Here is a 49901-nt window from a genome sequence, read left to right as displayed (position 1 = left end):
ATGCCTGTCGGGGCTGATCAAGGCGCTTCCGCTTTTTATTCAATCCAGCTCCAGCACCTAGCCCCTCGGGGTCATAAGCCAATCCGTCAAGAAGGTAAAGGGCAACCTTCCTGCCGGCTCGTCTTATGCCTGTCGGGGCTGATCAAGGCGCTTCCGCTTTTTATTCAATCCAGCTCCAGCACCTAGCCCCTCGGGGTCATAAGCCAATCCGTCAAGAAGGTAAAGAGCAACCTTCCTGCCGGCTCGTCTTATGCCTGTCGGGGCTGATCAAGGCGCTTCCGCTTTTTATTTGATAAACATCTGTGTCCAGTATGTTCCCATTCCGCCGTCTTCTGCTATTCCTACACCGATATGGGTCACTGATTTGTTCATGATGTTTTTACGGTGTCCCGGACTGTCCATCCAGGCTTGTACGACTTCTTGAGGAGTTTCTTGCCCAGCTGCGATATTTTCGGCAGCAGTGCTGTATTCGATCCCGAAGTTTTCCATCATTTCGAATGGCGATCCATAAGTAGGGGAGGTATGAGAGAAATAATTTTTATTCACCATATCCTCCGACTTGATGCGTGCCACATTTGAAAGCTCTGCATGAGGCTTTAATGCGGGCAGGCCATTCTTCTTGCGTTCTTTGTTTGTCAGGTCGATCACCTGCTGGACACGCTCACCAAGGTTGCCAGCTTCGGCATTTTGATTTTGTCCGTTACCTTCCCCGCGCTGTTGTGGGGTTTCAGGTTCTTGGGCAGTTTGACCCTGGTCCTGCTCGTTTCCTTGTCCTGCGTATTCCCTGAAATTCTGTCCGCCATTCCTCGGGTTGATCGGCACCACGAAGCGTTGAGTGAAGAGGTTTCTTCCTTGGCGCTGGACGGCCGGATCTTGAGGATTGCGATCTGTTAAGGCATTACCGTTTCCGTTATCATTCTGGTTAGGGTTTTCACCGTTGAAACTCACTGGATCGTAGTTTACGTCCTGTGGGTCAGCAAGGTCTTTATTTCCATCATTATTACACCCCGCCAAAATGATTACGGGTGCAAGTGAACAGATCAGAAAAGATTTTATTTTGGACTTCATTGTTATTACCTCCTTTAATAGGTCGAATGACCATAATTAATATGTTCATTCAGACTTATTTTTAAAGAGGTAATAACTGTATGCACGTGGATGTGAAGAACGGTTCATGAGGTAAAGCTCCTTGACAAAAGCACTTGGCTGCAATTGTTCGCACATGATAAAAACACTGTAAGCGCCCATTAATAATGTTTATATTTTGGAAATATCATAAAATTTAGTCAATTATTGTCATTTTTAGTTATAATGATAAAAGAAGGACTACATATATTAGGAGGAGTTTTATCATGAATAGTACTGCCTACAGGGATATTTTTGATAAATGCAAAACCAATGAAGGCTATTTCGGTGACTTCAGGACTTCAGGTGATGATTACTTTATATCTCCAGTTATTGATTCCATACCAGGCCCCACGATTCAATATGCCGGGAAAGAAAAGGTGATGTGGGCAACCAACGACTATTTAGGCCTTGCCAGTCATCCTGATATCCGGGATGTGTCCGTTGATACTGCTTCTGAATGGGGAGTGAGCGGTCCCATGGGCTGCCGCATGGTGAGCGGCAATACGAGGGAACATGAAAGGTTGGAAAATGAACTTGCTGATTATGCGGATAAAGAGGCGTCCATTCTCTTTAACTTCGGTTATTTGGGTATTATCGGCACAATCAGTTCCCTAGTTGGCAGGGATGAAGTAATCATAATGGACAAATTATGTCATGCTTCCATTGTAGATGCTGCAAAGCTTGCAGTATCGAATCCCAGGAACATCAGAGTATTCCGGCATAATGATATGAATAGTTTGGAAAAACTATTGAAAACAGTCAATAAGACACGTAAAGGCGGCATTTTGATTTTAACAGAAGGTGTTTTCAGTATGACGGGGGACCTTGCAAAACTCGATCAAATCTGTGAACTCAAAGAACAATACGGCGCAAGATTGTTTGTTGATGATGCACACGGCTTTGGTGTTATGGGGAAAACGGGAAAAGGGGCTGCTGAACATTTTGGAGTCCAGGATAAAGTCGATATATATTTGGCTACTTTTGCAAAAGCTTTTGCAGCAATAGGCGGGTTTGCAGCAGCCAGTCAAGAAGTTATCGATTGGATTCGATATAACGCGAGGACGCAGATTTTTGCTAAAAGTCTTCCGATGGTGTATGTGAAAAGCCTCCAAAAAACATTAGAAATCGTCAAAGCAGGGGATGAGAACCGTAATAGGTTGTTTGAAGTATCGACAAAATTAACAGAAGGACTTAAGAACCTTGGATATTTTGTTGCGGATACAGATTCGCCGATTCTATCTGTTTATGTTCCAGGGGGCGACCTTTCTATCGGTCTTCCTTGGATCAAATTCTTAAGAGAAAATGGAGTGTTTCTGCAGGCTGTCATGTACCCTGTAATTCCTAAAGGGATGTTGATGTTCCGAATAATCCCGACCGCTGCTCATACTGATGAACAAATTGACTTCACGGTAGATGTATTTCGCCAACTCCGCGACCATCAAAAGATGCAGCTGGATATCAATTTAAAAGATGTGGACCGTATTTATTCCAATGTGTGATAGTTGATTCGCTTCTCTTTCAGAAGATTCTGGACGGCAGGTGAGAAGCCCTTCCATCAAATGATTGATAAAAAAGCCTGCAGACGGATTGGATGTCTGCAGGCTTTGATTATAAGGAGTTGCGTTCCTTTGCTTATTGGGATTTCAGCGTGACTTCAACGATTTCAGGCCGGTTAAACAGCCTTTGCGGGATAATGCTGTTGCCCAGGCCCCGGTTGACAATAAGAGTGGATCCTCCTGCTCGAAACACACCTGCATCATACCTGGGGAGGAATCCCTGGTCCGGGGCGGCAATCCCTCCAACAAAGGGTAGCCGGACTTGTCCTCCATGGGCATGGCCGGAAAATATCAGATCAATTTGATATTCCTGGTATTCAGGAAACCGTTCAGGGCGGTGAGCCAGAAGTACTTTGAATTTCCCGGTAGTTCCTTTACTAGCTGAGTCCATCATCTCCTCAAGTGAAAGTCCGGAAGCTGGGTCATCTATACCCAAGAGTACAAGGGCCTCATTTCCTCTTTTCACCTGCATGTTCTCATTTTGAAGAACAGTGACTCCCAGCTCAATCAGCTTTTCCTCCAAGTCTTGATGATGCCCTGACCACCACTCGTGATTACCCGTCACAAAAACGACCGGTGCCGTCTCTAAAAGCTTTTCCATGAGTTTAATACTCGGTTTTTCATCGTAATTTTTACTATCCACTAAATCGCCAGTGAAAAAAATGATATCCGGGGAGGCATCACTGACCCTCTCAGAAATAGAGTGCTGTTCTTTATCAAAGGATTTGCTGTGGAGATCTGAGAGCTGGATGATTTTGAATCCCTGGAATGCAGCAGGCAGATCTTCTGAAACGATGGTCACTTCTGTCTCCGTAATTGAATTATTCTGCCAGTGCAGGAAAATCAATAACAGGAGCAATGCAGCAGCACTTGCAATTACTTTCTTCAAATCCACACCCACTTTGAAAAAGTTCTTATACTCAGGCCGTTTTTGCATATATCGTTGCTTTCGGGAAGGCTTTACTCTCAAAAAAGAACGAGCAGCTCTTTTCTTGCCTGCTTACCGGGTTCTTTACGACGATATACCAGGATTTACATTGAATAGCAGAAAAGTTTACGAAAAGAGCCTATACTCATAACACTGTATCGAGTAAGACAGAGATAATGAGAGCTGATTCGTTTAGTGCAGTTCCCATTTCTATTTGAAACGCCCGGAAGTTAAGCAGGGCTGATATCCAGTTTCCTGGCAAAGGTATAAATGACCCTCTTCAAAGAGTTCTCTGTATGGATTTCTGAGAAATCGAGCCCTAACTGAACAGCAGTCATGGCAACCTCTGGACGTATTCCGGTAAGGATTGCTTTCACCCCGATAAGCCTTAAAGATTCAATGAGCTGGAAGATCTGATGAGCAACCATAGTATCGACCATGACGACTCCGGACAGATCGATGATCAAGTAGGAGATACCGGTACTGGTGCTTTGATGCAGAGTGGTTTCCAATATGCTTTTTGCCCTTGCCGTATCAATATCACCAATGATGGGCAAAAGCCCGACTTCATCTGTGAGTGTAATGACAGGGGCACTAAGCTCATTAATCAAATTGGATTGGGAAGACAACCTGTTTAGAAGGATCTCAAGAAAGTTTTCTGTGAAAGTTTCCATCACATAGTCGAACGTCCTGTTAAGCTTCTTTACCCAGATCATCAAATCCTTGATGGTGATGTCATGTTCGCTCTGCTCAGCGAATTTTTCGACATAGTCGAGAATGAGGCTCCTGAAAATACCGCCATTCCTGGTCACTTCTGACAGGGAAGTATCCGAATTGGCCCTTTCGGGTGCTGTTTGGGCAGTCCAGTCTGAAATGCATCTCCTCATTTCATCCTCATCTTGAAAAAGGGATTGGGCAACAAGCTTAACATAGTTCCCATTCTGCTCCTTCAATTTTTCCATCACTTCAGGCGGTGCATCAGGTGAGTAATGAGAGCCTGTCCGGATATCCTGCTGCTTCAGCCAGTCTGCGGTAAATGATGATGTGTTTTCAATCAAAAAAATGCTTAGGGCTTCGGTTTTTGTATTCATATGTTCTCCTTATTTAGATAAGATGGTCTTATTTTTCAAAAAAGCTCAGTGAAGGCTCAAATTATGGGGAGAGCAAACCAGCAATTAATGGAAAACGATGCGTCAAATAATTTGCCTGCCTAATGTGCTCGAGTGCCTGTCATTAAACGGTTCTTCTCTCATTGTATACGATTTTGCCACGGTCAGAAACCGACAAATTCTGAAATGCCGGTAATTTTTTTGTAGAAAGATGTTTAAGAAGAAGAAGAAGCGGGGTAGAAGAAGAAGCAGTACCGATTTGTAAGTTATTTGTAAAAGGCTGTATTCGCATATATTGTTGCTTTCGGAAAAATCCCACGTGACGGATTTTTTTCCTGTATTCAAAGGTTTTACTCCCGAAAAAGAACGAGCAGCTCTTATCTGTCCTGCTCATCGGGGTTTTTACGGCGATTAACAGGATATTATTTTAAAGATATTTTGAATAGCAGCAAAGTTTACGAAAAGAGCCTTGTAAAAAGAAATCGAGTTTAGGGGGAGTTACAAGTGAGGAAAAAGAGTTTGGTTCTGCTTCTTTCCTTCCTTCTTTTGCTGTCTGGCGTCTTAGCCGGATGCGGGAATAATGGAGGAAATGCGGCAGGCACAACCGAAGACGGCAAGAAGGTAGTTGATTTCTGGACATTCTGGGGTTCGGAAACAAGGAAACCGATGATTGAAAAGATTATAAAGGATTTCAATGAGTCTCAAGATGAAATTATTGTAAAACATACATATTTGCCTTGGGGAGACATTTGGACGAAAAACCTGGCATCCATCGCTGCGGGAGATCCGGCTGATGTGATCATCAATGACATCAACTCTGTTGCCCAGCGTGCAGAAAACAACCAGGCTGAAGATTTAAGTGACTATTTTGATGAAGACTTTAAAGAAAACTTCTATCCGCATTTATGGGAGACGGTTGAATATGAAGGAAAGCCATATGCTGTTCCTTTTAATACGGACACACGCCTTCTCTTCTATAATAAGGATGCCTTCAAAGAAGCCGGCCTGGATCCCGAAAAGCCGCCTAAGACTTGGGATGAACTTGAAGAGTACGCTAAGAAACTGGATAAAAAGAACGGCGATGATTATGAACGCATAGGCTTTTATCCTCTATGGGGAAGTGTCGGCGCGGATGCCTGGATGGTAAATGCGGATAAGGGACAGAGGTTTATTGAAGATGGTGAGGTCATGATCAATACGCCGAGGAAGGTTGAGGCCCTGGAGTGGGTTAAGCAGTGGAAGGACCGAATCGGTGAAGATACCGTGCAGACCTTTGAAGCAGAGTTCCAGAATCAGCAGGCAAATCCATTCATCAGCGGGAAGATCGCTATGTGGGTTAACGTAGGTAATAATTACACTCAAATCAAGGAGTTTAAACCTGATATGAACTTTGGGGTTGCCCCCATCCCTGCTTATAGCGAAGAAGATAAACACTGGAGCAGCGGGGGAGGCTTTGTTGCCGAAATACCAAAAGGCGCAGATAACCCTGAAGCAGCTGCAGAATTCATCAAGTATTTAACAGGAAAAGAAGCTCAAAAGTACTGGGCTATGCAGAACTTTGATAACGTGGCAAATATTGAAGCGGCTGAAGCAGCTGCAGCAGAACTCGAAGGAAAAGATCAAGAAGTATATCAAGCAACGATCGATAACCTGGATACGACCATCCTTTCACCTACACCGGTGGAATACCCGGACTATCAAAACTTGATGAATCCAAAGATCGATCAATTCATGATGGGTGAAATCGACGCAGAAGCTGCATTGAAGGATGCGCAAAAAGCTGTTAAAAAAGTGAAAAGATAAATGCTGCCAGAGAGAAGGGATCCCTTCTCTCTTTTGGTCAATTGAATTTTTTGAAATAACACTTAGCACTCGGCTTATTAAAAAGGGGGGTAATCCTATGAAGGGGTCCAACGCAGAAGTAATATCAAACGCGGCAGAGTCAAGCAGAACGGCAGGGTTGAATTCAGGAAATGCCAAGCTGAGAAGGCAAAACGATGATGCCGGCAGCAGGGTGGTCTCTGTTACTCCGAAGAAAAGAATCATGTCCAAGAAAGCGAAGGATAATTTATTTGGGTATTTGTTCATCAGTCCTTGGCTGCTGGGATTCTTCGGCCTGACATTGGGGCCGATGCTGTTTTCTTTAGCTGCAAGCTTTACAGACTATAACATCACCTCGAAAATGAACTTTATCGGTCTCGATAACTATAAAAAAATGTTTACCATTGACGAAATGTTTTTGACTTCCTTATGGAATACATTGTATTTCGTTCTATTCTCAGTGCCGGCAACCACGGCAGGAGCCATTCTTCTTGCGGTGCTGTTGAATCAGAAGGTGCGGGGAATGAAATTTTTCAGGACGGTCTTCTATCTGCCTTCCATATTATCAGGAGTAGCGGTTTACTTCTTGTGGATGCAGCTGCTAAGCCCAAGTACAGGAATGATCAATACCTTCCTTGCATGGTTTGGAATTGACGGGCCTGCATGGCTGTTTGACCCGGAATGGACCAAGCCTTCCCTGATCATTATGAAACTATGGAGTGTAGGAGGGGGAATGCTGCTGTATTTAGCTGTCCTACAGGGTGTATCCAAGGAAATGTATGAAGCGGCAGAACTGGATGGAGCTAATATTTTTCATAAGTTTTTCTACATTACCCTGCCGATGATCACGCCAATCATTTTCTTTGATATCGTCACAAGTACAATCGGTGCTTTCCAGATTTTCCAGGAAGCCTATGTCATGACGGATAATGGAAGCGGGGGCCCTGCGAATTCACTGCTGTTCTACAATCTTCATATGTGGAATAATGCTTTTGAAATCTTTGATATGGGATACGCAACTGCAATGGCGTGGTTCTTGTTTGTAATCGTCCTGATCTTGACCTTCATCAACCTTAAGTTCGGGAAAAAATGGGTTTATTACGAAGGAGGGGACAGAAAATAATGGAAAACACACAAAAGGTCAATTTACGCCAATCCAAGAAATTCAGGGAGAGGCTCCACGGATGGATCATTCTCTTTATATTGATTGCCGGCAGTGTGGTCATTCTGTCACCCTTACTCTGGATGATATCAACTTCCTTGAAGACTCCGCAGGAGATTGCCCAGTATCCGCCTTCATTCCTGCCGGACAGCTTTCAGTTTTCTAACTATTTGAAGGCTTGGCAGACGGCGCCATTTACCAGGTGGACACTGAACACCCTGTTGATTGCTGTCATCGGTACGATCGGCAGTGTATTTATTAATTCATTGGTGGCTTATTCCTTTGCAAAAATCAGGTTCAAGGGCAGGAATTTTTTATTCGTCCTCGTTCTATCCACCATGTTGATTCCTGGATTTGTTACCATGGTGCCGCAATATATCCTGTTTTCTAAATTGGGATGGATCAATACATATCTGCCTTTGATTGTTCCATCTTTCCTGGGGAGTGCATTTTTCATCTTCCTTTTAAGACAGTTTTCCCTTACCATTCCGAATGAACTGCTTGATGCAGCGGTTTTGGATGGGGCCAACCATTTCCAGATCTGGTGGCACATCATGGTACCATTGACAAAGCCGGCCCTGATCACAGTGGCGATCTTTTCTTTCAATGGAGCCTGGAATGATTTGCTGGGACCTCTGTTATATTTGAATGACGAAAGTCTTTATACATTGCAGATAGGCATGCAGACATTCAAAGGGCAAATGCAGACCCAATGGCACTATTTGATGTCGATGTCTGTGATGGTCCTCGCGCCGGTAGTCTTGCTTTTCTTCTTCTTCCAAAAGCATTTTATCGAAGGATCCAATATTTCCGGCGGGATCAAATAAATATTGAAGCCAAGAAGAAGCTGCCGGAAACGGCAGCTTCTTCTTATAACTGAGACTTTAGCGCTTTAAAGCTGATTTTTATATTGCTTCTGCTAGGTGGTTTCCATTAGAATTGTACCTACATAATTTAAAGGTTTTTAATGGAGAGAGTGAATGAATGGAAAAACAGATGGAAATCAGATATGACATCATGGAGGTTTGCCTTCTTGCCGGGAAAATCATGCTGCAAAGCGGGGCGGAGACCTACAGGGTGGAAGATACAATGATGAGGATTGCTGCTTCATTCGGGATTAAGGAGTCCCATAGCTATGTAACGCCTACAGGGATCATCTTTTCTATTGAGACATCCGAACCGACGAAAACCAAGCTAATCAGGATTTCAGAACGGACTACTGACTTGAAGAAGGTGACGGTGGTAAACAGCATCTCGAGAAGGATCAGCAGCGGAGAGCTGACAATTGATGAAGCATATGAACTTCTGGAAGAGGCTGATGCGGCTACCATGCCGTTTCCGTTTAAGATTCAGATCTTAGCGGCAGCCATAGCAAGCGGATGCTTCCTGATCATGTTCCAGGGAAGCTGGCATGATTTTCTGCCTGCCGTTGTCACTGGGGGAGCAGGGTTTTTCAGTTTAATCTATTTTCATAAAGTTGTGCCGATTAAATTCTTTTCAGAGTTTCTCGCTTCTTTTACAATCGGCATGCTTGCGTTGGCATTTGTATGGACGGGAATCGGATTCGAATTGGATAAAATCATCATCGGCTCTGTCATGCCGCTGGTGCCGGGGCTTCTCATCACCAATGCTGTCAGGGACCTCATGGCAGGGCACCTGGTGTCAGGTTTATCAAAAGGTGCTGAAGCTTTCCTTACAGCATTTGCCATTGGTTCAGGTATCGCCATTGTTTTTACCTTTGTTTAAGGAATATTTAGAAGGGAGGCCATCAGCAGAATGTATATAATCGAACAAATCATCACCAGCTTCATTGCATCTGCAGCCTTCGGTGTCATTTTCAATGCACCTAAAGAGTCACTGGTCAAATGCGGCAGTGTCGGAATGTTTGGATGGATCATTTATATCGTTATGACAATGAATGGCATGGACATTGTACTTGCAACTGTGACAGCATCATTTTTGATAGCTGTCCTCAGCCAGATATTTTCGAAGTTCTATAAGACTCCTGTCATCATTTTCAGTGTTGCAGGAATCATTCCGCTTGTCCCAGGGGGGATGGCCTATGATGCCATGAGAAACTTTGTGCAAAATGATTATAATGCAGCTATCAGCCTGGCTGCCAAGGCCTTCATGATATCGGGCTCAATCGCCATCGGCCTTATTTTCTCAGAAGTGATTAACCAGGTGATAAGGAACCGGAAGCTAAGTACGTTAAAAGGCTGAGCAAAGAGGGGGATGGGTATGGAAAAAGAGACACTTAACATATTTGATAATGAGGGAAATCACATTGGAACAGCTCCGCGGGATGAAGTGCATCTTAAAGGATACTGGCATGAAACCTTTCATTGCTGGTTCATTAAACAGGAAAAAGAAACGTGCAGCCTGTATTTCCAGCTTCGCAGCACAGATAAGAAAGATTATCCCAACCTGCTGGATATCACGGCTGCCGGACATATCCTTTCATACGAGTCATTTGAAGACGGAATCAGGGAAGTAAGGGAAGAGACAGGGATAGAAGTCTGTTACGACCAACTCATTCCGGTCGGGATAGTGCCTTATGAAGTGATAAAAAAAGACTTTATTGATAGAGAACTTGCCCACCTTTTCCTTTATGAGTTTACCGGAACGCTGGATGACTTTTCTCTGCAGGCAGAAGAGGTATCAGGAATTTTCAAGGCTGAGCTCAGGCAATTTGAAGCACTGCGCGCCAATGAGGTGGAAGCAATTGAACTGGAAGGATTCATACTCAACGAGGGTGAAAAAAAAGAGAGTCATAACCTGCAAGCAGTGAAGTCTGACTTTGTCCCTCATGAAGAGGCCTATTACCAAAAGGTCCTTCAACATATCCAAGAGATCAAGGTGAATGGAACATCCAGAATAGAAAGAATATAGGTATAATCCTATTACTGCTGACTTTGTGCAAGTGTATATTTCATCTATACTTTCAGTCGATTCAGTGTGAATACAGATGAAGCATCTTTGGAAAAAGCTGTTTTCGCATATATTGCTGCTGTCGGTACAAAGGTTTTACGCTCGAAAAAGAACGAGCAACTCTTTTTTTCCTTCTCACCGGGGTTTTTACGACGATATACCAGGATATTAGTTGAAATTTAAATTGAATAGCAACAAAGTTGACGAAAAGAGCCTTGGAAAATGAAATACAGAACTTCATCAATCGCGGTGAGAAGGAAGAGAACGAGATTGAGTTAGTGAAGGTTGAGCGGCTGAGTGATACCGCTTTGCAAATCATATTTCTTATCAGGACATTTAGACCAGTGATGGGAAGTACGGCCTTTTAATAGGAAGGAATGACGATTTAGAGATTACAAAGATAAAAGCAAAATGGTTGTACGAAAAATTCAATTTTTCTGCAGATGTTACTGGAGATAGGGTCATATTGGAAAGCGTGAAGCTTCCAAAAGCTATGAAATCCACATTCCCTGCAGAACTCACCTTATACAACGGCCAAAATCAAATCATACAGTGAATCCGAAAACCCCAATCCTGTGGGTTTTTTTTATTTCTGCAGCATTCTTGAAAACTTCCCATCCTGTACATAGATTGTTAATAATTTCGTAATATTTACCTATTAATATGTAATCAAGCACCAAGAATGAACGAGTCAAAACGTGAAAGATCAAAAGGTGAACATACATCATTAACATATAGGAGGAAATAGAATGCTTGAACAAAATAATCATCATGAAGAAATTCAGGAAACAGAAGCCAATGAAATCAAAGATACAGTCGAGTGTATGGATAAAGAAGAAAGACAAAGGGATGAAAAGACAAAGAAAGCGTCCAGAGGAAGAGGGCTGATTCAAACAGTTGGAGCCGGCATCATAGGTTCCGTCCTTACACTGACAGTCCTGCCGCAAACGGACTATTATCAAGATATTATCCAGGATACAGCAGGCGTCACTCAGCAGGCGGAAACACCGGAAGCTTCACCTGTTAATGCATCGACCGTCTCAAATAGTGGAGATATTACAGGCATCGTTGAAAATGCATCTAAGGCGATTGTCGGGATTGAAAATTATCAAGAGCAGAGCAACCCATACACAGGTGTGTCACAGGAAGCTAAAGCAGGAACAGGATCAGGTGTACTGTTTAAAAAAGAAGGGGACTATGCGTATATCATCACAAATAACCATGTGATCGAAGATGCTTCCAATATCCAGGTTTCCCTGTACGATGGCCAAAAAACGAAAGGTGAGCTTATAGGGGCAGACCCGCTGACAGACCTTGCTGTCGTGAAAATTGATGCAAAATATGCAGACAACCTGTTGAAGGTCGGAGATTCCAGCTCCCTTCGTGCCGGTGAAGAGGTGATTGCCATCGGAAACCCGCTGGGACTTGATTTATCAAGGACGGTTACACAAGGAATTGTAAGTGCGGTTGACCGGACTATTTCTGTTCCTACATCTGCGGGCGAATCAGAGCTGAACGTCATACAGACAGATGCAGCCATCAATCCCGGGAACAGCGGAGGTGCTCTAATCAATTCAAAAGGCGAATTGGTTGGAATCAACAGCCTGAAGATCTCGACTTCAGGGGTGGAAGGCCTTGGATTTGCGATTCCAAGCAAAGAATTCCAGCCGATTGTCGATGAAATCATCAAGACAGGAAAAGTTGAGCGTCCTTATATAGGGATCGGCATGACAAGCCTGGCAGATGTTCCGCGCAACTACCTTCAGGAACTGCCGAATGAAGTGCAGGCAGGTGTCATTGTTGCTAATATAGACGAAACCTCAGCAGCAGCGGAAGCTGGGATTAAAGCCGGGGATGTAATAACTGAGCTGAACGGTGAAGCAGTTGGAACACCTGCTGATCTCAGAAGGCAGCTTTACTCCGGATTGAAAGTGGGAGATAAGGTCGACCTTACCATTTACCGTGGAGCAGAAAAGATGACAGTATCATTAACATTGACAAGCAATGCGATGATTAACTAAAAAAGAAAGTCCGGCGGCTGGTACAAAGCAGTTATTGTTTACCAGCCACCAGATGTAAAGGGAGAGCGATAAAGTGAATAAAAAGAAGAATCATATCAAATTACTAAGTTTAATTGGAAGTGTCGTGGTCGTCAGTCTGATCATTACAGGCTTTGTATTTTCCAAAGAGGAGGTGGTCGCAAAGGTGGGGGACAAGTCCATCAGTAAGAATGACCTTTACACCATGCTCGTGGATCAATACGGTGAAGCTGCATTGGACACGCTGATTGCCGACAAAATTGTAGAGTTGGAAAGTAACGAGCAGGATATAGAAGTGAAAGATAGTGAAGTAGATAAGGAATTGCAGATGTTGAAAGAAACCTATGAAAACGAGGAGGCTTTCAATCAAGCCTTGGCCTCCAGCGGCGCCAGCGTCGATAGTGTAAAAGAAAACATTAAATCATATTTGTTGACTGAGAAATTACTCAAGGACAGAGTGACGATAACCGAGGACCAAATCAAAGAGTACTTCAATACAAACAAAGATACCTTTGCTCAAAAAGAGCAGGTTGAAGCAAGCCATATCCTTGTAGAAGATGAAGAGACAGCGAAGGAAGTGAAAGAGAAGCTGGACAAAGGAGAGGACTTTGCAGAACTGGCTAAGGAATACTCTACTGACACTTCAAATGCTGAAGCAGGCGGGGAACTGGGCTTCTTTGCCAAAGGAGAAATGGTCGCGGAGTTTGAAGAAAAGGCATTTTCCATGAAAAAAGGGGAAATCAGCGAACCGGTAAAAACAGAATTTGGATACCATATCATCAAAGTGACTGACAAAAAAGAAGCAGAAGAAGCGGTTCTTGAGGACCATAAAGAAGAAATCAAGGACATCTTATTTGATCAGGCACTTCAAACAGAATATCCTGCTTGGCTTGAAGAACAAAAAGAAGACTACAAAATCGAAAACCTTCTATAAATATTCATCTTCCTGAAATGGATTGTTCACAGTTTAGCAATAACTTCTGGAGATACTGACATTGCAGGGCAGCGAATCATCACCTTCAATGTCGGTTACATAAATGGATTCCATGCCTCAGCATAATAAAGGAGGAAATAAAATGATGAAGAAAAAAAGACTTACCTACGTTTTGACTGGTGCACTGGCAGTCGGGATTCTGGGGGCTATACCAGCATTCGCTGCGGAGGATGATGCAGCACAATCAACTGAATCAAATGCCAGCATCGAAAAAGACACAGCGTTCGGGGGCAAACATGGCGGTGGCCGAGGGAAATTCGGCTTTGATGAAGAGCAGTTGAAAGAAAAGGCAGAAGAACTTGGGATAGACACCACTGAAAAAAACTCAAGAGAACTGGCCAAAGAGGTTATGGAAGCCCAACTTGAGAAAAAAGCAAAAGAGCTTGGAATTGAGACAGAAGGAAAAGATCACCATGCCCTCATGCAGGAAATCCGTAAGGTTCAGATTGAATCAAAAGCAAAAGAGCTTGGAATTTCCACTGAAGGAAAAGAACTGGCTGAATTGGTTCAAGAAGTAAGGGAGGCATTGGTGAAAAAGGAAGCAAAGGAGCTCGGTATTGAGACAGAAGGCAAGGAATTGAAAGCATTGGCGGATGAGGTAAGAAACGCCGCATTGCAAAAACAGGCGAAGGAACTGGGAGTTGAAACCGAGGGGAGAGATTCTCACCAGCTGATGCAGGAAGTGTTTGATGCATCTATCCTGAAAGCTGCAAAAGAATTGGGCATTGAGACAGAAGGGAAATCAACAAAAGAACTTATGAAAGAAATCATGACAGATCATGCCGATGAAGCAAAGGAAATGAATATCTTCCCATTCAATAAAGAAAAAGATTTCTTCTTCCATGGAGGAGGACAGAGACATCACGGCCCTGGACATGGAAAAGGCTTTGACAGGGATGCCGGACAAAATATAGACGGATCAGCTGCAGATACCGAAGATACTTTATAAAAAGGCTGTATTCGCATATATAGCTGCTTTCGGAAAAATCACAAGTGACGGATTTTTCCCCTGTATTCAAAGGTTTTACTCCCGGAAAAGAAAGGGATGGCCCCTTCTTTCCTGCTCACCGCTGTTTTGACGACGATTCACCAGTTATATTGAATAGTCAAAAAGTTTAGGATAAGAGCCTATAAAAAACAAAATGCCAAACAGGAAAATCCCCGTTAAAAGCGGGGGTTTTTCACATTGTTTCAGGTCACTTCCTGAGGGAAAACTATTAGAAGGAATCGGAAAAAAATACTATAATTTAAATAGAAATAAATGTGGTATCCGGGAAAGGGACGATAATGATGAAAGTGCTGGTTGTGGAAGACAATGAAAGTGTCACATCTATGCTGGAAATGTTTTTTATAAAAGAAGGAATCCAGGGGGAATTTGTTCATGACGGGGCTGAAGGCTACCAGCGCTATCAAGAAGGACATTGGGACCTTGTGATACTGGACTGGATGCTGCCCGGCATGGACGGCGTGACGATCTGCCGGAAAATCAGGGAAGAAGGGACGCAGATCCCCATCATTATGCTGACCGCGAAAGACAGTGAATCCGATCAGGTTCTGGGTCTTGAACTCGGTGCTGATGACTATGTGACAAAACCATTTTCACCTCTTGCATTGATGGCGAGGATCCGCGCGGTGACCCGCAGGTATCAAGGTGAAAAAGCGGCTGCTTCCGGTAGTGCCGACGTATCGACAGCTGACTTTCAAATCAGCAAAGAAACGCGGGAGGTGCTTCTTAAAGGAGTGCCCCTTACCAACTTGACGCCAAAGGAATTTGATTTGCTCTATTATCTTTCACAGCATCCAAGACAGGTGTTTTCAAGAGAGCAGCTTCTGGAGCGCGTATGGGGTTATGATTTTTACGGCGATGAAAGGACAGTCGACGTCCATATCAAAAGGCTTCGCAACAAAATCGGCAGCCAGGAAAAACCCTATTTGCACACGGTATGGGGAGTAGGGTATAAATTTGATGAAGCGGCGGCCGGAGATGAAAATTAGGTATCTATATCAGCTTCTGCTTAGCCATACGAGTGTGCTGATCATTGCGTTCCTTATCCTTGGCCTCTTGTTTTCCCAATATGTTGAAAACCTGGTGTATGAAAATAAAGTCGAGGAATTGAGTTCCTACGGGGAAAAGATTTTATCAGATCTGGAAAGGCCGAGTCCGCGGAGGCCACTTTATCTTGAACAATACAGCAACCTGCTTCATGCCAGGGATATTGATTTGATCACTTTCAATGAAAATGGGGTTGTCTCCTTCTCGCGTGGAGGTGTTTATCCCCGCATTGAATTGACTGAGGAAGAGTGGAAGAAAATTGAGCAGGGTGAAGCGGTTCCTCTCAAAAAGGATTTTGGGCGCTTCGACCAGGCAGTCTCTCTGGTCATTATGCCGCGAATCATCAATGATCAGCTTGCCGGCGGGTTGATCCTTATCTCTCCGATCAGCGGAACCAGGGAAATGCTTAGTGAAATCAACAAATACCTGCTGTACATTGTCCTCATTTCACTGGCGATTTCTCTTTTGGTCAGTCTGTTTTTATCAAAGCTGCATGTGAAAAGAATACAGCGCATCAGGAACGCCGCCTCTCTTGTATCATCAGGTAATTACGACGTCCGCGTGCCGAGCTCCAATTTCGATGAAATCGGCGACCTGGCGGAGGATTTCAATGAAATGGTCACCAAATTGAAGGCTTCCAAAGAAGAAATCGATAGCCTGGAAAACCGGAGAAGGCAGTTCATGGCCGATGTCTCTCACGAACTGCGGACACCTCTTACAACCATTCGCGGCGTCATGGAAGGAATCCGGAATGACATGATACCCGAAGAACAAAAGGAAAAAAGCTTCGGTCTGGTCAGCCAGGAAACCCGCAGGCTGATCAGGCTCGTCAATGAAAATCTGGATTATGAAAAAATCAGGTCCAATCAGATTGCTATCACGAAAGTGACAGTCCCGCTCCTGGATGTTTTGGAAGTAATCAAGGAGCAGCTGGACTTTCAGGCGGAAGATAAACAAAACGAGATCCAAATCAAAGCTGACCCTGCCATCAAGGTCCAGGCAGATTATGACCGCCTGATTCAGATTCTCATCAATATTACGAAAAACAGCATCCAATTCACAGAAGGCGGTTCAATCTGGCTTAGAGGTGCATCCTCTGAAAAAGAAACGATCATTGAAATTGAGGATACCGGGATGGGAATGGATCCCGATGAAATAGAATCAATCTGGCGCCGATTCTATAAGGCAGACCTGTCACGGACCAATAATCCTTATGGGGAATTCGGGCTCGGGCTGTCCATCGTGAAACAATTGGTGCTGATGCACAAGGGTACTATCAAGGTTTCCAGTGAAAAAGGAAAGGGGACAAAGTTTGTTATCCGGCTTCCCTTGGAAAGCAAAGAAGGCTGATCAGCATAGATCAGCCTTCTTCACCTTTATGTCAGAGAATGATGTCACTCAGTTGAAGCGGCTTCAGTGCGTTGGTTTTATCCACATAAATGAACGCATCATATCTTTCGGACATCAGGGAAGGGACATAATTGCCATACTGTTCATATTGAGGCCGGTACACGACACCGATGGCCCTGTGTCCAAGGGGAGTATGGAACTGCTTTCGATTTTCATCGTTGAAAACAAGAATTTGATCGAAATTTCCAGCTTGATGCATCGCATCTTCCCAGCTGCCTCTGCGTGCAGGGGGCACTGCCATTCTTTCGAAGTCCATGCCCCATTCTTCTGAGGCTATCACCGTACCGCTGTGAGTTCCGAACCCGACTATGAACACATCTTCCTTCGGGTTCTGCTCCCTGACAATCTGTCCTACATTGGTCATGCCTGCTTCCATCATATCTGTTGCACGTGCATCGCCGACATGCGTGTTATGCTCCCAAACAATCACTTTTGCATCGTCGCCATATGATTTCATGACAGCATTCAAGGATTCGACCATATGCTCATCCCGGACATTCCAGGATTGTTCATCATTGGTTACCATGGCCCGGTAGTAGTGTTCCGCGTTGGCTGCCACCATCGCATTCACCTCAAGATTCAGCTCCTGCTCATGATCACTCGTGTAATGTTCTTTGTTTTTCCTGATGCTTGAAAGCAGCTGTATGACTTCCTCCGTGCAGTCCGACCCAAGGAATCCGGCGGATACAGCATACTCCTGTGCTTCCCTGTTAAATGGTTCGAAGCAGGAGAAGGCTTTTCTCGCTTTTTCAAGGTCGGGGGAGTTGGTCTTCTCAAGATAGCTGATGACTTCCTCCATCGATTCCCAAAGGCTGTACACATCGATCCCATAAAAGCCGGTTTGTTGCTTGCGGTCAATGTTCGTATTGTATTCCTTCAGCCAGGAAATGAGATCCGCCACTTCTTCATTGGCCCACATCCATGTCGGCCAGCGTTTGAAGGATTGCAGGACCTCTCGTGGATTTTTAGTGTCATCATACCCCTTGATATATTTATTGACACTTTGTGATGCCGGCCAGTCTCCTTCCACGGCAATGATATTGAACCCCTTTTCCTCAATCAGCCTCTTCGAAAGCTCTGTCCTGATTTTATAATATTCGGAAGTTCCATGGGATGCCTCGCCAAGAAGGACAATCCGGGAATCGCCGATTGCATTGATGATTCTGTCAAGGTCATGTTCTGACTTATATTCGCTTGAATAGTGCTTTATCGATTGAATAACAGACTCATTCATTCATATAACCTCCTTATTGCTTTAACGCATCACCGCAGCGGGGGACAGTCCCCTGTTACTTTAACGCATCACCGCGATGGGGGACAGTCCCTCATTGCTTTAATGCGTCACCTTGTCATAGTGTTTACTGGTATTTTGCGTCATAACTGTTTTGTCCTGCATGTCCTGCAAGAAGAGTATCAGCAAAGCCTACGAGCCGGTTGACCAATTCATCGCACACCGCATAAACAAGAGGGTGCTGGCCGGGTTCGTAAAGGACAGGGTCATCAAGAATGACCGTGGTGTTAATGAACACATCTTTGTTTCCAAGCAAATTGTAATGAACAATCACTTTTCCGGCTGCCCCGCCAGTCCGCGGATAAGTATAATCCGGAAGGAAAACAAACCCACTCCTCCGCACTGGGCGAAGCGGAAATTTTCGTGAATGCCATGCCGCTGATCTGCCGGTCAATTTGCGACTTCTGCGCGTCACTTAGTAAATCAAATTAAGGTTTTTTCCAAAACGTCAGTCCTTTATCAATTGATACTGTCTATGTTGCCCTATTAAACTCGTCTATAGTATGTAATTAGTCTAAAAGGCGATAAAGTAAACGGGATAAATGTGGAAAATGGATGTGGGATTGTGGTGGAAAAGCTGTTTTGGCGGTATCGTGAATCAAGCTGTTTTTAATCCTTATACCCATAACCAGCCTGTTTCAATGCCGGTGCATAACTTTCAAGGTGGAGGCAAAACAACCTTCGTTCCGTGCATAAATTGTAATTCTGGTGCCTTAACTTTCTTAGTGATGCCATGGCAGAGTTTATTTTTTACATATGAAGGGTTTATCGAAAAAGAGAATGGTCTTTATAAGAAGCTGTTTTCACATATATTGTTGGTTTCGAAGTACCAGATTTTTCTCTGTATTCAAAGGGTTTACTCTCGAGAAGAACGAGCAGCTCTTTTCTTTCCTGCTCACCGGGGTTTTTACGGCGATTTACCAGAATGTTATTTGAAAATTATACTGAATAGCAACAAAGTTTACGGAAAGAGCCTTTTAAGAAATCAGCTAGTTGAAGTACTTTTGGCTCCCGCCGAAGATTACCCCCGCCAAATAAAGGGAAAACAGAAATCAAAAAAAGGAGGCATACATATGAATTGGATGCCATTAATCCTGGCATTGGTCCTTGCAGTGGTACACCTTTCTGCAAGAAGGATGGTATTTCTTGAGTCGATTCCAAGAAGCAAATTTCTATCCATTGCAGGCGGGGTATCCGTCGCGTATGTATTCATTCATATCCTTCCCGAGCTGAAGGAACATCAGGAATCGATTGCCGAGTCGGCAGAGATTCTTTCGTTTCTTGAACTTCATGCCTATTTAATTGCTATGCTTGGCCTCATTATTTTCTATGGATTGGAAAAAGCTGTGCAGGATTCCAAAAAGAAAAACAGCGATACGGAAAACAAGCCGGGCAGATCGGCATTCTGGGTTCATATCAGTTCATTCTTCGTTTACAATGGTTTGATTGGATATCTCCTGGTTCACAGGGAAGAATCCGGTTTGCTGAATCTGCTGTTGTATGGAACAGCCATGGCGCTTCATTTCATAGTAGTGGATTTCGGTCTGAGAGAGCATCATAAGGACAGGTATGACCGGGAAGGCCGCTGGATTCTCGCTTCGGCAATTTTAGTAGGGTGGGCAATCGGCGCCATGTCAGAAATCCCGGAAGCATTGCTGGCGCTGCTGTTTGCATTCCTGTCAGGGAGTATCATCCTGAACGTCCTGAAAGAGGAAATCCCGCAAGAACGTCAAAGCAGTTTCTGGGCATTTACAATCGGCGGCATTGGATATGTCATCCTCCTCTTAAGTGTGGGATGATGCGAGACGGCTGTGAGGCCGTCTCTTTTTGTGTGGAAATGAGATACAATCCTTTAGTACTTTAACGTAACCGGGGACAGTCCCCCGCTGCATTAACGCGTTAATGCACATGGGGACTGTCCCCGAGTGCTTTAAAGCGCTAAAGGGGCATAATTCTTTCAGTTAAGATTCAAACTATTTTTAAAATAAGGGAAAAGCCATTATAATTAATAGGATAAAATACGGATTCCGAAATATATAAGCATCCAAGAAGTATGGGGGAGCCTCAATGAAAAACATGTTTTCTTTTTTGAAGAAGTACCGGTGGGCAATGGGGATTGCCTGGACGCTGATGTTGATTGAACTGGCAGTGGAATTGCTGCTCCCTTTGTTTATGGCGAAGGTCATTGATGAAGGGATTCTGCAGGAGGATATGCAGGCTGTCTGGTACTGGGGCGGCATCATGTCTGCCCTGGCACTTGCGGCATTTGCTGCAGGAGTTACAAATTCCTTCTTTGCGGCACATGCAAGCCAGGGAGCGGGATATGACATCAGGAAGAGCCTCTATGAGAAGATCCAGAACTTCTCATTTGCGAATTTCAGCAGATTTCCTTCCTCATCATTGATCACCAGGCTGACCAATGACGTCACTCAGATCCAGAATACAATTTTCACTTCGCTCAGGATCATGATGAGATTACCGCTGCTCGTCATCGGCGGAACGATTATGGCACTGATCGTGGATGTTAAACTTGGGCTCATCCTTCTGCTCGTCATCCCGTTCATTATTGTATTCTTATTATGGGTTCTGAACAGCGGATGGACTATGTTCAGATATGTCCAGCAAATGCTGGATTCAGTGAATGATGTCATCCAGGAGAATTTGAAAGGCATGAGGATCATCAAGGCCCTTCTCAGGGGAAATCATGAGAATGGGCGTTTTACAGAAGCAAATAAAACACTTATGAAGAAAACAGTCAGTGCACTCCGGTTGATGGAAGCAATCATGCCTGTACTGTTAATTGTCATGAATGGCGGCATCCTGTTGATCCTGTGGGTAGGGAACGCGGAAGTAACGAACGGCAATGCGGCAGTTGGCGATGTAGTGGCGATCATCAATTATGCTACAAGAATTACAGGGGCGTTCTCAGTTTTTGCGTTTATCATCATGAGTTTTTCACGAGCAAGGGCTTCTGCAGGAAGGATTGCAGAAGTGCTTGAAACCGACATCGATCTTGTGGATTCACAGCATAGCGACCCTTCCCTTAAAGTCAGGGAAGGAAAAATTGAATTCAGGGACGTATCGTTCCATTATCCCGGGACAAAGACCGATGTGCTGGATAGAATCAGCCTGAAGGTCAAGCCCCGGGAAATCGTATCGATCCTCGGTGCAACAGGGTCCGGCAAGACCTCCCTTTTCCAGCTGATCCCTCGATTGTATGAAGCAACCGGTGGCGAAATACTTGTCGATGATAAAGATATTAAACAATATAAACTCGAAAATTTGAGGAAGAGCATCGGTTTTGTACCTCAAGAGGCGTTTTTGTTCTCGGGAAGCATAAGGGAAAATATTGCATGGGGTAAAGGGGATGCTTCAATGGATGAAGTCATAGAAGCAGCCAAATCAGCCCAGATACACGATTTGATAGAAGGACTGCCTAAGGGTTACGACACCGTGCTGGGCCAAAAGGGCGTCAACCTGTCAGGCGGGCAGAAGCAGCGTCTTTCCATTGCGAGGGCGCTTGTAAGGAAGCCGAAAATCCTGATCCTGGATGATAGCACAAGTGCGCTGGATTTAAAAACGGAGTCGAAATTGATTCAGGCAATCGGAAACTACTCCTGTACGATCCTGATAGTGACCCAGAAAATCAGCACCGCCATCCAGTCAGATAAAATTTTTCTAATTGAAGATGGAAAGGTGACCGCGGATGGGCGTCACGAGGAATTGATCTCGAGCTCCCCGCTGTACTGCAAGATCTTCATATCTCAATTTGGAGAGGAGAACCTCGAGCATGCCAAGGCATTACAGTAGCGCACCCAAGAAGAAACCGAAAATCAAGAATTGGAAAAATACAATCAAGCGGCTCTGGGGCTATCTTTCTAAAGAAAAGGGAATTTTAAGCTTGGTCATCCTGATGGTATTCATCAGCTCTATCCTTGGTCTGCTTGGGCCTTTCCTGGTGGGCATGGCGATTGATGACTATATTGTCACACGTGATGCAGGCGGGCTTTTACAACTGATCATTTGGCTGGCTGCTGTCTACATTGTCTACTCTGCAGCCATGTGGCTCCAGGCATATTGGATGATAGGGATTGCGCAGGACACCGTTTACCGGATGAGGACAGACCTGTTTCAGCATTTGCACAAACTGCCGATTCCATTCTTTGACCGCCGGCAGCATGGGGAATTGATGAGCCGTGTCACCAATGATATGGAGAATGTCAGCTCGACACTTAACAGTTCGGTCATACAGATATTTTCCAGTATACTCACTTTATTTGGAACAGTCGGGGTCATGCTTTGGCTGAGCCCGCTATTGACCCTTATCGCACTGATGATCATACCAGCTATGTTCCTGGGTCTGAAGTGGATTACAAATCGAACAGGAAAGCTTTTTAAGGAGACCCAGAAAAACCTTGGCGAATTGAATGGATATATTGAGGAGACTGTATCAGGACAGCGGATTGTCAAAACCTTTTCCCAGGAGGAAAAGGTCATGGATGACTTCCTCGTGAAGAGCGGCAGGTTAAGGACCTCTGCTTACTGGGCATCCACCTATTCGGGATTCATCCCAAAGTTGATGAACATGCTGAACAACTTGAGTTTTGCGGTCATCGCAGGGGTCGGAGGTGTCCTTGCCGTTCAGGGAGTCATTACAATCGGGGTCATAGTCATCTTTACGGAATATTCCCGTCAGTTTACAAGACCGCTGAATGATCTTGCCAACCAATTTAATACCCTATTATCAGCCGTAGCAGGAGCCGAGCGGGTGTTTGAGATACTTGATGAGGAACAGGAAGAAAAAGATGAGGGCAGTGCTGTTGCTGCGAGTAACATTGAAGGGGAAATCGAGTTCTCACATGTCACCTTCTCTTATGATAAAAAAGTAAGGACTGTGGAGGATATTTCATTCAAAGCAGAGCCTGGACAGACGATTGCATTGGTTGGACCTACAGGGGCTGGAAAAACGACAATCACCAATATCCTTTCAAGATTTTATGATCATGATGAAGGAACAATCACAATTGATGGAAAAGACCTTTTACAGATAAAAAGGGAAAGCCTTCGAAAAAACATGGGATTTGTCCTGCAGGATTCCTTCCTATTCCAAGGCACCATCCGTGAAAACATCCGCTATGGAAGGCTGAATGCAGCGGATGAGGAAGTGGAGATGGCAGCAAAAGAAGCGAACGCACACTCATTCATCATGAAGCTGCCTGATCAGTATGATACAGTGCTGTCCCAGGATGGCGGCGGGATCAGCCAGGGCCAGAAGCAGCTGCTTTCGATTGCCAGGGCCATTTTATCCAACCCATCCCTTCTGATCCTGGATGAAGCGACCAGCAGTATCGACACCGTTACAGAAGTGAAAATCCAGGAAGCACTGCAGCGCCTGATGAAAGGCAGGACCAGCATCGTCGTCGCCCACCGTTTGAATACGATTCAGTCAGCTGATCAGATACTTGTTCTGCAAAGCGGCTGTATCACTGAACGGGGATCACATGAGGAGCTGCTGGGGCAGAAAGGCTTTTACTATGAACTTTATAACAGCCAGCTGAGGGAAATAAGCTGAGAATGGGGATGTTCAACACGACGTTGAGCATCCTTTTTTGGTTCGTCCTGCATTTGCATGGATCGGTGATAAAAGGCAGCTGTTGATAGGGGGAGAAGCCGATGAATCCGCAGCTAAATTCATGCCAGGGCAGGAATCAACATACCTTTTACAGAGGACTTCAGATTAAGAAGGTGGGATGGATGACATGCTGCTTGTTGGCGGGAGTATTTATTTGCGTACCCTTGAAGAAGGGGATGCTGCTGCATTGGCAGGATTAATTAAGAGTAATAAAACCTTTTGGGGAGAAACAGAACCTGATTGGGAAACTGGGTTTTCCCGAGTCACGAACCAGCTGCAAAACATACAGTATTTCCGGGACGGGTTCAGCCGGGATGAATTCTATACTTTTGGGATTTTCGAGAGAAGAAGCAATAGCCTGATCGGCGTCATCAATCTTTATGATGTTAAAAGAGGGCCGTTTCAATCAGCCTCGGCAGGAATTGCGATAGACAAAAACAACAATTCAAAAGGAGTGGGGACGGACAGTTTGAAGCTTCTTCTCTCTTTTGCATTTAATTCTATCAACTTGAACAGGGTTTCAGCAGAGGTAATGCCGCGAAATGCTGCATCTGTAAGGGTATTGGAAAAGGCAGGCTTTCAAAGTGAAGGACTGAAGCGGGAGAATATCCTCGTCAATGGAAGGTGGGAAAGTCATTTGCAGTATGCCCTGCTGAAAAAAGAGTGGGCTTGATATTTGTGGCATAAGTGTGTGGGAGGTGGAATCCATGATAATTGTCGGAGACCGGATTTTCTTGAGGACATTTGAGGAGGGAGATGCCAAAGCACTCACGAAAATCATTACCCGCAACAAACCGTTTTGGGGAAGGGCAGAACCGGATTGGCCTGAAAGTTATTATACTGTCGAGGGGCAGATACACAATATCAGGTTTTTCCGTGAAGGTATTCAAAAGGGGCAGCATTATTCGTTTGGCATTTTTGATAAGGGAACATACAAATTGATTGGTCTCATCAACCTCTATGACATCAAATGGGGTCCATTTCGATCCGGTGTGGTTGGCTACTCTGTCGATAAAAAACATAATGGCAAAGGGGTGGGTACAGAAAGCCTGCTGCTGATTTTGGGATTCACATTCAACCATTTGAATCTGAACAGGGTATCAGCTGAAGTCCTCCCGCGTAACGCTCCTTCAATCAGGGTGTTGGAGAAGGCCGGTTTCTTGAAGGAGGGGATAAAAAGGGATAGTACCCTCATCCAGGGTACATGGGAGACACACCTCCAATTTGGACTTCTGAAAAAAGAGTGGGAAAAATTGTAGTTAAAACTAATGGTATTAGTTATAATGAAACTAACACCATTAGTTTTTTGAAGGGGGCGTCATTTGCTTGAATGTGACAAAGCGAAAGAATCTTTATCAACTAGCTTTTATGCCGAGGCTTTTTCCAGTGAATTGTTATCTTATTGAGGAAGAAGCCAGTTTAACATTGATTGATGCTGCCTTTGCCCATAATGCCAACTCTATCCTAAGAACAGCAGCAGAGATTGGGAAACCAATAAAACGAATCTTGCTGACTCATGCACACGCTGACCATGTTGGAGCTCTCGATAAAATTATATCTTCCAATAGTGGAATAGAGCTATGGGTCCCAAAACGTGATGAGCGCTTGTTGAATGGAGATACAAGCTTGGACCCGGGAGAACCGCAGAAACCCATTAAAGGAGGCGTACCCAGGAATCTTAAAGCGAAGGCGGATCATTTGATGAGTGAAGGTGATCGAATCGGGTCGCTGATTGCCATTGATACACCGGGCCATACGCCTGGATCCATGTCTTTCCTAGATGCCAGGGACCGTTCGATCATTGCAGGGGATGCGTTTCAAACCAGGGGAAGAGTGGCAGCAGCAGGGCAGCTGGTTCCATCTTTTCCGTTTCCTGCAATGGGAACATGGTGTAAAGAAATGGCTGTAGCAAGTGCAGAAAAGATCAAAAGTCTTAATCCGTCCCTGCTGGCGGTCGGACATGGCAGAATGCTTGAAAGCCCGAATAATGAATTGGAAGAGGCAATTAAAGCTGCTGGTTACAAATAAAGTGAGCAATTGGAAGGAAGTGATCACATGTCACCCAGAATGGGACTAACACGGATGAAAGTAGTGGATACAGCAGGAGAGATGGCTGATCACAAAGGAATTGAATATGTTACTATCGCCAATTTAGCGAAGGAACTGGAAATCCGCCCTCCTTCTTTATACAACCATATCAAAGGTTTAAATGAATTGAGAACTGAGATGGCTGTTCAGGGTTTGAATGGTCTTTACAGTGAGATGAAATCGGGAGCTGAAGGCAAAGAAGGCGATGATTCCATCCAGTCTTTGGGGGCATCCTATCTGAACTATGCCAGAAAGCATCCAGGATTATACGAAGCCGCCTTGCTGGCACCGGACCCAAGGGATGAAGAAGTCCAAAATGCCGGCAATCAAATCGTCAATCTGTCACTCGAGGAATTGAAATACCTAAAGCTCTCCCCGGAAAATGCGCTTCATGCAGTAAGGGGACTCCGCAGCTTGTTTCACGGGTTTGCTTCCCTGGAGCATAAGGGCGGTTTCGGACTTGATTTGAGTGTAGAAGAAAGTCTCCGCAGGATGATCGGCGCATTTCTATCAGGAATGAGGGTGTAATCAATTTTTGTAAAACAAAAGGCTGTTTTCGCATGAATTGCTGCTTTCGGGAAGACCCCAAGAGCCGGATTTTCCCCTTGTATTCCAAGAAAAAGGGGAGTAGCTCTTTTCTTTTTTGCTTACCGGTTTTTTTTCGGTGAATGACCAGCATATTATATGACTAAATAGTCAATAGCAACAAAGTTTACGAAAAGAGCCGAACAAAAAGAACGCTAAAGGAAGAACCAATGTCTTCAACGTTCTCTTTTTGCAATGAACACATGATGGAAACCATACATAAGCAGGGATTTTGTTAAGAAAACAAGCAGCAGCTGCAGCTGGTTCATTCTCAAGAGTGTCCAGATCCCCAGCTTTTTGAACCACAAATAGAATGGATAAACGAAAAAGGCATCGACAACCAGATTAAGAAACAGGAACTGAGGCAGTCTTCCGTAGGTATATTTAAGAATGAATATGCTTCCGGTAAAAAACGGTCCGATACAAACGGTGTCATCCCTCTTATCCGGGGAGAAAGTGTGGGGTAGATTACCCACCATTTTAGTTTTGTTGCAATTCGGTCTTCGATTAACAGAAATATACACATGAACAGGGATGCCGGTGTAAACCGCTTAACAGATTTCCATCCTGCAAACGGCACCATGACCCAGGAAAAAGCTAATAACAACAGCACCAGAATACGCGACAGTTTCATCATCCAGCCTCCTTAGACTTAATTTGTCTTAAACAGGAAGGAATATACACACAGGAAGGCACAAAAAACAAGCAGCCCCCGGCTGCTTGTTTTCGTTCTATGAGGATTTGGTGCGATTCGGACGTGCTTAGCTTCTTTTCAGGAAAACAGTCCGAATACCGGTGTGATTCGGACAAACCTGGCTTCTATTCAGGAAACCAGTCCGAATACCGGTGTGATTCGGACAAACACGTCTTCTATTCAGGAAACCAGTCAGAATACCGGTGCGATTCGGACGAACACGGCTTCTTTTCAGGGGAAACTGTCCGAATACCGGTGTGATTCGGACAAACCTGGCCTCTATTCATGAAACCAGTCCGAATACCGGTGTGATTTGGACAAACGCGTCTTCTATTCAGGAAACCAGTCCGAATCCCGGTGTGATTCGGACAAACCTGGCTTCTATTCAGGAAACCAGTCCGAATACCGGTGCGATTCGGACAAACCTGTCTTGTTTTCAGGGGAAACAGTCCGAATCCCAGTGCGATTCGGACAAACCGGTATTCTTTTCAGGGGAAACAGTCTGAATACCGGTGCGATTCGGACAAACCTGTCTTGTTTTCAGGGAAAACAGTCCGAATACCGTTGAGATTCGGACAAACCTGTCTTGTTTTCAGGGGAAACAGTCCGAATACCGTTGTGATTCGGCAAAACCTTTCTTCTTTACCAGGAGATCACTCCGGATTTATTTATGATGAAACGGACATTTCCCTTTTATCGGTTCCACGTCATCCCCAATGAAATACTGCTTCCACTCCCGGTGCTCGGGATCGCCGTAGTGGCTGATGTCAGGATGTTTTGGAAGGTTGTCCCACTTCTCGACTCTCTCGCGGACTTTTTCACGTGACATGATCCCGCCTTTGGAGGTCCCTTCCAACCCTTCGAAAATTCTGCGCGGCTGGAAGCCGAGGACAAGGGAATTGCCTAAATCCCGTGTCTTCCTTTGTTTATATGCCGGCGCGTTGCCGAATACAAAGTAAGGTTCCCCGGCAAAAGAGAATGCCCACAGGTGGTTGTCGGGGTCCTGTGGATAATCCTCAGGCCACGGCTTGGTATCTTTTTCATGAAGGTATTGAAGGATATTCCAAAAATACTCCCGGTAATGAGGAATATCCTTTTCGTCCTTTTCCGGCTCGACAAAGAGGAATAATCCATGGCGCTTAGGCTTTGGGCTGTCGAATAAAGAAATGAATTTTTCCAAGGTCTGCGGAAGGGATGCCCAATCATCATGAGTGATATAGGAATACCGCAGCTCTCCTTTCAGCTCGCCTGACATGCCGAAATAACAAGGGAATGTTTTATCCGTTACTGTATCCCTGAATATTTGATATTCTTCAATTACCCATTGAGGCACTTTATCCTCGTCCAACATATCTTCTTTTTTCAATAAACGGTGTTCAATTGCAATCTCCATCGTCAGATTATCTCCTCTATTTTAAATTAATTCCATCAATATCTACCCCTTTGAAGAAAAAATAAAACAGATAACCCCCTTTTTTGTGGGAAAATCTGGAGTCCTCAAAAAGTTTAGCACATTGCCAAAAGGGTAAATTTTGTTTAAGAACCTATTCACAAGCTAAAGCTTGCAAGGAGGCAATATAGATGGAAAAAAGTGTTGTTGGAGCATATGACTCTACTGCCGAGGTAATGGATGTAATAAACAGTCTGACAAAAGACGGTTATTCAGAAGAAGATATCCTTGTCATATCACAAAGAAGGGATATTGACACATTGGACAACACTTCCGGCCTTCATGTGGAACATCCGGATGGACATCATAAAGAAAGGACCCTTTGGGAAAAGATTAAAGATTCCTTTATGGTCCAGGAACATGAAGGGGCCGGTAATGATCTTTCGCAATATGAAATCCCGCTCAATCAGGTAGGGACCTATCAATCCAAGCTTGAAGATGGGAAAATCCTGGTTGCTGTACAAGCAAAGGATAAATATGTTCTGAACCACGGCGGGGAAGTTGTGGATGAGGGAGCAAACATCAAGCCTGCATCCAAGCGGGAAGGCGTATTCGAAGATGAAGGAATGGATGAAGTGAATCGAGAGCGTAACCAAACCGCCTTGGAAAATGAGTTCTTTTCAAAAGAAGAAGAAAATCACGGGCACCGTACTGAACCTGATGATATTGATAAATTGAACGAAGTCAGGAACCAGACTACAACCGAAAATTTCAATAGTTCTCCAACAGCTGATAAAAGTGTTGGGAACCATGGTGCCGAGCGTGAAGACCTCAGATCGGGGAATGTGGATACCACTGAAGATACACTTGGCGGTAATGTAGGGAATACTTTAGGCGGAAAACTTGGAACTGCCGGCAGGGATTCTACCGGACAGGAAGGACTGGAAAACAGTTCAGACTATCAAACTGAAAAAGAGCATGCCGATGAAAAAAATGCTGAGCACTTAAAAGAAAAAGAGCAGAAAGAAAGATTCAAAAAAGATGATTATAGAGGAGATTTTTAATCTCACTGGAAAGGACTCACTGCATTTAACTGCAGTGAGTTTTTTTATGCTTAAAATCTCTTTATGAAAAAGTGGTTACTTATTTTCAATAATTTTCTAAAAAAAAGATTGTCTAATAGTCCAGTTATGAAATATAATTCGAATAGAAACAAAATTCAGAATTTTTCAAGGGGGAGTATGGTTGGAGACGATTGTTAATTGGCTTAATGGCATATTGTGGAGTTCGCCTGTCATTTATTTGATCTTAGCAATAGGACTGGTATTTTCGATTATGACCCGTTTTCTGCAAGTAAGGCATATCAAGGACATGTTCAAATTAATGTTCCAAGGCAAGAGTTCAGATGCAGGGGTATCATCTTTTCAGGCATTGGCACTTTCATTATCAGGACGTGTGGGAACAGGGAATATCGCAGGTACGGCAACAGCCATAGCGTTTGGCGGTCCGGGAGCGGTATTTTGGATGTGGACCATTGCTTTTATCGGAGCAAGCTCTGCGTTCATAGAATCAACTCTTGCACAGATTTACAAAGTGAAGCAGGACGGACAGTACCGCGGGGGCCCTGCATATTATATTGAAAAAGGTATGGGTTGGAGATGGTATGGAGTTATTTTCGCCATTGCCTCCATCTTGGCAATGGCATAGCTGATGCCGGGGATTCAGTCCAATTCCATTGCCCTTGGACTCGAAAACGCATTCGGCCTTGACAAATGGGTTACAGCTGCCGGCCTTGTGGTCCTTTTGGGCGTCATTATTTTCGGAGGGGTAAAACGGATTGCCAAGGTGGCACAGTATGCAGTTCCGTTCATGGCAGTAGGATACATCTTCCTTTCCTTGATTATTGTAATCATGAATGCGGCAGAACTGCCAGGAGTATTTGCCCTTATTTTTAAAAGTGCATTCGCGTTGGATTCTGCTTTCGGCGGAATCATCGGTATGGCAATATCATGGGGAGTAAAACGAGGAATTTACTCAAATGAAGCCGGCCAGGGAACCGGGCCTCACGCAGCAGCCGCTGCCGAAGTTTCCCATCCTGCCAAGCAGGGGCTGGTACAGTCTGCGTCCGTTTATATCGATACGCTTCTCGTGTGTTCAGCTACAGCGTTTATGATCCTTTTTACAGGAGCTTATAATGTTGAAAAAGCGGACGGCACAATGATCGTCAACAATCTTGAAGGAATAGAGGCAGGTCCTGGATATACCCAGGCGGCCATTGAAAGCGTCCTTCCTGGCTTTGGGGCCGGATTCGTGGCGGTCGCATTATTCTTCTTTGCATTTACAACCATCATGGCTTACTATTATATCGCTGAAACGAATGTTGCTTATCTATTCCGAGGGAAGAACAACCGATTGGCAATTGGAGCATTAAAACTTGTTCTGCTCGGGGCCACTCTTTACGGCGCTGTAAAGACAGCAAACCTTGCGTGGGCTATGGGCGACGTAGGGCTTGGAATCATGGTATGGCTGAATATGGTTGCCATTGTCATTCTGTATAAGCCTGCTTTAAAAGCATTGAAGGATTATGAGCAGCAAAAGAAGCAGGGACTTGATCCTGTTTTTGATCCGGTCAAGCTGGGAATCAAGAATGCCGATTATTGGGAACATGAAGCCAAACCAGACCATGAAAAGGTGTCTTAATCTTTATTAACATGAAAAGGGCCTCCGAATCCGGGGGTCCTTTGCTTTTATAGTATGTAGAATTAAATTACATAAATTTACTGCAAAAAATTGTAAATGGCAGCAGGGGATTGACAGAAGATGTCGTATTTTATCAGTATACTACTTGAGATGAGGAAGAGCGCATGCTTGCAGAGAAATTGCTGTTACATGTTTTTGTCATATTGGTCCCTATATTGGTATACACGTCCTTTTTTGAAAACCGCCGCATTGGCCGGTCACCCTATTTCTTGGGAATGATGTACGGCTTATCAGCCATATTATGCCTTGCTGTCTCTTACTATAGCTATGGTCTTTACTGGGATCTCCGATATGTGCCATTGGTTCTGTCTTTTTTATACGGCGGCCCGATAGCAGGGGGAATTACCTTCCTTTCAATTATTGGAGCAAGGACCCTTATGAACGGGGATGCTTTATTGTTCGGTTATATCAGCATTGCGCTGGCTGCCTCGGTACCTTTCTTTTATGTTAAGAGATTTTGGAGGCAGCAGACAAAGAAAAGAATCATTACGGCGATCTGGCTGGGGATATGGCCATCGTTCATTATGCTGTCCATCTTGATTTCCTGGCGTTATTTTTCTGAAAACCCTATACATAACTTAAGTGAATTACTTTTGTATATCCTCCTCTTCGGGGTGATTCAAATTGTTGCTATCGGTTTTGCTTCCATGCTGCATGAAGCCGTCATTGAAAGGCGAATGATGAATAAAGAAATGCAGAGGGCGGAGAAACTGAACACCCTTGGGGAACTTGCTGCATCCATTGCCCATGAGGTCCGGAATCCCCTGACCGTTGTGAAAGGATTCCTGCAGCTGATGAAGAGCCAGGAAAAACAAAATGGTGATAACTATCAATATCTCGGCCTTGTATTGAGTGAACTGGCAAGGGCGGAAGCCATCATCAATGACTATTTGAACTTTGCAAAACCACAGTTTGAAAAAATAGAACGGCTTGACTTATCAACAACTATATTCGATGTCGTTTCCCTTATGCACCCTCTTGCAATCAAGCAGGGAGTTGAACTGGACAGCGACCTTAAGAACGAGGTGTACCTTCATACAGATCGCAATCAATTCAAGCAGGCGCTTGTCAATGTCATCAAGAATGCCATCGAGGCCACGGATCACGGAGGAAGGGTCAAAGTGTCCTTGGTAGCGGCCGGCCAGAATGTGAGAATCATTGTAAAGGACAACGGGAAGGGCATGACAAAGGAGCAGCTGAGCAGGATCGGCACTTTATTTTATACAACAAAGGACAAAGGCACAGGACTCGGGACCCTGGTATCTCTGAGGATCATTGAGGCAATGGAAGGGAAAATTATCTATAAGAGTGAACCTGGAAAAGGGACGGAGGTAAGCATTACCCTGCCATTGGTACGTCAATTAAATGATGGAAAAAGCTGTACAGGCTAAGATAAAACTGGAGTGAAGGAAGGACAGGCAATGGTGCTTGATAGAAGATTGAACGAAATTGCCTTTCAGGTGGGGGTGGAGGCAAGGCATCTCCATGGCGTGTCAGGCGGTATGCAAAACCTGATTTATGAGAATACGAGAGAGGGGACTGTCCTGAGGCTGTCAACACGTAAAAGGAGAATAAAAGAAGAGCTGATTGCTGAACAGGTGTGGCTGGAAAGCTTGAATGCCCACGGTGTCAGAGTAAATATCCCCAAGTGTTTTGAAGATGGGGGAATGGTGAAAGAAATTAGTGTGGATCAGGAGGATTTTCTTGTTACCCAGTTTGAGAAGATTCCTGGTGAAGTGCTGGATCCGTCCCTTCCCTCTCATTGGAATCCAGAAGTATTTGAAGAATGGGGAAGACAGACGGGGAAGCTTCATCAATTCGGGAAAACAGTACGCTTGGACAAGTTCCATCAGAAGGTATTGAAACGGAAAGGGCTTGATCGACTCTACCGGGCACTTAATGAACGGGATCAGTGGATAGCTGAAGGTTACAAGAAGTTGATTTCGGGGATAGAGAAGCTGCCAAAGGATGATACCTGTTATGGACTGGTGCACAGGGATCTACATCATGGGAATATAATGGTTTTGGACGGCGGGCTTCATATCATTGATACGGACGACTTTGGATATTCCTGGTTTGCCGAGGATATTGCCACGGCCCTGTATCATGTGAACTGGCATGGAAAATCGGTTCATCCGGAATGGGAAGGACTTCATATGGACTTCCTGGCAGCCTTCGCGAAGGGATATGCCGGTGAAGTGCCGTTAACGGATGTAGTAATGGAAGGAATACCGATATTTCTTAGAAAAAGAGAATTTTTTCTTTATAATTTGTTTCATGAGATATGGGACCTTCAGAATCTCGAAGATTGGCAGTCATATACACTTAAACAGCTGGAAGATAATCTGAAAAACGAGAAAAATCCGATTCAACTATAACAAAAAGGAGCAGGGATTCTTGAGAATCCTGCTCCTTTTTGTTGCTTCACCGCATTAACGCACCCGGGGACAGTCCCTCAGTGCGTTAATGTGGTAAAGGGTTCATGCCTTCACTTTGTCCTCTTCTTTGTTTTTCATGAACATATAGAAGGAAGCGGCAAAGATGATGATGTACCCGGCAATGCTCAGCAGGTCAGGGATTTGTCCGAACAAGACGATGCTGATGAGGGCTGAGTACACGACGGTTGAATAAAAGAATATCGAGATTTCCTTGGCTGGTGCATACTTGTAAGCGATGGTGATGCCGAATTGGCCAAGAGTGGCAAAGATACCGGCGAGAATCAAGTAGATAAGCTGTTCCGTTTCCATGGGTTCATAAATCATGATCACAAAAGGAAGCAGGACAACAGTGGAAAAGAAAGAGAAATAGAATACGACCGTATAGAACTTTTCTTTCTGTCCCAAAACCCTCAAAACCGTATAGGCCCCTGCTGCAAAGACAGCAGACAATAGCCCGGCAAGATAAGGAATAACATCTACGGAAAACTGCGGTTTGATAATGAGCAGTGTTCCTAGAAAAGCAATGGCGATGGCAGCGATCTGGAACCGCCGTGCCCTCTCTTTTAGAAATATGGCTGAGAAAATGATTGTCAGGAACGGGCTTAACTTGTTGAGCATATCGGCATCAGATAATACAAGTTCATCAATCGCGTAGAAGAAAAATACTATGCCCAGGGTACCGAGGGCTGAGCGCAAAAGCAGGATCTTCTGATTCTCCTTTTTGCCAAAAAGTCTTTCTTTATAGTGCATAACAAACCCAAATGAAATGATGGCTGAAATCAAATTCCGGAATAACGTTTTTTGAAGCGTTGGCAAGTCTCCTGAAAGTTTCACAAAAGCGGCCATCATGGCAAAGCCAAACGATGAAACCAGCAGGAGAAGGATGCCTTTATTTCTATTTGTCATGGTGTCCTCCATACTCTTTTTAAATGGCTCATTCCGCAAACTTTTGCTGCTGTTCAATATTCTGATAATCCGCCGTTAAAACCCGGTAGCAGGAAAGAACTTCTTTTTTCGAAATAAAAACCTTGGAATACTGGGGCAGGATCCGGCCATTAGGATTTCTCCGAATGCAGCAATTCATGCGAAAACAGCTTTTTATATGATCGATCGGGCAGTGCCCAAACAGATAGTAAAAGAAACTGCCAATCGAGGCAGTTTCCAATAGTGCTGTGATTACCAAAATCCACTATATCAAATGAATTACTTAAAAGAAAGCTTCTCGCTCCAGCTCTGCAGGAGCCGTTCAAATATGGGGAAGAAAAACTGAACGATGTATCCCAAAGATAGTGTGACAATAATTGTGCCTATGCCAACGGGGCCATTGAATGCCACAGCGAGCGCAAGGGCAAGACCTTCACTGATCATGCGTGAACTCCTGAGGCTCAGACCGAACCTTTCAGAAATTGCCACCATGACAGTATCCATCGGACTGGAAGGAAACCCTGCCTGGAGATACACAGCAATGCCGACACCTAGAGAAAGAATCCCCACGGCCAGTGTTGCCGCCTTAATACCAATATCAACAGGGGCAAAGTCACCGAGCCCAATAAGGAGCCAGAAATCTATCATCAATCCGATGATGAAGATGGAGAGGGCTGCCAGCAGCTCTGGTCTCTTCTTTAAAAGAAAAGCGTTGATGAAAATAAGGATGATCCCGTTGATAAAGACACAGGTTCCGACGGTGATGCCAAGGGCCGTGGATTCACCCACTGCCAAAGCATCCCAGGAAGATGCACCAAGCCCTGCTTTAATGATGAGGGCAACCCCCAGCGTCAGGACCGCTAACCCGGCAAAGAAGAAAACAATTCGCTCTTTCATATATTCATTCCCTTATTAATTATTTTTACCTTTACTTAAAAAATGAGATAATGAAGAAAGCAATGTGGATAATGAATTCGTTGCTTTAACGCTTTAAAGCACCCGGGGACTGTCCCCACTTGCTTTAAAGTGCTAAAGCGAAGGATTATACTTGTCCCTCTCTGTGAAATATATGTAGTAGCAGGAAAATTATACGAAGGATAGGATGAAATGATGAGCGAGATTATATTGACAGTAAATCAAAAATTTGAAGATAAATTCAAAAATGGCTATCCGCTGATCAGTGCCGAGGCTCTTGCCTCCACAGCCGGCCTTGAAGAAGAGGGGAGCATCATAAAGCTTGTTGACAGGCGCAAACAGTTTATTGCCAGGGGCTATTATGGTAAGCAAAACAAAGGGCTGGGCTGGCTTTTGACCTGGAAGGAGCAGGAGCGCATCGATCAAGGATTCTTTGAGAGGAAGCTCAAAAATGCCATCAACCAAAGGCTTCAATTCTTTCAGAGTGAAGATACGACAGCCTTCCGGTTATTCAACGGTGAAGGCGACGGTATAGGCGGGCTGACGATTGATTATTTTGACGGGTATTACTTGATTAACTGGTACAGTGAGGGAATCTATCAGTTCAAAAATGAGATAGTCCTCTCGCTCAGGCAGCTGGCTGACGTTAAAGGTGTCTATCAGAAGAAGCGGTTCGCCCAAAGCGGCAAATATATTGAAGAAGATGACTTTGTCATGGGGGAGAGACCGGAATTTCCACTCATCGTAAAGGAAAACGGAGTGAACTTCGCCGTATATTTAAACGAAGGTGCCATGGTGGGAGTCTTCCTCGATCAGCGGGATGTCAGAAAGCTGATCCGTGACAAATACGCAGAAGGAAAGACGGTCCTTAATACATTTTCATATACAGGGGCATTTTCAGTGTTTGCGGCTGCCGGAGGTGCTGCCAAGACGACAAGCGTCGACCTTGCGAACCGCAGTGAAGCCAAGACCAATGAGCAGTTCAGCATCAATGGGATTGATTATGAAAGACAAGACATAATCGTCATGGATGTCTTTAACTACTTTAAATATGCGGTAAAGAAACAGTTGAAGTTTGATATGGTCATCCTGGATCCACCGAGCTTTGCCCGCTCAAAAAAGCATACCTTTTCAGCTGCCAAGGATTACAAGGATCTTCTCAAGCAAACCATTGCCATTACGGAGGAAAATGGAGTCATTGTCGCCTCCACAAATGCCAGCAACTTTGATATGAAGAAATTCAAAGGGTTCATAGACAAAGCGTTTAAAGAAAGCGGAAGTTCATATAAGCTGATGGAACAGTTCTCACTGCCGGAAGATTTCCGGACAATCAGCCAGTTCAAGCAGGGCGATTACCTCAAGGTGGTGTTCATCCGGAAGACCGGTTGAAGCTAAGGAGATTCAACTGATTTTATTCACTATAAAGGGGGCATGGTTTTGAAGGAAATAAAAGTGTCTGTCAGGAACCTGGTGGAATATGTGTATAAAACCGGAAGCATAGACCAGAGGTTCCAGACATCCTCCTCCATGACGGAAGGGACCCGGCTTCATAAAAAAATTCAAAAGACCTACAAAGAAGGCGACCTTGCAGAGGAGTACTTAAGCCGGGAGCTGCCATACGAAGAATTGGTGTTTACTGTCGAGGGGAGATGCGACGGCCTGATATTCGAGGGAGACAGCATCATAATTGATGAAATCAAATCGACCCGCTCTTCCTTGGCGGATCTTCACGAGGAGGCTTATCCTGTCCACTGGGCACAAGGAAAAGTTTATGCCTTCATTTATGCTAAAGACCATGGACTGGAAAAAATCAGTGTCAGGCTGACATACATTTCGGTGGATACCGAAGAAACCCTTCATTATCTCAAAACCTTCACCATCAGCCAGCTTGAAGACTTTGCACTCACAACGATCAAGGAGTATTATCCGTTTGCCAAATTGATTGCAGAACATAAAGAAAAAAGAAACCAAACTGCAGAGGAGATTGGATTTCCATTCAGAGAATACAGAAAAGGCCAGCGCAACCTTGCGGGAGCTGTTTATAAGACGATAACCGAGAAGAAGACTTTATTTGCTAACGCTCCGACGGGTACCGGAAAGACCATTTCGACGATTTTTCCCAGTGTGAAGGCAATGGGGAAAGGATCCATTGATAAACTCTACTACTTAACAGCCAAGACGATAACAAGGACCACTGCTGAAGAAGCTTTTGAACTGTTGGAGAGTAGGGGCCTGGCAATCAAGACCCTTACCATCACGGCCAAAGATAAGGCTTGTTTACAGGATGAGCCGGTTTGTCAGAGCGATGTCTGTGAATTTGCAAATGGTTACTATGACAGGATCAATGGAGCGATTTTGGATATCCTCGGCAATGAAACGCGCCTTACCAGGCCGGTCATTGAAAAATACAGCCGGAAACATCGAGTGTGCCCGTTCGAATTCTCAATCGATCTATCCTATATCGCAGATGCGGTCATTTGTGACTACAACTATATTTATGACCCGCGGGTATCCCTCAAAAGATTAACAGATTCGCAGAAAAAGAGAACCGTCCTTCTCACAGACGAAGCGCATAATCTTGTAGACAGGGGGCGGTCGATGTTTTCAGCTGAGTTGAAAAAAACAGACTTTTTGGAACTTAGTCGCAGTTTCAAGGATCAAAATAAAGAAGTCTCCTCGAGCGCAAAGGAAATCAATCGGTTCTTCATTGACTTGCGAAAGCGATGTGAAGAGAACCGGACTGCTGTCTATAAAGAGCAGTTCCCTGAATTGATTGATTACCTGCAAAGGTTTTTAGCGGCTGCTGAAACGGAACTGATAGGCCAGAGCGGGGAAAGTGTGCTGCTTGACACTTATTTTGCAGCCAATAACTTTGTGAAAGCCGCTTCACTCTATAACGAAAAGTATGTAACCTATGTGGATGGCGGAAAAAAGGAAGTCACCGTCCGGCTCTACTGTCTGGATCCATCTGATTTGTTGAGCCAGACGAGCAGGGGATTTTCTTCGGCGGTTTTCTTCTCGGCAACGCTTCTCCCATTTCATTATTACTTTGAATTGCTGGGCGGCGTGCCAGGTGATTATCGGTTTAAAATTCCTTCCCCTTTTCCGCACGAAAACTGGGACGTGCGTATCAAACCATTGTCCACGAGATATAAGGACAGAGAGAAGACAATTGTCCCGCTAGTAAGACTGCCACAGGAATTATTGAAACAGAATCCTGGAAATTATCTGTATTTCTTTCCATCCTACCGCTATATGAACGAGGTTTATGAGGCCTTTATGGATGAATTACCGCCTCATACCGATGTCCTTGTACAGGCTTCTGCAATGACAGAAGAGGATCGGGAAGGCTTTTTAAAGGCTTTTCAGCATAATCGGGATAAATCATTGATTGGCTTTGCGGTTCTTGGAGGGATCTTTTCAGAGGGAGTCGACCTTAAAGGGGACAGGCTTAACGGCGTCATTGTGGTGGGCGTTGGTCTTCCCCAGCTGGGAGCGGACCGTGATATTATAAAAAACCACTTTAATGCTGCAGGAAAAAGCGGTTACGATTATTCCTATGTGTTTCCCGGAATGAATAAAGTCCTGCAGGCAGGAGGAAGGCTGATCCGGACTGAAGAGGATACCGGTGTAATTGTGCTGGTGGATGACCGTTACTTAACTCCTAAATACAGAGCGATGCTGCCTGAAGAGTGGCAGGATTTCACGGTGATATAACCACCAACTCAAACTGAACAAAACGGCATTCCCTGAAAACAGGGAATGCCGTTTTGTAAATAAATGTGAAGTCATGGTGTGCTGGTACAGGGAGCTCCATCAGCGCCGACCCGATTTTCCACGTTCGGGGCAGAACAGGGCGCTTCCCCATTTGTCCCTTATTATGAAAACGCAGGATCCAGGAGCATGCGGTCCAGTTCTTCCATGTGATGAGTTTCATCAGAAATAAGGTCATCAAGCTTTACGACCAATTCTGTGTATCCTAATTCTTCTGCCAATTCCTTGCGTTTTTTATAGCGGTCGATTGTTTCTTTCTCAGCCTGGCGCGCTTCCTGAAGCATCTCCTTGACATTATCAGTCTGCTTAACAGGGGCCGGAGTGGTTGTAGGTGTACCGCCGAGTGTTTTGATTTTCTCTGCCAGGTACAGGGCATGTCCCTGCTCATCGCCAACTTCTCCTTCGAAGAACGGCTTTAACACTGCACGGTGCAGGCCGGAAACGACTGCAGCATAGTTTGTGTACATAATTTGTGCTGAATATTCGTTTGCTAAGTCTTCATTTAATCCATCAATTAGTTCTTGTAATTTCTGATCCATCAAATAATCCTTCCTTCCATACAATTGGTTGCTGATACTTTATTAATACCCCATTGAAGAAGGAATAAACTCCTGCTTCTCATCTCCTGAAATCAGTAATATTACCGGAAGAAGTTGTAAACACTATTGATGATTTATCTTATGCTGCAGCATGGAGGAGGAATGGATATGAGCAAGCCGGGCAGACAGAATCTCGAGCAAACGTCAGAACAGCTCGCTAAGCAAAAAGGAAAGAACGATGTGGAATTCAGCGCAGATGAATTTCAAGTCGGAAACAGCCAGAGCCAGAGCCAGAAGAAAAGCGGAAAGCAAAAAAACAAAAAATAAAATGAATACCTTTGCCAATGATAGAAAATCCTATGAGTATGTTAAGGAGGTGTGGAGACATGTCAAGAATTGGAGTAGAAGAATCTCTTCAAAATGTTGTACAAGCACTTCGTGAAAAAGGTCATGATGTTGTGGAATTGAAGCAGGAATCTGATGCGCAGAACTGTGACTGCTGTGTACTGACAGGACTGGATTCCAATGTAATGGGGATCGCAAACGTGGTAACACAAGGATCTGTCATTGAAGCAAACGGATTAAGTGCTGATGAAGTATGTCAGCAGGTAGAGAGTAAATTGCAATAAACAGCGGCAAGGCAACATTCAGCGAGGCGATGTGGACTTATTTCAGGGTGCCGGGAAGTACGCTGGCAGCATGAGCTTGAAGCTGGATTGAGTAAAAAGCGGACTCGGTCGATCCGGGTTGGACTAATTTTTCGAAAGCCGCCGCATGACCGTATAAAGAAAAGCGAAAACAAGGGAGTGATTACATAACTTTTGTTTTCGCTTTTTTATATTTATGGTGTGAATTATCCAGTGTCCGGTTGATACAAATTATTTCAGACGCTCAGCGAAAACTGTTTCTGCTGCAAATAGTCCATCAGGAGGTCTGGAGCGGAAAGGTAAAGGAGTCCATTCCCTTCAAGTGATTTTGGATAGCCAAGAGGAATGGTCCTTTTCACAAGCTGTGCATATACCTCGCATTCTGAAAGTTTTCGATCAAAGCTCGATTCCTCCAAAAGTTTTATGAGCGCCAAGGCACCCGAGACATGTGGTGCAGACATGGAGGTACCGCTGAATTTAGCGTAATCGCCGCCGGGGATTGTAGAGAGTATCTTTTCACCAGGGGCTACGAGATCGACTTCATTGTTGGAGTTGGTAAAGTAAGATGACTTTCTATCAAAGTCGATGGCACCGACTGATATCACCTCGTTATAACAGGCAGGATAAGAGAATTCATTGGTCTCAGCATCCTCATCCCCCTCGTTGCCTGCAGCACAGACTACGGAGATATTTTTGGCAACAGCCTGTTTGATGACATCATGCAGCGGCTGGTGATCAGCTGGGCCACCAAGAGACATCGAAATGACATCAACTCCCAGGTCGATGGCATACTGGATGCCATTAACGATCCAATCATATTGTCCGCTGCCTTGTTCACCGGCCAGTACTTTGATGATAAGCAGGCTGGCTTCAGGAGCGACCCCTACAACGCCCTTACCGTCTTCATTAGCAGCGACAGTGCCGGCAACATGTGTGCCATGTCCGTTGTAGTCGGTGACATTATCTTCTGCACCATTATCGTCATCTGTAAAATTGCGCTTACCAACGATTCTCCCCTTCAGATCTTCATGTTCAAGGTCGCAGCCCGTATCAAGGACGGCAACTGTGATACCGGCACCTTTAAATCCCTCTTTCCAAATCTTTGGTGCTTGTACCAGGTCTACGCCTGCAGGCATCTCCGAAACAGTTTCCATGACTTCTTCTTTGACATAAGGAATTAATCTTACTGTACCTTTCATAAGCTTTCCTCCTAAAGTCATAATAAAAACCTGAACTTTCTGAAAATATACCATAGATAAAGATAAGATTAAAGAGATAAAAGTTGTGATTTTGGTCTTTGCTATGGAATGCACCATATTTTATAGGGAGGATCCGTTTGACTAATATTGTGTGGAATGTACCAAGTTTCATGGAGTCAACCAATTTCTTGGTCTAATACCCGAAGGAATGCACCATATTTTATGTTGGTGTTCGATTAATTGGACTATTACTGAGTGGAAGGCACCAAATTCTGTGAGGGTATTCAAAAATTTGGGTCATTCCCCTCTGGAATGCACCAGATTCCAAGAAAGCATCCGATTCTTTGGGCAAATTGACGAAGGAATGTACCAAATTTACTTTGCAAATCCGAGAACTTGGTCCCCTGGCTGCTGAAAGGTGAATACCATTTTTAAATCAGAAATCTTTTATAAAGGCTTCTTCTGTTTTAGCATATATTGTTGCTTTTGGAGAAATCCGAAGTGCCGGATTTTTCCCCTGCAATCAAAGGTTTTACTCTGGAAAAAGAAAGAGCAGCTCTTTTCATACCTGCTCACCGGGGTTTGAACGGCGATTTGCCAGGATATTAGTTGAAATACATATTGAATAGCAACAAAGTTTACGAAAAGGGCCTTTATAAATCATCATTGATATATACAATCAACCTATATAATTGCAAAAAAGGGGTTTATGAGATGATTAAAAGATCGATTACAGTATTCCCGGAATTTGAAAACAATCACCTGATCCAGGAACTAAGGAGGAAGTATGATCCCCTGCACAATCTGATACCGTCCCATATTACTCTGGTTTTTCCTTTCACAAGCAATATTGCCGGAGACTGTTTGAAAGAACATATGGCGGAAAAATTATTGGGCGTGGAACCGTTCGAAATCAAGCTTAAGGAAATAACCGGTGATAACGGGGAATATTTATTTTTGAATGTAAAAACAGGGAACGATCAGCTCATTCGAATTCATGATTTGCTATACAGCGGAATACTGAAGGGGTTCTTGTTCAGAAGAGTCAGCTATAACCCGCACTTAACAGTAGGAAGGCTGCCGGGTACTCAGGATTTTGACCGCGCCTTGAGGGATACAGAAAATTTCAATGAGGAATTCCGTACTGTCATCAAGAAGATTATAATCGAAACAATCGAGGAAGACGGCAGGTCAAATCCGGAGTTTTGTTATAATTTAGGGTCTTAATCTCGAAAATCGTCATACTCTTGCGTTATAATAGAGAGGAAGATCAGCTACTATTTGAAAGAGAGTGGAGAATATGGGTCGTAAATGGAATAATATCAAGGAAAAGAAAGCTTCAAAAGATGCAAATACGAGTCGTATCTATTCTAAGTTTGCGAAAGAAATTTATGTTGTTGCTAAACAAGGAGAGCCGGATCCGGAATCCAATCAGGCATTGAAGTTCGTTTTAGAACGTGCCAAAACATATAATGTACCCAGGAATATCATTGACCGTGCGATTGAAAAGGCAAAGGGCGGTATTGAGGAGAGCTTTGATAATCTTCGCTACGAAGGCTTTGGACCGAATGGATCGATGATCATCGTAGATGCCCTGACAAATAACGTTAACCGCACGGCATCCGAAGTCCGTGCAGCCTTTGGGAAAAACGGTGGAAATATGGGTGTGAGCGGGTCTGTTGCCTACATGTTCGAATCCACAGCTGTTATTGGAATTGAAGGCAAGAGTGCCGAGGAAGCTCTTGAAATCCTCATGGAAGAGGATGTGGATGCAAGAGACATCCTTGAAGAAGAAGATTCTGTGATCATTTATGCTGAGCCTGACCAATTCCATGCTGTTCAGGAAGCATTCAGGAACGCAGGAATCACTGACTTCACTGTCGCTGAATTGACAATGCTTGCCCATAACGATATCGAGCTGCCTGAAGATACACAGGCGGAATTCGAAAAGCTGATTGATGCTATAGAAGATCTGGAAGATGTTCAGCAGGTCTACCATAATGTTGATTTAGGGTAATGATAGTGAAACAAAAAGGCCTTCCCCGCAATGGGAAAGGCCTTTTTTTGCTTACAAATCCAATACTTTCGGTTCCTCGCCGTTTTTGTTCATTAAACGGTATTGGGAAGGATGGATTTCGAGAATGATCAAGTCAGGATCATCCGGTCCTTTGAACCAGTTTTTCATCTGGTCGCTCCAAAGCTTTTCTTTTAAGCTTTCATCCTTGCTGATTTCGACTTTTCCTTCGACTTCTACATAAGAATCTCCATATCCTTCACCTTCATAACCGAGCAGGATGTGTACATATGGATTCTTCTCAATTTCATCCGCTTTATGCGTCTCGCTGCTGGTAGGTGTGAAAAGTGTCAGATCATCATTGAAAAAAGTCATGTAGCGGGAATGAGGTTTGTTCTGCACAACGGTAGCCAGTGTACCAACCATGCTGTTATCCAGGACGTTCAAAATTTCTTGTTTTAAATCGGTCTGTGACAAAATCTCATCTCCTTTTGTTTAGGTTCACTTCTATTTATTCCTTTGCGGAAGACCACATAAACCTCCCAATGTGCTTATATCGTAACAAAAGGTGCCCGGTACGAAAACAGCGTTTCGTACCGGGCACCTTTTGTGCAGGACTATTGATAAATGTTCTTTACTCTTCCGACTTGTCCATCCGTAAGGCGGACTTTGATCCCGTGAGGGTGTGCAGCCGAATTTGTCAGGATGTCCTTAACAGTGCCCCTTGTCGTTTTGCCTGTCCTCTGGTCTTTTTTTAAGACTATGTCGACTTCAATTCCTGATGTAATGCTGCTTCGCTGCCTGCCGTCCATTTAAATCCCCGTCCTTTTCTTCTGGTTGTTCGGTTTCTTGGTAAGCTGATTCTTGAGCGGCTGTGTCGATTTCACAAGCCGATTCTGCTTGCCGTTTGGTTGTTGCTGTTTCTGCTGAGCGAGTTTATCTTTCATAGCCTGCGCAAGGCTGATCTTCTTTTTCTCAGATGATGACATGGAAGTCTCTCCTTCAACTGTTTACTCTATTATAGGCTAAACTTCATAAAGAAGTAAGACATTCACGAATTTGGGCGTAACGACATATCATAGTTGGCAGAAGAAGCATGAGTGAGGAGTGATATTATGACTAATTATTATGGTGTTCAGCATGGCTGTTATTATGGGTACCCGCCATACCGGTGTGTTCCTTCCATTTCCTTTGCCCAACTGGAAGGGGGGCCATTGGCTCCCGGCCTTAAGGGGCTTGTCATCTTCAGGGAGGTTCCAAACGGAACAGAGGTTTACGTGGAAGTGAACGGGCTCCCTCAGTTCAAGCCCGCGGAAGGGAATCAAGCTCCAATCGGACCACATGGGTTTCACCTTCATGAAAAAGGGAACTGTGAAGTCGGGGATGAAACTGAGCCATTCAAAGCAGCGGGTGGTCATTGGAATCCAACAAACCAGCCTCATGGAAACCATGCGGGTGATTTCCCGGTCCTGTTTTCGAACAACGGATATGCCAGGATGACTTTTTTTACAAATAAGTTCAGTCCGCAGGATGTTGTGGGGAAAGCGGTCATCATTCATCAAAGTCCTGATGATTACCGGTCACAGCCCTCGGGGGATGCAGGCAAGCGTCTGGCTTGCGGCCTGATTGCCAAATATCAATGACCGTGAAAGAGTACAGTTGGAATGTACTCTTTTTCCTTTTTTATCTATGCGAATTAATATCTACGAAACTTTTCCTGGACTAACCCCGTATATAAATATACATGGTGAAGATAGAAAGGAGAAAAGGAGAAGGAATGATGAAAAAAGCTTTAATCTTCTTTGTGAGTTTCCTCGTGATCTTTTCAGCTTTACAGCTTATTTCGGGGCTTGTCCTCACCGCCTTGTATACCCCTGACATAGGCGCAGTCGGGGAGATGGACATGCCTTTGTCGAGCGGGACCACATTCGGACGGAGTTTCACTGTTCCCGGAGTCATATTATTCCTTGCCGCGGGATGCGCATCTTACTTTATTTCAAGGACATTCAGGACCGGAAGTTGATACAACCGAAAAAAGCTCAGCAGAGACTGAGCTTTTGCTATTTCTATAAATATATGATCATCAGCAGACTGATCACAGAAACGGTTAAGGATGCCACAAGTCCGGCAATCAGCGGCTTGAACCCCAATTTGGCGAATTGCTTCAAGTTGACCTGAAGGCCGACCGCTCCCATCACCATGATGATGATGAACTTGGCGATGTCTGTAAGGAACTCTTCAAACTGAGAAGGAATGATTCCGAACGAGTTAATGATGCTGACTGCCAGAAACATAAGGACGAACCAGGGGAATGCCTTCTTTGCAGCATTTGATCCGCTCTGCGCATTTGTTTTTAACAGAAGGGGCAGCACCAGGATCAGTGGAAGCAAAAATAAAGTTCTTGCCAATTTTACAGTAGTGGCGACCTGTCCGGCATCATTTCCATACACATATCCGACAGCGATGGAAGAGGAAGTATCATGTACGGCTGTACCTGCCCAGATCCCAAACGCTGTTGCACTTAGGTCAAGGAGATGACCAATTACAGGATAAGCGAAGAATGCAATCAAGTTAAAAAAGACGATGATTGAAATGGCATAGGCTGTTTCGTTATCATCAGAGTCAATGACCCCTTTGACAGCTGAAATGGCGGTTGCCCCGCAAATGCTTGTTCCAACCCCAATGAGCAGTGCCAGTTTGCGGTCCATATTGAGCAGCTTGCCCAACCAAACTGTTATGGCAATTCCCAAAATCACAGAAACAAGGATGATTAACAGCGACTGGCGTCCGATATGAAGGATGTCAGTAAAGCTGAGGCTGACACCAAGCATGACCACTGCTGCCTTCAAAAGCTTTTTCAATGTCAGTGAGAGTCCGGGTTGAAAAACCTCATGAACTCCCATTGTATTATTGATGATGATGCCGATCACAATGGCAAACAGTATGCTTCCTACGAGAGGGAAAAGGGTTCCGAGATATTTAGCACCGCCTGCTATAAGTAATAATAATGTAATGCCGCCGCTCCACTTAGGAAGCCGGTCAGCCAGTTTGTTTTTAAAAGCGTATTGCAACTTATTCACTGCTCCTCTATAGTTAAGGCTGTTTTCGCATTTTTTGCTGCTCTCGGGAAGATCCCAAGAGCCCGATTTCCCCCCTGTATTCAAAAGTCAGAAAATCCGGATTGCAGGGGGCTTTTTCGGTGAATTACCATACTTTGCATTTATGATAAATAACAGCAAAGTTTACAAAAAGAGCCTTTATTAAACACTCCTGAACAAAATCTACATTAGTATTTTATCAGAAGCCGGGGGGAATTAGTTCAATTTCTTGATGTCGGCAATGATTTCCTCAAAAGGAGGATCGCTGACACCTTCATATTGTTTTAAAACCGTTCCATTATCGCTGACTAAATAAAAGGATGTTCCATGGACGAATTGGTTTGAACCATCCACCTTCGCAGCAGGGGAATTAAATGACCGGTTGGCGAATAATTCGATGTCTTCCTGTGAATAACCGGTAAGGAATGTCCATTGCTTTAAATCCGCCTGGTAACGCTGACTGTATTCTTTTAAAGCATCAGGGGTATCATTTTCCGGATCGATACTGAATGATACCAGTTTTACGCCGCTTTCAAGATTTTCCTCTTTGAGCTTGTTTTGCAGATGTGCCATGTTTGCCGTCATTGGAAGACAGACCGTGTCACAGTTCGTGAAGATGAAATCAGTAATCCAGATGCTGCCCTTGAGATCTTCGAGATCCACCTTTTCGCCATCCTGATTGACGGCTGAAAAGCCCTCAACCTCCATACTCATCGGAAACGATTCTTCAATATCCTCCCGGCTGGTACAGCCGGTGAACAAAAGGCCAGCCAGCAAGAGAAGTCCTATCTTAAGCCATTTCATATTTGTCCCTCCGTTAAAAAGGGCTGATCCGGATTCTGGATCAGCCTCTCTTCATTATTGAATGAATTGTTTATCAATCAGGTCACTGAAGTCAGGTTTTTCTTTAAGGAACTTCAATTCATATGAAGAATCTGCGAAAGCCTGGATTGCTTCGGAATCTACTTCATAAGTGAAGCCGATTCTTTCCCATGCGTTATCCACAACTTCTTTGCTTAATTCCTGGTTGGTGACTTCTTTTACATCCTTGATTGTGATTTCCTTTGCTTCTTCAGGATTTTCCTTGATGAATTCTGCCGCCTTTTTATGGGCATCGACGATATTCTGGATGCGTTCAGGGTTCTTCTTGATCATTTCACCTGATGCGACTAATACAGAAGCCGGAAGTGTTTCACCAAAAGAGATTTCATCTGCATTGATGATTACCTTCGCGCCGGTTTCCTGCTCAAGGACAGCTGCCCAAGGTTCAGGTGCAACCGCGATATCAACCTTGCCAGTTTCGAACATTGCTTGGTATTGGGCAGGGTTGCCTGTGATGTGTTTCATTGTCCCGCCGATTCTTTCAGACGTTATTCCCATATCTTTAAGGAATGTTTCAACCTGGACGTCATGAGTGCATCCTACACGGGGGGTGATGAATGTCTTGCCGGGAAAATCTTCTGCGGAATCAATGCCGCTGTCCGCTCGTGCAAGGACGACCGTTCCGCCAGTGGAGCCTCCGGCGATGATTTTTACATCAGCTCCAGTAGAGTAGTTGTTCATGGCAGGCCCCGGACCAACAAGCCCGGCATCGATTTCACCTGTTTTAAGAGCTGTCATGAAAGATGCTCCATCAGGGAAGGTTTTATACTCAACAGTTGTTCCATCGCCAAGCTGTCCTTCGTAATAGCCCTGGTCTTTGGCAACCATTGCAGGGACGTGGTTGATATTAGGGAAGTAACCGATTGTCACGGTCCCGCCTTCGCCTGACTCACCGGATCCTCCAGCTGAATTTGATGTACCGCATCCAGCAAGCAGCCCTGTGAACGTTAACAGAATGGTAAAAAATAAGAATGCCTTTTTCATAGTTGTACCTCCTAAGTTAGTGTTGAAAATGAGTGTGTTCGGAATTCACCTGCAAGTGCAAAGTGATATTCGGTTTTTCTCCTGGCGGTAAACCAACATCCGCTTGCTGCATTCGCCGTGTTTCTTATATCTCATGCGTAAGCCTTCCAGTCCGTACGCGCTGAACGGGCCCTTTCCGCTTTTTAATCAATCCAGCTCCAGCGCCTATCCCCTCGGGGTCATAAGCCGATCCGCCATGAAGGGTAAAGAGCACCCTTCCCGCCGGCCCGGCTTATGCCTGTCGGGGCTGTTCAAGGCGCATCCGCTTTTTATTGCAATCCCCAGCGTTTCAGGACAGATCTCTCTATACGCGAGAAAATCAGCTGGTCTACGATTGCGCCGATGACACCAATGATGATCATGACGCCGATGACCAGTGACATATCACCGAAGTCTGAAGCATAACGGAGGGTGTACCCAAGACCCGGGCCTGTACTTAACAGTTCACCGGCCATCAATGCTCTCCAGGCAAATGCCCAGGCAAGTCTCGCACCTGTGACTGCGTAAGGTACGGAAGCAGGGAGGGTGACCCTGATGAATAAGTCGATCCCTTTTGAACCCATGGTCTGTGCTGCCCTTGTAAACAACGGTGAAACGTTTTTGATCCCTGTGCGGATGTTGAGGGCCATGACGAAGGTTCCGCCAAGCACGACAACAAAAATGACAGCTGTTTCATTCATACCAAACCACATAATGGCCAAAGGAAGCCAAACGATACTTGGCACGCTTTGGAATGCGAGAAGCAGGGAACCGAGTGTTTCATCTGCTGTTTTGGATTTTGCCAGCAGGACACCAAAAGAGGTTCCTATCAACAGGGCGATCCCAAGACCTATGAACAGCCGTCTGAAGCTGGCAATCAGGTCATAGACCAGGGTCA

General features: G+C 44.6%; 49 protein-coding genes and 2 pseudogenes (1 of these 51 only partly in view). 33 read left to right on the top strand and 18 right to left on the bottom strand.

Going from position 1 to position 49901, the window contains the following annotated elements; translation table 11 throughout:
• Positions 1-285 precede the first annotated feature (285 nt).
• On the bottom strand, positions 286-1068 hold the full coding sequence (locus D3H55_RS11795) for a CAP domain-containing protein (protein WP_119547116.1): 783 nt from the start codon (positions 1066-1068) through the stop codon (positions 286-288).
• A 284-nt stretch (positions 1069-1352) separates the two neighbouring features.
• Here D3H55_RS11795 and D3H55_RS11790 point away from each other — a divergent pair, with 284 nt between their 5' ends.
• Positions 1353-2627, top strand: a complete 1275-nt coding sequence (locus D3H55_RS11790; RefSeq protein ID WP_119547115.1) for an aminotransferase class I/II-fold pyridoxal phosphate-dependent enzyme — start codon at positions 1353-1355, stop codon at positions 2625-2627.
• Between the two features lie 133 nt (positions 2628-2760).
• Here D3H55_RS11790 and D3H55_RS11785 read toward each other — a convergent pair whose 3' ends face one another.
• Together D3H55_RS11785 and D3H55_RS25250 are read right to left on the bottom strand one after the other, a co-directional pair.
• On the bottom strand, positions 2761-3573 hold the full coding sequence (locus D3H55_RS11785) for a metallophosphoesterase (RefSeq protein WP_240628557.1): 813 nt from the start codon (positions 3571-3573) through the stop codon (positions 2761-2763).
• A gap of 269 nt (positions 3574-3842) precedes the next feature.
• Positions 3843-4703 (bottom strand): STAS domain-containing protein, encoded by an 861-nt coding sequence (locus tag D3H55_RS25250; RefSeq protein WP_119547113.1) that lies wholly within the window; start codon positions 4701-4703, stop codon positions 3843-3845.
• Positions 4704-5225: 522 nt separating this feature from the next.
• Between D3H55_RS25250 and D3H55_RS11775 the strand changes: the two genes are divergently transcribed.
• The 12 genes from D3H55_RS11775 to D3H55_RS11725 all read left to right on the top strand — a co-directional run bounded on the left by D3H55_RS11775 (position 5226) and on the right by D3H55_RS11725 (position 17071).
• The gene (locus D3H55_RS11775; protein WP_119547112.1) at positions 5226-6524 is read left to right on the top strand and encodes an ABC transporter substrate-binding protein; all 1299 of its coding nucleotides are present in this window, start codon (positions 5226-5228) and stop codon (positions 6522-6524) included.
• Positions 6525-6621: 97 nt separating this feature from the next.
• Positions 6622-7665 carry a carbohydrate ABC transporter permease gene (locus D3H55_RS11770; RefSeq protein ID WP_338067935.1) on the top strand — a complete coding sequence of 348 codons (1044 nt, stop codon included), beginning with the start codon at positions 6622-6624 and terminating at the stop codon, positions 7663-7665.
• Positions 7665-8531 (top strand): carbohydrate ABC transporter permease, encoded by an 867-nt coding sequence (locus tag D3H55_RS11765; protein ID WP_119547111.1) that lies wholly within the window; start codon positions 7665-7667, stop codon positions 8529-8531. Before D3H55_RS11770 ends, D3H55_RS11765 begins: the two co-directional genes overlap by 1 nt.
• Before the next feature lie 157 nt (positions 8532-8688).
• Complete coding sequence (locus D3H55_RS11760) at positions 8689-9450, top strand: threonine/serine exporter family protein (RefSeq protein ID WP_119547110.1); 762 nt, start codon at positions 8689-8691, stop codon at positions 9448-9450.
• 30 nt (positions 9451-9480) lie between these two features.
• Positions 9481-9927, top strand: a complete 447-nt coding sequence (locus tag D3H55_RS11755) for a threonine/serine exporter family protein (RefSeq protein WP_119547109.1) — start codon at positions 9481-9483, stop codon at positions 9925-9927.
• Between the two features lie 18 nt (positions 9928-9945).
• Positions 9946-10596 (top strand): NUDIX hydrolase, encoded by a 651-nt coding sequence (locus D3H55_RS11750; protein WP_119547108.1) that lies wholly within the window; start codon positions 9946-9948, stop codon positions 10594-10596.
• Positions 10597-10835: 239 nt separating this feature from the next.
• Positions 10836-11003 (top strand): hypothetical protein, encoded by a 168-nt coding sequence (locus tag D3H55_RS24265; RefSeq protein ID WP_168413054.1) that lies wholly within the window; start codon positions 10836-10838, stop codon positions 11001-11003.
• A gap of 381 nt (positions 11004-11384) precedes the next feature.
• Entirely contained in the window at positions 11385-12656 is a 1272-nt protein-coding gene (locus D3H55_RS11745) for a S1C family serine protease (RefSeq protein ID WP_205685477.1), read from the top strand.
• 73 nt (positions 12657-12729) lie between these two features.
• Positions 12730-13608, top strand: coding sequence for a foldase protein PrsA (locus tag D3H55_RS11740; protein ID WP_119547107.1), 879 nt, complete (start codon positions 12730-12732; stop codon positions 13606-13608).
• Between the two features lie 142 nt (positions 13609-13750).
• Complete coding sequence (locus D3H55_RS11735; protein WP_119547106.1) at positions 13751-14617, top strand: hypothetical protein; 867 nt, start codon at positions 13751-13753, stop codon at positions 14615-14617.
• Positions 14618-14958: 341 nt separating this feature from the next.
• Positions 14959-15663 carry a response regulator transcription factor gene (locus D3H55_RS11730; RefSeq protein WP_119547105.1) on the top strand — a complete coding sequence of 235 codons (705 nt, stop codon included), beginning with the start codon at positions 14959-14961 and terminating at the stop codon, positions 15661-15663.
• On the top strand, positions 15653-17071 hold the full coding sequence (locus D3H55_RS11725; RefSeq protein ID WP_119547104.1) for a sensor histidine kinase: 1419 nt from the start codon (positions 15653-15655) through the stop codon (positions 17069-17071). The genes D3H55_RS11730 and D3H55_RS11725 overlap by 11 nt, the downstream gene beginning before the upstream one ends.
• A gap of 31 nt (positions 17072-17102) precedes the next feature.
• Here the strand turns inward: D3H55_RS11725 and D3H55_RS11720 are convergent, their stop codons facing one another.
• Positions 17103-18365 carry an erythromycin esterase family protein gene (locus D3H55_RS11720; RefSeq protein WP_119547103.1) on the bottom strand — a complete coding sequence of 421 codons (1263 nt, stop codon included), beginning with the start codon at positions 18363-18365 and terminating at the stop codon, positions 17103-17105.
• Between the two features lie 124 nt (positions 18366-18489).
• A pseudogene (locus tag D3H55_RS11715) lies at positions 18490-18796 on the bottom strand (hypothetical protein).
• Positions 18797-19495: 699 nt separating this feature from the next.
• Here D3H55_RS11715 and D3H55_RS11710 point away from each other — a divergent pair.
• From D3H55_RS11710 to D3H55_RS11680, 7 genes are all read left to right on the top strand, one after another.
• A complete protein-coding gene (locus D3H55_RS11710) occupies positions 19496-20221 on the top strand; it encodes a hypothetical protein (protein ID WP_168413053.1) in 726 nt (241 codons plus the stop codon).
• Between the two features lie 268 nt (positions 20222-20489).
• Positions 20490-22232, top strand: a complete 1743-nt coding sequence (locus D3H55_RS11705) for an ABC transporter ATP-binding protein (RefSeq protein ID WP_119547102.1) — start codon at positions 20490-20492, stop codon at positions 22230-22232.
• The gene (locus D3H55_RS11700; RefSeq protein WP_119547101.1) at positions 22213-23994 is read left to right on the top strand and encodes an ABC transporter ATP-binding protein; all 1782 of its coding nucleotides are present in this window, start codon (positions 22213-22215) and stop codon (positions 23992-23994) included. Before D3H55_RS11705 ends, D3H55_RS11700 begins: the two co-directional genes overlap by 20 nt.
• Positions 23995-24172: 178 nt before the next feature.
• A complete protein-coding gene (locus D3H55_RS11695; protein WP_119547100.1) occupies positions 24173-24727 on the top strand; it encodes a GNAT family N-acetyltransferase in 555 nt (184 codons plus the stop codon).
• 34 nt (positions 24728-24761) lie between these two features.
• The gene (locus tag D3H55_RS11690) at positions 24762-25313 is read left to right on the top strand and encodes a GNAT family N-acetyltransferase (protein WP_119547099.1); all 552 of its coding nucleotides are present in this window, start codon (positions 24762-24764) and stop codon (positions 25311-25313) included.
• Between the two features lie 67 nt (positions 25314-25380).
• Positions 25381-26082 carry an MBL fold metallo-hydrolase gene (locus tag D3H55_RS11685; protein ID WP_119547098.1) on the top strand — a complete coding sequence of 234 codons (702 nt, stop codon included), beginning with the start codon at positions 25381-25383 and terminating at the stop codon, positions 26080-26082.
• A gap of 27 nt (positions 26083-26109) precedes the next feature.
• Positions 26110-26670 (top strand): TetR/AcrR family transcriptional regulator, encoded by a 561-nt coding sequence (locus tag D3H55_RS11680; protein ID WP_119547097.1) that lies wholly within the window; start codon positions 26110-26112, stop codon positions 26668-26670.
• A 233-nt stretch (positions 26671-26903) separates the two neighbouring features.
• On the opposite strand, the gene D3H55_RS11675 is transcribed toward D3H55_RS11680, so the two are convergent.
• Positions 26904-27206: a hypothetical protein gene (locus tag D3H55_RS11675; protein WP_119547096.1), complete on the bottom strand. Its 303-nt coding sequence runs from the start codon at positions 27204-27206 to the stop codon at positions 26904-26906.
• A 472-nt stretch (positions 27207-27678) separates the two neighbouring features.
• Between D3H55_RS11675 and D3H55_RS24260 the strand changes: the two genes are divergently transcribed.
• The gene (locus D3H55_RS24260; RefSeq protein WP_119547095.1) at positions 27679-27927 is read left to right on the top strand and encodes a hypothetical protein; all 249 of its coding nucleotides are present in this window, start codon (positions 27679-27681) and stop codon (positions 27925-27927) included.
• Between the two features lie 158 nt (positions 27928-28085).
• Here D3H55_RS24260 and D3H55_RS11665 read toward each other — a convergent pair whose 3' ends face one another.
• Positions 28086-28814 (bottom strand): YqcI/YcgG family protein, encoded by a 729-nt coding sequence (locus D3H55_RS11665; RefSeq protein ID WP_119547094.1) that lies wholly within the window; start codon positions 28812-28814, stop codon positions 28086-28088.
• A gap of 188 nt (positions 28815-29002) precedes the next feature.
• Between D3H55_RS11665 and D3H55_RS11660 the strand changes: the two genes are divergently transcribed.
• The 4 genes and pseudogenes from D3H55_RS11660 (at position 29003) to D3H55_RS11645 (ending at position 33949) form a co-directional block, all read left to right on the top strand.
• Positions 29003-29875, top strand: a complete 873-nt coding sequence (locus D3H55_RS11660; protein ID WP_119547093.1) for a general stress protein — start codon at positions 29003-29005, stop codon at positions 29873-29875.
• Between the two features lie 181 nt (positions 29876-30056).
• Positions 30057-31511 (top strand): annotated as a pseudogene (locus D3H55_RS11655) (alanine/glycine:cation symporter family protein).
• Positions 31512-31675: 164 nt separating this feature from the next.
• A complete protein-coding gene (locus D3H55_RS11650; RefSeq protein ID WP_119547092.1) occupies positions 31676-32962 on the top strand; it encodes a sensor histidine kinase in 1287 nt (428 codons plus the stop codon).
• 12 nt (positions 32963-32974) lie between these two features.
• On the top strand, positions 32975-33949 hold the full coding sequence (locus D3H55_RS11645) for a phosphotransferase enzyme family protein (protein ID WP_168413052.1): 975 nt from the start codon (positions 32975-32977) through the stop codon (positions 33947-33949).
• Positions 33950-34051: 102 nt separating this feature from the next.
• Here the strand turns inward: D3H55_RS11645 and D3H55_RS11640 are convergent, their stop codons facing one another.
• Together D3H55_RS11640 and D3H55_RS11635 are read right to left on the bottom strand one after the other, a co-directional pair.
• Positions 34052-34915, bottom strand: coding sequence for a DMT family transporter (locus tag D3H55_RS11640; protein WP_119547090.1), 864 nt, complete (start codon positions 34913-34915; stop codon positions 34052-34054).
• A gap of 297 nt (positions 34916-35212) precedes the next feature.
• Positions 35213-35830, bottom strand: a complete 618-nt coding sequence (locus tag D3H55_RS11635; RefSeq protein WP_119547089.1) for a YczE/YyaS/YitT family protein — start codon at positions 35828-35830, stop codon at positions 35213-35215.
• Between the two features lie 210 nt (positions 35831-36040).
• Here D3H55_RS11635 and D3H55_RS11630 point away from each other — a divergent pair, with 210 nt between their 5' ends.
• Together D3H55_RS11630 and D3H55_RS11625 are read left to right on the top strand one after the other, a co-directional pair.
• Positions 36041-37237, top strand: coding sequence for a class I SAM-dependent rRNA methyltransferase (locus D3H55_RS11630; protein ID WP_119547088.1), 1197 nt, complete (start codon positions 36041-36043; stop codon positions 37235-37237).
• Positions 37238-37279: 42 nt separating this feature from the next.
• Entirely contained in the window at positions 37280-39565 is a 2286-nt protein-coding gene (locus D3H55_RS11625; RefSeq protein WP_119547087.1) for an ATP-dependent DNA helicase, read from the top strand.
• Positions 39566-39726: 161 nt separating this feature from the next.
• On the opposite strand, the gene D3H55_RS11620 is transcribed toward D3H55_RS11625, so the two are convergent.
• Positions 39727-40161 (bottom strand): ferritin-like domain-containing protein, encoded by a 435-nt coding sequence (locus D3H55_RS11620; protein WP_119547086.1) that lies wholly within the window; start codon positions 40159-40161, stop codon positions 39727-39729.
• A 141-nt stretch (positions 40162-40302) separates the two neighbouring features.
• Between D3H55_RS11620 and D3H55_RS24255 the strand changes: the two genes are divergently transcribed.
• Together D3H55_RS24255 and D3H55_RS11615 are read left to right on the top strand one after the other, a co-directional pair.
• Positions 40303-40488, top strand: a complete 186-nt coding sequence (locus D3H55_RS24255) for a hypothetical protein (protein WP_168413050.1) — start codon at positions 40303-40305, stop codon at positions 40486-40488.
• 59 nt (positions 40489-40547) lie between these two features.
• The gene (locus D3H55_RS11615) at positions 40548-40790 is read left to right on the top strand and encodes a YkuS family protein (RefSeq protein WP_119547085.1); all 243 of its coding nucleotides are present in this window, start codon (positions 40548-40550) and stop codon (positions 40788-40790) included.
• A 254-nt stretch (positions 40791-41044) separates the two neighbouring features.
• On the opposite strand, the gene D3H55_RS11610 is transcribed toward D3H55_RS11615, so the two are convergent.
• Positions 41045-42007 (bottom strand): S8 family peptidase, encoded by a 963-nt coding sequence (locus tag D3H55_RS11610; RefSeq protein WP_119547084.1) that lies wholly within the window; start codon positions 42005-42007, stop codon positions 41045-41047.
• A 714-nt stretch (positions 42008-42721) separates the two neighbouring features.
• On the opposite strand from D3H55_RS11610, the gene D3H55_RS11605 reads away from it, so the two are divergent.
• Together D3H55_RS11605 and D3H55_RS11600 are read left to right on the top strand one after the other, a co-directional pair.
• Positions 42722-43234, top strand: coding sequence for a 2'-5' RNA ligase family protein (locus D3H55_RS11605; protein ID WP_205685476.1), 513 nt, complete (start codon positions 42722-42724; stop codon positions 43232-43234).
• Positions 43235-43307: 73 nt separating this feature from the next.
• Positions 43308-44024 (top strand): YebC/PmpR family DNA-binding transcriptional regulator, encoded by a 717-nt coding sequence (locus D3H55_RS11600; protein WP_119547083.1) that lies wholly within the window; start codon positions 43308-43310, stop codon positions 44022-44024.
• Positions 44025-44075: 51 nt separating this feature from the next.
• On the opposite strand, the gene D3H55_RS11595 is transcribed toward D3H55_RS11600, so the two are convergent.
• The 3 genes from D3H55_RS11595 to D3H55_RS24250 all read right to left on the bottom strand — a co-directional run bounded on the left by D3H55_RS11595 (position 44076) and on the right by D3H55_RS24250 (position 45010).
• The gene (locus tag D3H55_RS11595) at positions 44076-44498 is read right to left on the bottom strand and encodes a pyridoxamine 5'-phosphate oxidase family protein (RefSeq protein WP_119547082.1); all 423 of its coding nucleotides are present in this window, start codon (positions 44496-44498) and stop codon (positions 44076-44078) included.
• Positions 44499-44638: 140 nt separating this feature from the next.
• On the bottom strand, positions 44639-44833 hold the full coding sequence (locus D3H55_RS11590; RefSeq protein WP_119547081.1) for a YwbE family protein: 195 nt from the start codon (positions 44831-44833) through the stop codon (positions 44639-44641).
• Positions 44834-45010: a hypothetical protein gene (locus D3H55_RS24250; protein ID WP_168413051.1), complete on the bottom strand. Its 177-nt coding sequence runs from the start codon at positions 45008-45010 to the stop codon at positions 44834-44836. It lies immediately after the preceding gene.
• Between the two features lie 126 nt (positions 45011-45136).
• On the opposite strand from D3H55_RS24250, the gene D3H55_RS11585 reads away from it, so the two are divergent.
• Together D3H55_RS11585 and D3H55_RS11580 are read left to right on the top strand one after the other, a co-directional pair.
• The gene (locus D3H55_RS11585) at positions 45137-45664 is read left to right on the top strand and encodes a superoxide dismutase family protein (protein WP_119547080.1); all 528 of its coding nucleotides are present in this window, start codon (positions 45137-45139) and stop codon (positions 45662-45664) included.
• Between the two features lie 137 nt (positions 45665-45801).
• Positions 45802-46044, top strand: a complete 243-nt coding sequence (locus D3H55_RS11580) for a hypothetical protein (protein ID WP_119547079.1) — start codon at positions 45802-45804, stop codon at positions 46042-46044.
• 43 nt (positions 46045-46087) lie between these two features.
• On the opposite strand, the gene D3H55_RS11575 is transcribed toward D3H55_RS11580, so the two are convergent.
• The 4 genes from D3H55_RS11575 to D3H55_RS11560 form a co-directional block, all read right to left on the bottom strand.
• Positions 46088-47101, bottom strand: coding sequence for a YeiH family protein (locus tag D3H55_RS11575; protein WP_119547078.1), 1014 nt, complete (start codon positions 47099-47101; stop codon positions 46088-46090).
• A 234-nt stretch (positions 47102-47335) separates the two neighbouring features.
• Complete coding sequence (locus tag D3H55_RS11570; RefSeq protein WP_119547077.1) at positions 47336-47923, bottom strand: SCO family protein; 588 nt, start codon at positions 47921-47923, stop codon at positions 47336-47338.
• A 54-nt stretch (positions 47924-47977) separates the two neighbouring features.
• On the bottom strand, positions 47978-48985 hold the full coding sequence (locus D3H55_RS11565; protein ID WP_119547076.1) for an aliphatic sulfonate ABC transporter substrate-binding protein: 1008 nt from the start codon (positions 48983-48985) through the stop codon (positions 47978-47980).
• A gap of 308 nt (positions 48986-49293) precedes the next feature.
• Positions 49294-49901, bottom strand: partial view of an ABC transporter permease gene (locus tag D3H55_RS11560; RefSeq protein WP_119547075.1) — the 3' portion only. The gene runs 145 nt beyond the window's last position; 608 of the gene's 753 nt are visible here — the last part of the coding sequence; its start codon lies beyond the right edge, outside the window; the stop codon is at positions 49294-49296.

It is taken from the genome of Bacillus salacetis (genome assembly GCF_003581585.1).
In the GTDB taxonomy this organism is placed as follows: Bacteria; Bacillota; Bacilli; order Bacillales; family Bacillaceae_B; genus Rossellomorea; species Rossellomorea salacetis.
Note: the sequence above shows the minus strand (reverse complement) of the source record. Positions and strands in the feature narration are given on the sequence as shown.

Coding starts and splice junctions, on each gene's coding strand:
- D3H55_RS11795 (WP_119547116.1), bottom strand. CDS start 1,068: ATGAAGTCCAAAATAAAATCTTTTCTGATCTGTTCACTTGCACCCGTA.
- D3H55_RS11790 (WP_119547115.1), top strand. CDS start 1,353: ATGAATAGTACTGCCTACAGGGATATTTTTGATAAATGCAAAACCAAT.
- D3H55_RS25250 (WP_119547113.1), bottom strand. CDS start 4,703: ATGAATACAAAAACCGAAGCCCTAAGCATTTTTTTGATTGAAAACACA.
- D3H55_RS11770 (WP_338067935.1), top strand. CDS start 6,622: ATGAAGGGGTCCAACGCAGAAGTAATATCAAACGCGGCAGAGTCAAGC.
- D3H55_RS11765 (WP_119547111.1), top strand. CDS start 7,665: ATGGAAAACACACAAAAGGTCAATTTACGCCAATCCAAGAAATTCAGG.
- D3H55_RS11760 (WP_119547110.1), top strand. CDS start 8,689: ATGGAAAAACAGATGGAAATCAGATATGACATCATGGAGGTTTGCCTT.
- D3H55_RS11755 (WP_119547109.1), top strand. CDS start 9,481: ATGTATATAATCGAACAAATCATCACCAGCTTCATTGCATCTGCAGCC.
- D3H55_RS11750 (WP_119547108.1), top strand. CDS start 9,946: ATGGAAAAAGAGACACTTAACATATTTGATAATGAGGGAAATCACATT.
- D3H55_RS11745 (WP_205685477.1), top strand. CDS start 11,385: ATGCTTGAACAAAATAATCATCATGAAGAAATTCAGGAAACAGAAGCC.
- D3H55_RS11735 (WP_119547106.1), top strand. CDS start 13,751: ATGATGAAGAAAAAAAGACTTACCTACGTTTTGACTGGTGCACTGGCA.
- D3H55_RS11730 (WP_119547105.1), top strand. CDS start 14,959: ATGAAAGTGCTGGTTGTGGAAGACAATGAAAGTGTCACATCTATGCTG.
- D3H55_RS11725 (WP_119547104.1), top strand. CDS start 15,653: ATGAAAATTAGGTATCTATATCAGCTTCTGCTTAGCCATACGAGTGTG.
- D3H55_RS11720 (WP_119547103.1), bottom strand. CDS start 18,365: ATGAATGAGTCTGTTATTCAATCGATAAAGCACTATTCAAGCGAATAT.
- D3H55_RS11710 (WP_168413053.1), top strand. CDS start 19,496: ATGAATTGGATGCCATTAATCCTGGCATTGGTCCTTGCAGTGGTACAC.
- D3H55_RS11705 (WP_119547102.1), top strand. CDS start 20,490: ATGAAAAACATGTTTTCTTTTTTGAAGAAGTACCGGTGGGCAATGGGG.
- D3H55_RS11700 (WP_119547101.1), top strand. CDS start 22,213: ATGCCAAGGCATTACAGTAGCGCACCCAAGAAGAAACCGAAAATCAAG.
- D3H55_RS11695 (WP_119547100.1), top strand. CDS start 24,173: ATGGATGACATGCTGCTTGTTGGCGGGAGTATTTATTTGCGTACCCTT.
- D3H55_RS11690 (WP_119547099.1), top strand. CDS start 24,762: ATGATAATTGTCGGAGACCGGATTTTCTTGAGGACATTTGAGGAGGGA.
- D3H55_RS11680 (WP_119547097.1), top strand. CDS start 26,110: ATGTCACCCAGAATGGGACTAACACGGATGAAAGTAGTGGATACAGCA.
- D3H55_RS11675 (WP_119547096.1), bottom strand. CDS start 27,206: ATGGTGGGTAATCTACCCCACACTTTCTCCCCGGATAAGAGGGATGAC.
- D3H55_RS11665 (WP_119547094.1), bottom strand. CDS start 28,814: ATGGAGATTGCAATTGAACACCGTTTATTGAAAAAAGAAGATATGTTG.
- D3H55_RS11660 (WP_119547093.1), top strand. CDS start 29,003: ATGGAAAAAAGTGTTGTTGGAGCATATGACTCTACTGCCGAGGTAATG.
- D3H55_RS11650 (WP_119547092.1), top strand. CDS start 31,676: ATGCTTGCAGAGAAATTGCTGTTACATGTTTTTGTCATATTGGTCCCT.
- D3H55_RS11640 (WP_119547090.1), bottom strand. CDS start 34,915: ATGACAAATAGAAATAAAGGCATCCTTCTCCTGCTGGTTTCATCGTTT.
- D3H55_RS11635 (WP_119547089.1), bottom strand. CDS start 35,830: ATGAAAGAGCGAATTGTTTTCTTCTTTGCCGGGTTAGCGGTCCTGACG.
- D3H55_RS11630 (WP_119547088.1), top strand. CDS start 36,041: ATGATGAGCGAGATTATATTGACAGTAAATCAAAAATTTGAAGATAAA.
- D3H55_RS11625 (WP_119547087.1), top strand. CDS start 37,280: ATGGTTTTGAAGGAAATAAAAGTGTCTGTCAGGAACCTGGTGGAATAT.
- D3H55_RS11620 (WP_119547086.1), bottom strand. CDS start 40,161: ATGGATCAGAAATTACAAGAACTAATTGATGGATTAAATGAAGACTTA.
- D3H55_RS24255 (WP_168413050.1), top strand. CDS start 40,303: ATGCTGCAGCATGGAGGAGGAATGGATATGAGCAAGCCGGGCAGACAG.
- D3H55_RS11615 (WP_119547085.1), top strand. CDS start 40,548: ATGTCAAGAATTGGAGTAGAAGAATCTCTTCAAAATGTTGTACAAGCA.
- D3H55_RS11610 (WP_119547084.1), bottom strand. CDS start 42,007: ATGAAAGGTACAGTAAGATTAATTCCTTATGTCAAAGAAGAAGTCATG.
- D3H55_RS11605 (WP_205685476.1), top strand. CDS start 42,722: ATGATTAAAAGATCGATTACAGTATTCCCGGAATTTGAAAACAATCAC.
- D3H55_RS11600 (WP_119547083.1), top strand. CDS start 43,308: ATGGGTCGTAAATGGAATAATATCAAGGAAAAGAAAGCTTCAAAAGAT.
- D3H55_RS11590 (WP_119547081.1), bottom strand. CDS start 44,833: ATGGACGGCAGGCAGCGAAGCAGCATTACATCAGGAATTGAAGTCGAC.
- D3H55_RS24250 (WP_168413051.1), bottom strand. CDS start 45,010: ATGTCATCATCTGAGAAAAAGAAGATCAGCCTTGCGCAGGCTATGAAA.
- D3H55_RS11585 (WP_119547080.1), top strand. CDS start 45,137: ATGACTAATTATTATGGTGTTCAGCATGGCTGTTATTATGGGTACCCG.
- D3H55_RS11580 (WP_119547079.1), top strand. CDS start 45,802: ATGAAAAAAGCTTTAATCTTCTTTGTGAGTTTCCTCGTGATCTTTTCA.
- D3H55_RS11570 (WP_119547077.1), bottom strand. CDS start 47,923: ATGAAATGGCTTAAGATAGGACTTCTCTTGCTGGCTGGCCTTTTGTTC.
- D3H55_RS11565 (WP_119547076.1), bottom strand. CDS start 48,985: ATGAAAAAGGCATTCTTATTTTTTACCATTCTGTTAACGTTCACAGGG.